At 71.7% G+C, this 55,360-nt stretch carries 58 protein-coding genes and 3 pseudogenes (2 of these 61 cut by a window edge); 31 read left to right on the top strand and 30 right to left on the bottom strand.

Annotation, left to right across the window (positions count from 1 at the left end; all coding sequences use genetic code 11):
• The 6 genes from dnaN to recF form a co-directional block, all read left to right on the top strand.
• Positions 1-91: the end of a DNA polymerase III subunit beta gene (gene dnaN / locus ACE7GA_RS07285; protein ID WP_376097732.1), read on the top strand. The gene continues 1,037 nt to the left of window position 1, outside the view; only the last 91 of its 1,128 coding nucleotides appear in the window; the start codon falls outside the window, past its left edge; it ends in the stop codon at positions 89-91.
• Between the two features lie 129 nt (positions 92-220).
• The gene (locus tag ACE7GA_RS07280; RefSeq protein WP_376097729.1) at positions 221-835 is read left to right on the top strand and encodes a hypothetical protein; all 615 of its coding nucleotides are present in this window, start codon (positions 221-223) and stop codon (positions 833-835) included.
• A 4-nt stretch (positions 836-839) separates the two neighbouring features.
• Positions 840-1,562 carry an endonuclease/exonuclease/phosphatase family protein gene (locus tag ACE7GA_RS07275; RefSeq protein WP_376097726.1) on the top strand — a complete coding sequence of 241 codons (723 nt, stop codon included), beginning with the start codon at positions 840-842 and terminating at the stop codon, positions 1,560-1,562.
• Positions 1,563-1,611: 49 nt separating this feature from the next.
• Positions 1,612-1,863 (top strand): hypothetical protein, encoded by a 252-nt coding sequence (locus ACE7GA_RS07270; protein WP_376097723.1) that lies wholly within the window; start codon positions 1,612-1,614, stop codon positions 1,861-1,863.
• Positions 1,860-2,270: a type II toxin-antitoxin system VapC family toxin gene (locus ACE7GA_RS07265; protein WP_376097720.1), complete on the top strand. Its 411-nt coding sequence runs from the start codon at positions 1,860-1,862 to the stop codon at positions 2,268-2,270. Before ACE7GA_RS07270 ends, ACE7GA_RS07265 begins: the two co-directional genes overlap by 4 nt.
• Entirely contained in the window at positions 2,267-3,424 is a 1,158-nt protein-coding gene (recF, locus tag ACE7GA_RS07260) for a DNA replication/repair protein RecF (RefSeq protein WP_376097717.1), read from the top strand. Before ACE7GA_RS07265 ends, recF begins: the two co-directional genes overlap by 4 nt.
• Positions 3,425-3,484: 60 nt before the next feature.
• On the opposite strand, the gene ACE7GA_RS07255 is transcribed toward recF, so the two are convergent.
• The 7 genes and pseudogenes from ACE7GA_RS07255 to ACE7GA_RS07225 all read right to left on the bottom strand — a co-directional run bounded on the left by ACE7GA_RS07255 (position 3,485) and on the right by ACE7GA_RS07225 (position 8,299).
• A complete protein-coding gene (locus ACE7GA_RS07255; protein WP_376097714.1) occupies positions 3,485-4,207 on the bottom strand; it encodes an ATP-binding cassette domain-containing protein in 723 nt (240 codons plus the stop codon).
• Between the two features lie 13 nt (positions 4,208-4,220).
• Entirely contained in the window at positions 4,221-5,477 is a 1,257-nt protein-coding gene (gene devC, locus ACE7GA_RS07250) for an ABC transporter permease DevC (protein ID WP_376097711.1), read from the bottom strand.
• The gene (locus ACE7GA_RS07245) at positions 5,474-6,517 is read right to left on the bottom strand and encodes an HlyD family efflux transporter periplasmic adaptor subunit (RefSeq protein ID WP_376097708.1); all 1,044 of its coding nucleotides are present in this window, start codon (positions 6,515-6,517) and stop codon (positions 5,474-5,476) included. The genes devC and ACE7GA_RS07245 overlap by 4 nt, the downstream gene beginning before the upstream one ends.
• A complete protein-coding gene (locus tag ACE7GA_RS07240) occupies positions 6,514-6,807 on the bottom strand; it encodes a hypothetical protein (protein WP_376100147.1) in 294 nt (97 codons plus the stop codon). Before ACE7GA_RS07240 ends, ACE7GA_RS07245 begins: the two co-directional genes overlap by 4 nt.
• Before the next feature lie 101 nt (positions 6,808-6,908).
• Positions 6,909-7,073: pseudogene (locus tag ACE7GA_RS07235) on the bottom strand (helix-turn-helix domain-containing protein); the annotation flags it as partial.
• Positions 7,074-7,151: 78 nt separating this feature from the next.
• Entirely contained in the window at positions 7,152-7,826 is a 675-nt protein-coding gene (locus ACE7GA_RS07230) for a hypothetical protein (protein ID WP_376097705.1), read from the bottom strand.
• 44 nt (positions 7,827-7,870) lie between these two features.
• Positions 7,871-8,299 carry a YkvA family protein gene (locus ACE7GA_RS07225; RefSeq protein WP_376097702.1) on the bottom strand — a complete coding sequence of 143 codons (429 nt, stop codon included), beginning with the start codon at positions 8,297-8,299 and terminating at the stop codon, positions 7,871-7,873.
• Here ACE7GA_RS07225 and thrC point away from each other — a divergent pair.
• Positions 8,298-9,697, top strand: a pseudogene (gene thrC, locus ACE7GA_RS07220) (threonine synthase). The gene ACE7GA_RS07225 and the pseudogene thrC overlap by 2 nt on opposite strands.
• 1 nt (position 9,698) lies before the next feature.
• Here thrC and ACE7GA_RS07215 read toward each other — a convergent pair.
• Positions 9,699-9,959, bottom strand: coding sequence for a DUF86 domain-containing protein (locus ACE7GA_RS07215; RefSeq protein ID WP_376097699.1), 261 nt, complete (start codon positions 9,957-9,959; stop codon positions 9,699-9,701).
• A gap of 87 nt (positions 9,960-10,046) precedes the next feature.
• Complete coding sequence (locus tag ACE7GA_RS07210) at positions 10,047-10,367, bottom strand: nucleotidyltransferase family protein (protein ID WP_376097696.1); 321 nt, start codon at positions 10,365-10,367, stop codon at positions 10,047-10,049.
• Positions 10,368-10,479: 112 nt separating this feature from the next.
• On the opposite strand from ACE7GA_RS07210, the gene ACE7GA_RS07205 reads away from it, so the two are divergent.
• The 4 genes from ACE7GA_RS07205 (at position 10,480) to dgoD (ending at position 15,023) form a co-directional block, all read left to right on the top strand.
• On the top strand, positions 10,480-11,775 hold the full coding sequence (locus ACE7GA_RS07205) for a M16 family metallopeptidase (protein WP_376097693.1): 1,296 nt from the start codon (positions 10,480-10,482) through the stop codon (positions 11,773-11,775).
• Positions 11,775-13,106, top strand: a complete 1,332-nt coding sequence (locus ACE7GA_RS07200) for a TldD/PmbA family protein (protein WP_376097690.1) — start codon at positions 11,775-11,777, stop codon at positions 13,104-13,106. Before ACE7GA_RS07205 ends, ACE7GA_RS07200 begins: the two co-directional genes overlap by 1 nt.
• Positions 13,107-13,147: 41 nt before the next feature.
• Positions 13,148-13,792: a glutathione S-transferase family protein gene (locus tag ACE7GA_RS07195; protein ID WP_376097687.1), complete on the top strand. Its 645-nt coding sequence runs from the start codon at positions 13,148-13,150 to the stop codon at positions 13,790-13,792.
• Between the two features lie 85 nt (positions 13,793-13,877).
• Positions 13,878-15,023 carry a galactonate dehydratase gene (dgoD, locus tag ACE7GA_RS07190; protein WP_376097684.1) on the top strand — a complete coding sequence of 382 codons (1,146 nt, stop codon included), beginning with the start codon at positions 13,878-13,880 and terminating at the stop codon, positions 15,021-15,023.
• Between the two features lie 12 nt (positions 15,024-15,035).
• Here the strand turns inward: dgoD and ACE7GA_RS07185 are convergent, their stop codons facing one another.
• Positions 15,036-16,652 carry an ABC transporter substrate-binding protein gene (locus tag ACE7GA_RS07185; protein ID WP_376097681.1) on the bottom strand — a complete coding sequence of 539 codons (1,617 nt, stop codon included), beginning with the start codon at positions 16,650-16,652 and terminating at the stop codon, positions 15,036-15,038.
• 120 nt (positions 16,653-16,772) lie between these two features.
• Here ACE7GA_RS07185 and ACE7GA_RS07180 point away from each other — a divergent pair, with 120 nt between their 5' ends.
• Positions 16,773-17,774 carry a Tim44 domain-containing protein gene (locus ACE7GA_RS07180; protein WP_376097678.1) on the top strand — a complete coding sequence of 334 codons (1,002 nt, stop codon included), beginning with the start codon at positions 16,773-16,775 and terminating at the stop codon, positions 17,772-17,774.
• Between the two features lie 51 nt (positions 17,775-17,825).
• Here ACE7GA_RS07180 and nth read toward each other — a convergent pair whose 3' ends face one another.
• Positions 17,826-18,500: an endonuclease III gene (gene nth / locus ACE7GA_RS07175; RefSeq protein WP_376100145.1), complete on the bottom strand. Its 675-nt coding sequence runs from the start codon at positions 18,498-18,500 to the stop codon at positions 17,826-17,828.
• A gap of 145 nt (positions 18,501-18,645) precedes the next feature.
• On the opposite strand from nth, the gene ACE7GA_RS07170 reads away from it, so the two are divergent.
• On the top strand, positions 18,646-19,164 hold the full coding sequence (locus ACE7GA_RS07170) for a DUF2244 domain-containing protein (protein WP_376097676.1): 519 nt from the start codon (positions 18,646-18,648) through the stop codon (positions 19,162-19,164).
• Between the two features lie 60 nt (positions 19,165-19,224).
• Here the strand turns inward: ACE7GA_RS07170 and ACE7GA_RS07165 are convergent, their stop codons facing one another.
• From ACE7GA_RS07165 to miaB, 6 genes and pseudogenes are all read right to left on the bottom strand, one after another.
• Positions 19,225-19,680, bottom strand: a complete 456-nt coding sequence (locus tag ACE7GA_RS07165; protein ID WP_376097673.1) for a helix-turn-helix domain-containing protein — start codon at positions 19,678-19,680, stop codon at positions 19,225-19,227.
• Between the two features lie 206 nt (positions 19,681-19,886).
• Positions 19,887-21,500 carry an apolipoprotein N-acyltransferase gene (lnt, locus tag ACE7GA_RS07160; RefSeq protein WP_376097670.1) on the bottom strand — a complete coding sequence of 538 codons (1,614 nt, stop codon included), beginning with the start codon at positions 21,498-21,500 and terminating at the stop codon, positions 19,887-19,889.
• A gap of 10 nt (positions 21,501-21,510) precedes the next feature.
• On the bottom strand, positions 21,511-22,422 hold the full coding sequence (locus tag ACE7GA_RS07155) for a hemolysin family protein (protein WP_376097667.1): 912 nt from the start codon (positions 22,420-22,422) through the stop codon (positions 21,511-21,513).
• Positions 22,419-22,901: an rRNA maturation RNase YbeY gene (gene ybeY / locus ACE7GA_RS07150; RefSeq protein WP_376097664.1), complete on the bottom strand. Its 483-nt coding sequence runs from the start codon at positions 22,899-22,901 to the stop codon at positions 22,419-22,421. The genes ACE7GA_RS07155 and ybeY overlap by 4 nt, the downstream gene beginning before the upstream one ends.
• Before the next feature lie 7 nt (positions 22,902-22,908).
• Positions 22,909-23,877: a PhoH family protein gene (locus ACE7GA_RS07145; protein ID WP_376100143.1), complete on the bottom strand. Its 969-nt coding sequence runs from the start codon at positions 23,875-23,877 to the stop codon at positions 22,909-22,911.
• A 136-nt stretch (positions 23,878-24,013) separates the two neighbouring features.
• Positions 24,014-25,406 (bottom strand): annotated as a pseudogene (gene miaB / locus ACE7GA_RS07140) (tRNA (N6-isopentenyl adenosine(37)-C2)-methylthiotransferase MiaB).
• A 292-nt stretch (positions 25,407-25,698) separates the two neighbouring features.
• Here miaB and ACE7GA_RS07135 point away from each other — a divergent pair.
• The 3 genes from ACE7GA_RS07135 to ACE7GA_RS07125 all read left to right on the top strand — a co-directional run bounded on the left by ACE7GA_RS07135 (position 25,699) and on the right by ACE7GA_RS07125 (position 27,664).
• Positions 25,699-26,766 carry a manganese catalase family protein gene (locus ACE7GA_RS07135; RefSeq protein ID WP_376097661.1) on the top strand — a complete coding sequence of 356 codons (1,068 nt, stop codon included), beginning with the start codon at positions 25,699-25,701 and terminating at the stop codon, positions 26,764-26,766.
• A gap of 113 nt (positions 26,767-26,879) precedes the next feature.
• Complete coding sequence (locus ACE7GA_RS07130) at positions 26,880-27,293, top strand: DUF2243 domain-containing protein (protein ID WP_376097658.1); 414 nt, start codon at positions 26,880-26,882, stop codon at positions 27,291-27,293.
• Positions 27,176-27,664, top strand: coding sequence for a DUF2243 domain-containing protein (locus ACE7GA_RS07125; RefSeq protein ID WP_376100141.1), 489 nt, complete (start codon positions 27,176-27,178; stop codon positions 27,662-27,664). Before ACE7GA_RS07130 ends, ACE7GA_RS07125 begins: the two co-directional genes overlap by 118 nt.
• A 16-nt stretch (positions 27,665-27,680) precedes the next feature.
• Here ACE7GA_RS07125 and ACE7GA_RS07120 read toward each other — a convergent pair whose 3' ends face one another.
• Positions 27,681-28,238 carry a histidine phosphatase family protein gene (locus ACE7GA_RS07120; protein WP_376100139.1) on the bottom strand — a complete coding sequence of 186 codons (558 nt, stop codon included), beginning with the start codon at positions 28,236-28,238 and terminating at the stop codon, positions 27,681-27,683.
• Positions 28,239-28,384: 146 nt separating this feature from the next.
• Between ACE7GA_RS07120 and ACE7GA_RS07115 the strand changes: the two genes are divergently transcribed.
• The 15 genes from ACE7GA_RS07115 (at position 28,385) to ACE7GA_RS07045 (ending at position 40,737) form a co-directional block, all read left to right on the top strand.
• Positions 28,385-29,023, top strand: a complete 639-nt coding sequence (locus ACE7GA_RS07115; RefSeq protein WP_376097655.1) for a Tim44/TimA family putative adaptor protein — start codon at positions 28,385-28,387, stop codon at positions 29,021-29,023.
• 65 nt (positions 29,024-29,088) lie between these two features.
• The gene (locus ACE7GA_RS07110) at positions 29,089-30,462 is read left to right on the top strand and encodes an MltA domain-containing protein (RefSeq protein WP_376097652.1); all 1,374 of its coding nucleotides are present in this window, start codon (positions 29,089-29,091) and stop codon (positions 30,460-30,462) included.
• A gap of 105 nt (positions 30,463-30,567) precedes the next feature.
• Entirely contained in the window at positions 30,568-31,359 is a 792-nt protein-coding gene (locus ACE7GA_RS07105) for a (Fe-S)-binding protein (RefSeq protein ID WP_376097649.1), read from the top strand.
• A 4-nt stretch (positions 31,360-31,363) separates the two neighbouring features.
• On the top strand, positions 31,364-31,984 hold the full coding sequence (locus tag ACE7GA_RS07100; protein WP_376097646.1) for a DUF1345 domain-containing protein: 621 nt from the start codon (positions 31,364-31,366) through the stop codon (positions 31,982-31,984).
• Positions 31,985-32,130: 146 nt separating this feature from the next.
• Positions 32,131-32,781 (top strand): hypothetical protein, encoded by a 651-nt coding sequence (locus tag ACE7GA_RS07095; RefSeq protein ID WP_376097643.1) that lies wholly within the window; start codon positions 32,131-32,133, stop codon positions 32,779-32,781.
• Positions 32,782-32,870: 89 nt separating this feature from the next.
• Positions 32,871-34,307 carry a LutB/LldF family L-lactate oxidation iron-sulfur protein gene (locus tag ACE7GA_RS07090; protein WP_376100137.1) on the top strand — a complete coding sequence of 479 codons (1,437 nt, stop codon included), beginning with the start codon at positions 32,871-32,873 and terminating at the stop codon, positions 34,305-34,307.
• A gap of 69 nt (positions 34,308-34,376) precedes the next feature.
• Positions 34,377-34,592 carry a hypothetical protein gene (locus tag ACE7GA_RS07085; RefSeq protein ID WP_376097640.1) on the top strand — a complete coding sequence of 72 codons (216 nt, stop codon included), beginning with the start codon at positions 34,377-34,379 and terminating at the stop codon, positions 34,590-34,592.
• Positions 34,593-34,658: 66 nt separating this feature from the next.
• Positions 34,659-35,441, top strand: coding sequence for a lactate utilization protein C (locus ACE7GA_RS07080; protein ID WP_376097637.1), 783 nt, complete (start codon positions 34,659-34,661; stop codon positions 35,439-35,441).
• A gap of 3 nt (positions 35,442-35,444) precedes the next feature.
• On the top strand, positions 35,445-36,017 hold the full coding sequence (locus ACE7GA_RS07075; RefSeq protein ID WP_376097634.1) for a Smr/MutS family protein: 573 nt from the start codon (positions 35,445-35,447) through the stop codon (positions 36,015-36,017).
• Between the two features lie 243 nt (positions 36,018-36,260).
• Positions 36,261-36,392, top strand: a complete 132-nt coding sequence (locus ACE7GA_RS07070; protein ID WP_376097631.1) for a hypothetical protein — start codon at positions 36,261-36,263, stop codon at positions 36,390-36,392.
• Positions 36,393-36,533: 141 nt separating this feature from the next.
• Positions 36,534-36,866, top strand: coding sequence for a hypothetical protein (locus ACE7GA_RS07065; RefSeq protein ID WP_376097628.1), 333 nt, complete (start codon positions 36,534-36,536; stop codon positions 36,864-36,866).
• Between the two features lie 52 nt (positions 36,867-36,918).
• The gene (locus tag ACE7GA_RS07060; RefSeq protein ID WP_376097625.1) at positions 36,919-37,146 is read left to right on the top strand and encodes a zinc-finger domain-containing protein; all 228 of its coding nucleotides are present in this window, start codon (positions 36,919-36,921) and stop codon (positions 37,144-37,146) included.
• Between the two features lie 7 nt (positions 37,147-37,153).
• Positions 37,154-40,045: a DNA polymerase I gene (gene polA / locus ACE7GA_RS07055; protein WP_376097621.1), complete on the top strand. Its 2,892-nt coding sequence runs from the start codon at positions 37,154-37,156 to the stop codon at positions 40,043-40,045.
• Between the two features lie 21 nt (positions 40,046-40,066).
• Positions 40,067-40,267, top strand: coding sequence for a hypothetical protein (locus tag ACE7GA_RS07050; protein WP_376097618.1), 201 nt, complete (start codon positions 40,067-40,069; stop codon positions 40,265-40,267).
• Positions 40,268-40,341: 74 nt separating this feature from the next.
• On the top strand, positions 40,342-40,737 hold the full coding sequence (locus tag ACE7GA_RS07045; RefSeq protein ID WP_376097615.1) for a hypothetical protein: 396 nt from the start codon (positions 40,342-40,344) through the stop codon (positions 40,735-40,737).
• 9 nt (positions 40,738-40,746) lie between these two features.
• Here ACE7GA_RS07045 and ACE7GA_RS07040 read toward each other — a convergent pair whose 3' ends face one another.
• The 12 genes from ACE7GA_RS07040 to ACE7GA_RS06985 all read right to left on the bottom strand — a co-directional run.
• Complete coding sequence (locus ACE7GA_RS07040) at positions 40,747-41,625, bottom strand: DUF1932 domain-containing protein (protein WP_376097612.1); 879 nt, start codon at positions 41,623-41,625, stop codon at positions 40,747-40,749.
• Entirely contained in the window at positions 41,622-42,533 is a 912-nt protein-coding gene (locus tag ACE7GA_RS07035; protein WP_376097609.1) for an amidohydrolase family protein, read from the bottom strand. The genes ACE7GA_RS07040 and ACE7GA_RS07035 overlap by 4 nt, the downstream gene beginning before the upstream one ends.
• A complete protein-coding gene (locus ACE7GA_RS07030) occupies positions 42,530-43,501 on the bottom strand; it encodes a Bug family tripartite tricarboxylate transporter substrate binding protein (protein WP_376097606.1) in 972 nt (323 codons plus the stop codon). The genes ACE7GA_RS07035 and ACE7GA_RS07030 overlap by 4 nt, the downstream gene beginning before the upstream one ends.
• 26 nt (positions 43,502-43,527) lie before the next feature.
• Complete coding sequence (locus ACE7GA_RS07025) at positions 43,528-44,496, bottom strand: Bug family tripartite tricarboxylate transporter substrate binding protein (protein ID WP_376097603.1); 969 nt, start codon at positions 44,494-44,496, stop codon at positions 43,528-43,530.
• Positions 44,493-45,320 (bottom strand): ABC transporter substrate-binding protein, encoded by an 828-nt coding sequence (locus ACE7GA_RS07020; RefSeq protein WP_376097600.1) that lies wholly within the window; start codon positions 45,318-45,320, stop codon positions 44,493-44,495. Before ACE7GA_RS07020 ends, ACE7GA_RS07025 begins: the two co-directional genes overlap by 4 nt.
• Positions 45,313-45,993 carry a 4-carboxy-4-hydroxy-2-oxoadipate aldolase/oxaloacetate decarboxylase gene (locus ACE7GA_RS07015; protein ID WP_376097597.1) on the bottom strand — a complete coding sequence of 227 codons (681 nt, stop codon included), beginning with the start codon at positions 45,991-45,993 and terminating at the stop codon, positions 45,313-45,315. The genes ACE7GA_RS07020 and ACE7GA_RS07015 overlap by 8 nt, the downstream gene beginning before the upstream one ends.
• The gene (locus ACE7GA_RS07010; protein ID WP_376097594.1) at positions 45,990-47,012 is read right to left on the bottom strand and encodes an amidohydrolase family protein; all 1,023 of its coding nucleotides are present in this window, start codon (positions 47,010-47,012) and stop codon (positions 45,990-45,992) included. The genes ACE7GA_RS07015 and ACE7GA_RS07010 overlap by 4 nt, the downstream gene beginning before the upstream one ends.
• 34 nt (positions 47,013-47,046) lie before the next feature.
• Complete coding sequence (locus ACE7GA_RS07005; RefSeq protein ID WP_376097591.1) at positions 47,047-48,012, bottom strand: catechol 2,3-dioxygenase; 966 nt, start codon at positions 48,010-48,012, stop codon at positions 47,047-47,049.
• A gap of 200 nt (positions 48,013-48,212) precedes the next feature.
• Entirely contained in the window at positions 48,213-49,046 is an 834-nt protein-coding gene (locus ACE7GA_RS07000) for a LysR family transcriptional regulator (protein WP_376097588.1), read from the bottom strand.
• 7 nt (positions 49,047-49,053) lie between these two features.
• Positions 49,054-50,616 (bottom strand): sulfatase-like hydrolase/transferase, encoded by a 1,563-nt coding sequence (locus ACE7GA_RS06995; protein WP_376097585.1) that lies wholly within the window; start codon positions 50,614-50,616, stop codon positions 49,054-49,056.
• Positions 50,617-50,652: 36 nt separating this feature from the next.
• Positions 50,653-53,736: a bifunctional proline dehydrogenase/L-glutamate gamma-semialdehyde dehydrogenase PutA gene (putA, locus tag ACE7GA_RS06990; RefSeq protein WP_376097582.1), complete on the bottom strand. Its 3,084-nt coding sequence runs from the start codon at positions 53,734-53,736 to the stop codon at positions 50,653-50,655.
• Positions 53,737-53,814: 78 nt separating this feature from the next.
• Positions 53,815-55,360, bottom strand: partial view of a gamma-glutamyltransferase family protein gene (locus ACE7GA_RS06985; protein WP_376097579.1) — the 3' portion only. Its footprint extends 239 nt past the window's final position; only the last 1,546 of its 1,785 coding nucleotides appear in the window; its start codon lies off the right edge, out of view — the gene reads right to left on this strand; its stop codon occupies positions 53,815-53,817.

Raw genomic sequence — 55,360 nt, 5'->3', positions numbered from 1 at the left:
ATTCCGCTTCGCCGACGGCTCCGCGCCGACGATTGTCCAGGATTCCGCGCGGCCCGAGGCCGTCTACGTCCTCATGCCCATGCGGGTCTGACCCGCACTCCCGCGGGTCTGCCACGTCTCCTGCGGGGCCAGGCCGCGTCCGCCCGAGCTGATCCCGGTCCAGCGAACGGAACGCCGCCTCGCGCGTTGATCCCTCCGTCAGGAAGGACGGGAGAACAGCGTGTCCGCCCCCATGCGGGACCCACATCGGCGTCAGGCGATCACCACCGGGGCCTGCGTCCTCGCGCTCCTGGCCGTCACGGCCTGGTTCTGGAGCCTGCACAAGGGCAATGCCGCCGGCGCCACGCTGCTGGCGACCCTCGGCTGCCTCGGCATCGTCTTGCCGCCGCGCGAGAGGATGGCGGTCCTGCCCCGGCGCGTCCGCGCCCTTCCGCGGAGCCTGGACCCCGTGCCCTTCCTCGCGACCCTCCTCTCCTCCCCCGGCTACGGGCTGAACTGGTTCTACGGCGAGAACCCGTATGACGAGGTCGTCCACCTGCTGTCGGGCATCATGGCCGGCGCGGTCTTCGCCGCCCTCCTCCTCGCCGACGGGCGGGCATGGGGCGGCAGGCGCCTCCTCTGGCTCGGCCTCCTCTTCGGCCTCGTCCTCGGCTCGGGTTGGGAGGTCTTCGAATGGGCCACCCACCTCATCGGGGACGCCACGGATACCTGGACCGACATCGTCCTGACGGCCTCCGGTGCCGCGATCGGGGCGGTGGCGTGGGGTGCCCGCTCGGCGCACGACCCGGCACTCCGGACGCCCCCGGCCACGCCCCTCGCCGTCCCCGCCGAATAGCCCTGTGCGCGTCGCGACCTGGAACATCCACCGCCGGCGGGCGGTGGCCGGCGTCTACCGTCCCGAATGGGTCGAAGCGGTCATCGGGGAAATCCGCCCGGACGTGATGGCGCTGCAGGAGGCGCAGCACTTCTTCCGCCGGGACAAGGGCATGCTGGACGAGGAGGCGATCGCCCGTGACCTCGGCCTGCGCCCGTTGCGGCTGCCGCACCGGGCGGGGGAGCAGGGCTGGCGGTCCAATGTCGTGCTCGTCTGCCGCGACGCCCGGGTGATCCACGGCCCCTACGGCCTGCGCCTGGGCGGGCTGGAACCCCGGGGCGCGGTGCTGGCCGAGATCGACCTGGGGGACGGGCCCTTCCGCATCGTCGCGGCGCACCTATCCCTCGGCGCGCGCCGGCGGCGGTTGCAGGGGGAGGCGCTGATGGCCGCCCTCTCGACCGGAGCGGGCCATACGCTCCCCACCCTCGTCATGGGCGACTTCAACGAATGGCGGCCGCGGGGCTCCGTCCTCGGCGTGCTCGCCCCGGTCTTCGGGGAGCCGCCCGCGGCACCGACATTCCCCACCTTCCGCCCGACCTTCTCGCTCGACCGCATCCTCGGCCACCCGCGGGGGCTGGTGCCACGCGTCCACGTGCACGACACGCCGATGGCCCGCCGCGCCTCCGACCACCTGCCGCTGGTCGCACGGGTGGAGGCCGGGATGCTGGGGCTGCCCCTGGCGGCTTGAACGGTCGGTCGGCGATGCTATCTCTGATAGCACTGCGCCGGAGGATGCCGTGGGACAGTTGCTCGTGCGCGGCGTCGAGGATGACCTGATCGACAGCCTTCGCCGGCGCGCGGCGGCGAGCGGTCGGTCCGTGGAGGCGGAGCACCGGGAGATTCTGCGCACGGCGCTCGCCGTTGACGTGGATTGGGCCAAGCGGCGGGCCGACGTCATCCGGCGTGCCGCCGAGATGCGCGCCGCGACGGCCGGCCGGGACGTGACCCCGACCGAGGTCTTGCAACGCGAAGGCCGCGAGGAGCGGTGACCGGCTACGTCATCGATGCCAGCGTGGCCGCGAAGTGGGTCCTGGCTGAGGAGGGCAGTGAGCGCGCGGCCACGCTCTTCTCCCACCGCCTCCTTGGCCCCGACCTGCTCTTCGTCGAGTGCGCCAACATCTTCTGGAAGGCGGTACGCCGGGGCCGGCTGACCGATGCCGAGGCCCTGCAGGGGCTGGAGATCATCGCGGCGACCGGGATCGGTGCGGTTCCCTCAGCGCCGCTGCTCGGCGGCGCGCTGCGCCGTGCGAATCGCCTCGGCCATCCGGTGTACGACTGTCTCTTCCTCGAAACGGCGGCGCATGTCGGACTTCCGCTCGTCACGGCCGACCGCCGCCTTCTGGCGCTCGCGGGCGAGGGCGCGCAGGTGCTTCACCTCTCCGACCTCCCTGCGTGATCCCCTCCCTTCGCCTCACCCGCCTCCTGCTCCAGGACTTTCGCAACCACGCGCGGGCGGAATTGCGGCTGGAGGCCGGCGTGGTCGTCATCGCCGGGGAGAACGGGTCGGGGAAGACGAACCTGCTGGAGGCCATCTCCCTCCTCGGCCCCGGTCGAGGATTGCGGGGGGCGAAGCTGGCCGAGTTCGGCCGGATCGGGCCGGAGGGACCACACCCCTGGGCGGTCTCCGGCCGCTTCGAAGGGCCGGTTGGCACCTTCGACCTGGGCACCGGCACCACGGCCGATGGCGGGGACAAGCGGTCCTTCCGCCTGGACGGGAATCCCGTGCAGACGCAGGCCGAACTCGGCGCCCTCGTCGCCGCGGTCTGGCTGACGCCGCAGATGGACCGGCTGTTCACCGAGGCCGCCTCCGGCCGCCGAGCCTTCCTCGACCGCCTGGTCTGGGCGCTGGACCCTTATCACGCGCGGGAGGTCGCGGCCTACGGGACCGCCATGACCCAACGGAACCGCCTGCTGGGCGACAACCGCGGGGACCGTGCCTGGCTGGACGGGCTGGAGGACGCGATGGCCCGGCACGGCGTCGCCCTGACCGCCGCACGGCGTGCCCTCATCGCGCGTCTCAACGCGGTGCTCGCAGGCGGGGTCGCCGGGGCCTTCCCCGCAGCCCTCGCCGCGCTCGACTGCTCGACGGCCGCGGCGCTGCAGGCGCGGTCAGCGCTGGAGGTGGAGGACGGCCTGCGCGAAACGCTCGCCGCGAACCGCGGCCGCGACGCCGGGGCGGGGATGGCGGTGGAGGGACCGCACCGCTGCGATCTCCGCCTTTCCCACCTGCCGAAGGGCGTGCCGGCGGAACTCTGCTCGACCGGGGAGCAGAAGGCGCTGCTGATCTCGACCGTGCTGGCCCATGCCGCGCTGATCGCCGGCACCCGCGGCTTCGCGCCGCTGCTGCTGCTGGATGAGATCGCGGCCCACCTCGACGCCCGGCGCCGCGACGCGCTCTTCGAGGCGCTGGCGGCCCTGCCCGCCCAGTCCTTCCTGACGGGGACGGAGCCGGGGACCTTCGCCCCGCTGCGGGGCATCGCGCAGGGCTTTTCGGTCAGCCCGGGCGGGGTCGTGCCCGACCCGGCCTTCCCGGTGCCGCTGGCCGCCTGATCCCAGGCTCCGCCGGCCGTTCCCTGATGCCGTCAGGGCCAGCCGGCCCCGGCCGCGCACTCAGCCCGCCGCGGAGGTCTTCGCGTCCGACGACACGATCCGCCCGTCCTCCATCGCGACGATGCGGTCGGCGATGTCGAGGATGCGCGGGTCGTGCGTGACGAGCAGGATCGGGGCGCCGCGGGATTTCGCGAGGTCGCGGAGGAGGTGGACGACCTCCTGCCCGCTGACCTTGTCGAGGGCGGCGGTGGGTTCGTCGGCCAGCACCAGGCCGGGTTCGCCGACGAGGGCGCGGGCGACGGCGACGCGCTGGCGCTGGCCGCCGGAGAGGTTGGCCGGCGGCTTGTCCGCGTGGTCGGCGAGGCCGACGGCCTTCAGCATGGCGCCGGCGCGGTCCAGGCGGTCCTGGTCGGAGAGGGAGCCGTCGAGTTCGAGCGACATCGCGACGTTCTGGCGCGCGGTGAGGAAGCCGAGCAGGTTGTGGTTCTGGAAGATGAAGCCGATGCGGCGGCGCAGCGCGACGCGGGCCGTTTCCTTCGCGCCGCGGAGTTCCTGGCCCAGCACGCGGCAGGAGCCGTCCTGCATGGAGCGCAGCGCGCCGATGAGGGTGAGCAGCGTGGTCTTGCCGGAGCCGGAGGGACCGGTCAGCAGCACGATCTCGCCGGGGCGGACGGAGAGTTCGACGTCGCGCAGGACGGTGCGCTTCAGGTCGCCCTCGCCATAGGTGTAGGTGAGGTCGCGGATCTCGACGGGCGCTTCGCCGCGATAGGTGGAGCCGTCCATCAGAGGGGGGCCATCAGAACATGTCCGCGGGGTTGGCGTCGCGGAGCTTGCGCACCGCGAGCAGGCCGGCGACGGCGCACATGGTGAAGATCATGACGAAGACCTGCACCAGCCGGTCGGGCGTCATGAACAGGGGCAGGAAGGTCGCCGAGCCCACGAAGTCATAGAGGAGGGAGGATGCGATGGCGCCGGGGATGAAGCCGAGGATCGCGAGAATGACGGCGGCGCCGAGGACGACGCGGGCGAGGTAGCCGTTGGAATAGCCCATCGCCTTCAGCGTCGCGTATTCCTTCAGGTGGCCCGCGATGTCGCTGAAGAGGATCTGGTAGACGATCACCATCCCGACGACCAAGCCCATGAGCGAGCCGAACATGAAGATGAAGCCGATCGGGGTCGCATTCTCCCAGTACGCGCGTTCGTGGGCGCGGAGTTCGGTGGCGGACATGACGACGACGTCCTGCGGCAGCACGCGGCGAAGCGAGGCCATGGCCGCGGCGGGGTCGGCCCCGTCGCGCAGCTTGATCGCGACGAGGTCCACCTGGGAGACGTTCCGTCCCGGCACGATCCGGCGGAAGTTGACGTCGGAGAGGACCATGTTGCCGTCGGCACCGAAGGAGGGGCCGATCTCGATCGTGCCGACGATCGTCATGTCGCGGTTGCCGACCTGGATCGGGAACTCGCCGCGGTCGCGGAACATCTGGCCGACGGCGCCGAATTCGGGGCGGGATCGCATGTCGAAGGCGAAACTGTCGGGGCGCTTGAGCATCGGCACGAGGGGGGCGAGGCCGGGGAAATCCATCACGCCGGATTCCACGTCGAAGCCGACGAGCTGGATGGCGCGGCGCGAGCCGTTCTCCGGGTTCCGGAACGTCGCCTGGGCCAGGTAGATCGGGGCGGCGGCCTGCACCTCCGGCACCGCGAGCGCCTGGTAGGCGCGGATGCGGGGCAGCGTCTCCGGCCGGAAGGACGCCGTGGTCAGCGGATGCATGAGGAAGACGTCGGCGCGCATGGCGCCGATGAGGGCCGTCGCGCTGTCGAAGAGCGCGGAGCGGAAGCCGAGCTGCATGAAGACGAGGACGCAGGCGAACATGACGCCTGCGATGGCGGAGGCGAGGCGGGCCTTTTCCGACCGCAACTGCCGCCAGGCCAGGCGGACGGCGAGGGCGAGGCCCTGGCCGAAGCCGGGCGTGCGCACGACGCGCGCCGGTGTGCCGACGCCGGGTGCGCTGACGTCGGGCGGCTGGGGGAGGATGTTGACCGGTGCGTTCACGGCCGGATCGCCACCTGAACCTGCATGTTGGAACGGCGCATCAGGGCCTGGCGACCTTCCTCGCCCAGTTCGATCCGCACTTCGACGGTGCGGGCGTCCACGGCGGCGACCGGGTCGGTGCCGGCCTGGGTGGTGCGGCGGACGACCCAGCCGATCTCGCGCACGCGGCCGGGGTAGCGGGTGGCCTGGCCGGGGACGACGACCTCGGCCGTCGCGCCTTCGCGCATGCGGGGCATGTCGGTCTCGTAGACGTCGGCGACGACGTCGAGACGCGTCAGGTCGCCCATTTCCAGCACGCCGTCGTTGCTCACCGGCTCCCCGGCGCGGGCGATGACGCGGAGGATCGTGCCGTCGATCGGGGCGTAGAGGCGCGACAGCACGGCGTCGGCGCGGGCCTTGGCGAGGGAGGCTTCGGCGGCCGCAAGGTCGGCCGCGGCGCGGGCGACGTCCTCGCGGCGCGGGTTGGTGAGGGTTTCGAGGTCGGCCTCGGCCTGGGCGCGCTCGGCGGCGCGCTGGGCGGCGAGGAAGCGGTTGCGGTCGTAGGTTGCCGCGGTCTCGGCGCCGGAGGGGAGAAGGCGTTCGGAGCGCGCGGTGTCGCGACGCGCGATTTCCTCGGCGGCGCGGGCGGAGGCGATGCGGGCGCGTGCCGCCTCGACCTCGGAGCGCGAGCCGCCGGCGCGGACCTTGTCGAGGGTCGCGCGCATCTGGGCGACCTTTGCCTCGGCCTCGCCGACCGCGGCGTCCTTCTGTGCCGCGTCGGAGAATTCGGCGAGGACCTGTCCGGCGCGAACGGTCTCGCCTTCCCGCACGAGGAGGCGGTCTAGGCGGATGGTGCCCATCATGCCGCCCTGGGTGAGCTTGAGGATGCGGGACGCCGGTTCGACCCGGCCGAGCGCGCCGATGCCGAGGGGCTGGGCCGGGGCGGCCTGGGCGGGGGTGACGACCGCGGGCGGCTCGAAGGGGCCGAGGCCGGCGTGCCAGGCGTAGCCGCCCATCGACCCGAAGGCGCCGAGGCCGAGGAGGAAGGCCCAGCGCTTCACGGCCGGCCCTCCACCATCGCCAGGAGGGTGGCGTGGAGGTCCGCGATCTCGGATTCGGTGGGTTCGTAGAGGCGGAAGATGCGGGCCATGAAGAGGCCGTCCGCCGCCGTGATCACGGCCATGGCCGGGCCGGCGGGAACGCCGTCGTTCAGCGCGGCCTCTCGCAGCCGTGCGAGGAAGGCGCGAACGGGGTCGAGCAGCGAGGGGTCGTGGTGGAAGGCGGCGAGGAAGACGGCGGCGGCGCGGTGGTGCTGCTCGCAGGTTTCAGGTTCGTCAAAGCCCCAGGACAGGATGGCGCGGAGGACGCGGCCGCGGCCGGGGGCTGGGCGGCGACCTGGGCCTCGAACTCGGCGTGGAAGCCCTCGGCCAGGCGCTGCAGGAGGGCGGTGAGCAGGGCCTCCTTCGACGCGAAATGGTAGAGGAGGCCGCCCTTGGAGACGCCGGCTTCCCGCGCGGCGCCCTCGAGGGTGAGCGCGGGAACGCCGCGGGCGCGGACGATGGCCTCGGCGGCGTCGAGGATGCGGGTTTGGGCGTCTCGGAGCGGGAGGGCGTCCATGGGGCGTGTCGTCCTGTCCTGCTGTACCGTCTGGACGGTGACTTGGACCGTCCGGCCGGTACAGTCAAGTTGTAACGATCAGCCGCAGCCGTGCCAGCCGCCCCCGGGGGCGGGGACGAGGTCGAGGACCCCGAGGATGCGCGGGGCAGAGGCCGCGACGGGTTCCAGGATCACGAAGGCGCCCTCCGGCAGGGCACGGGAGGCGACGGCGGGACCCAGGACCATGATCGCGGGGGTGCGGTGGCCGACGAGGACGCGGTTGGTGCCGGCCGGTACGGGGTCGGAGAGGAGGCGGCGGTGGGCGGCCAGGACCCAGTCCAGGCGGCCGCCGGCGTAGTCATCTGCCAAGAGTTCGTCGGTGACGCGGACGTTCTCCGGCCCGAAGGCGACCTCGGCGGTGTCGCGGGCGCGGAAGACGGGGCCGGCGGGGACGGGAAGCGCGACGGGGATGCCGAGGTCACGGAGGCGCCGGCCGATCTCGGCGGCCTGGACACGGCCGGCGGGGGAGATGTTGCGCTGCCCTGCGCGATCGCCGACGCGGAAGGAACGGTCGCAGGGTTCGCCGGAGGTGTCGGCGTGGCGCTGGTAGAGGACCAGGCCGCCGTCGCGGGCGCGGGCGATCAGGGCGTCGCCTTCCGGCGTGCCAGGGCGGGCGGGGGTGATTGGGCCGGGCGGGGTGCCGGCGAGTTCGGCCTGCTGCGCGGCGGCCGCGAAGGCGGGCAGGGTCAGCAGGAATGCGCGGCGGACGATCACGGCGCGCCAGATGGGCCGGCGCGCGGGCCACTCAAGGCGTGGGCTCAGCCGGGCCCGAGCCAGCGGACGGCGAGAAGGGCCAGGGCGAGCCAGATCGCGACGACGATCGCGAGGCCGAGGCGGCTGACGGGACGTTCGGCGAGGGTGATGGCCTTCGCGCGGTGCTCCGCGAAGACGGCGGGGGGGAGCATGCGGACGAGGAGGAGGATGGCGAGGGGGAGCAGGATCGCCTCGTCCAGCAGACCGAGGACGGGGATGACGTCGGGGATCAGGTCAACGGGGGAGAGGGCGTAGGCCGCCACGACGATCGCGAAGGCCCGCGCGAACCAGGGCGTCCGGGGGTCGCGGGCGGCGAGCCAGAGGGCAACGGAATCGCGGCGGATGGCCTTCGCCCAGCCCTTGAGGCGCGCAACCCAGCCCATCGCCCCTCCCGTCTCGCCGCGCGGCTGCCGATCCCCTACACGGCGCGACATGCGCTACGTCTCCACCCGCGGGCAAGCCGCGCCGCGCGACTTCGAGGGCGTCCTGCTTGCAGGGCTCGCGGAGGATGGCGGGCTTTTCGTGCCGGAGACCTGGCCGACCCTGTCCGCCGGCGAGTGGCGTGGGCTGCGGGGGCAGTCCTACGCGGAGGTGGCGGCGCGGCTGCTGTCGCGCTTCACGGGGAGCACCTTCGACGATTCGTCGCTCTCGGCCATGTGCGCGGAGGCGTATCGGGGTTTTGCCCATGCCGCGGTCGCGCCGTTGGTGCAGGTGGACCACCGGACCTTCGCGCTGGAGCTATTCCACGGGCCGACGCTGGCGTTCAAGGACTTCGCGCTGCAGCTGCTGGGGCGGATGTTCGACCACGTGCTGGCGCGACGTGGGCAGCGGCTGACGATCGTCGGCGCCACGTCGGGCGACACGGGTTCCGCCGCCATCGAGGCCTGCCGGGACCGGGCGAGCCTGGAGGTGGTGATCCTTCACCCCGAGGGGCGGACGAGCGAGGTGCAGCGGCGGCAGATGACGACGGTGATGTCGCCGAACATCCGCAACATCGCGCTGCGCGGGGACTTCGATGCCTGCCAGGATCTGGTGAAGGCGATGTTCAACGACGCGCCGTTCCGGGAGGAGATGCGGCTTTCCGCCGTGAACTCCATCAACTGGGCCCGGATCGCGGCGCAGATCCCGTACTACGCCTACGCCGCGCTGGCGCTGGGCGCGCCGGAGCGGGAGGTCGTGTTCGCGGTGCCCACGGGGAACTTCGGCAACGTGCTGGCGGCCTGGGCGGCGCGGAAGATGGGGCTGCCGGTGGCGTCGCTCATCATCGGGTCGAACCGGAACGACATCCTCGTGCGCTTCGTGGGGGCCAACGACATGTCGGCGCGGCCGGTGGTGCCGAGTTTGTCGCCTTCGATGGACATCCAGGTGTCGTCGAACTTCGAGCGGCTGCTGTTCGAGCTGCTGGACCGGGACCCCGCCGCGACCGCGGCGACGATGCGGGCGTTCCGGGAGACGGGGACGATGCCGGTGCCGCAGGCCGCGTGGTGGAACGCGACGTCGCTGTTCCGGGCGCAGGCGGTGGATGACGAGGCGACGCTGGCAGAGATGCGGCGGCTGCACGCCGGGGGTACCTGGCGGACCCGCACACGGCGATCGGGACCGCGGCGGCACGGGCGCGGGCGCCTGCGGATCCGTCGGTGCCGGTGATCGTCGCCGCGACGGCGCATCCGGCGAAGTTCCCGGACGCGGTGGAGAGGGCGACGGGGGTTCGGGCGCCGCTGCCGGAGCATCTGGCGGACCTGTACGGGCGGGAGGAGCGGTTCGACGTGATGGAGGCCGACCTCGGGGTGGTGGAGGCGGCGGTGCGGGCGCAGGTGGGGCGGAACCGGTAGGTCAGTCCAGGTCGCGATCGCCGAGGATAACTTCGAGTTCCTGCTCCGGGGCGGGCAGGAAGCGCTGGACGATGTCCCAGACCCGGTCGTCCTCGACCACGCCGTAGCCGAGAATGTTCCGGAATGCGATGACGTCGCGGATGGCCGTGATGCGTGCGGCGACGTCAGGGCGCCGCCGACGTAGATCGGCCAAGGCCTCGCCGACGATCATCAACTTTCGTTCGATCGCGGACCGGAGGAGTTCGTCCGCTTCGTAGTCCAAACAAATAGGCTTGGCCCGTGGCGAAGCGGCGCGCATGCCGCCCGTGCTCGATCGCTTCTTGGAGGAGTTGCCGCGCGCTCCGGGTCGTCATCGGCGGGAGGGATAGAGAGGCTGCCGCTGCGCCTGCATCTGCTTCAGGACGTAGCGGTTTTTCACCGCGCCAGACTCGACCAGGTCCACTCTCCGCCCGGCTAGATCCTCCAGCGAGAACAGAAGATCGGCATAGGGCCTGCAGCCCTTCGCCTCTGGCACGTCCTCGAATTCCACGAGGAGATCGAGATCGCTCCGATCCGGATCGAAGTCCCCGGCCACGGCCGAGCCGAAGACGTCGAGGCGCTTGACGTGGTACCGCCGGCACAGGGCAGCCACGGCCTCCAGGTCCAGCGGGAAGGGCAGGGTGACGTTCATCGCCCGTACACCCAGGGTGCGGCCGGCGGCGCCCGCAACGGTAGAGCGGGGGCGGGGACGGCAGGCGTTCGGTCCCTCGCGCCCCGGGCGGGAAGACCCTACATCTACTGGCATGACCGATGCCCTCCCGGCCGCCGACACCAATACCGGCGCCATCCGCCTGACCCGCCTCCCCTCCGGCCTCACCGTCGTCTCGGACACCATGCCGAGGGTCGAGACCGTCTCGATCGGCGCCTACGTCCATGCCGGCACCCGCGACGAGCGGGCGGAGGAGAACGGGGTCGCCCACTTCCTGGAACACATGGCCTTCAAGGGCACGAAGCGCCGGGACGCTGCGGCCATCGCGCGGGAGATCGAGGCGGTGGGCGGGCACCTCAACGCCTACACGGCGCGGGAAAACACGGCCTACTACGCCAAGGTGCTGAAGGAGGACGTGGCGCTGGCCGCGGACATCCTCGGCGACATCCTGACGAATTCGACCTTCGCGCCGGAGGAGGTGGAGCGCGAGCGCGGCGTGATCCTGCAGGAGATCGGGCAGGCGAATGACACGCCGGACGACATCGTCTTCGACCACTTCCAGGACACGGCCTTCCAGGCGCAGCCGATGGGGCGGCCGACGCTGGGGCCGGCGGCGCTGATCGAGAAGCTGCCGCGGGAGGTGCTGATGGCCTACATGCGCCGGCACTACGGACCGTCGCGGATGGTGGTCGCGGCCGCCGGCGCGATCGAGCACGACACGCTGGTGGGGCTCGCGAAGCAGCATTTCGGCGACCTTCCGGTGCCGGAGGAGCATGCCGCGGAGGCGGCACGCTACACGGGCGGCGAGTTCCGGGAAGAGCGGGACCTGGACCAGGTCCATGTCGTCCTCGGCTTCCCCGGGCCGTCCTACGGCGACTCGATGCACTACCCGACGATGCTGCTCTCGACGATCCTTGGCGGCGGCATGTCGTCGCGGCTGTTCCAGGAGATCCGGGAGAAGCGCGGGCTGGTCTATTCGGTCTATTCCTACCACGCGCCGTACCGGGATGGCGGCCTGTTCACGATCTACGCGGGCACGGGCGAGGATCAGGCGGCGGAGCTGATGCCCGCAACGCTGGAGGAGCTGCGCCGCGTGCAGCGCGACGTGACGGAGGAGGAACTGGCGCGCGCCAAGGCGCAGCTGCGGGCCTCCGTCCTGATGTCGCTCGAATCCACGGGATCCCGCTGCGAGCAGATCGCGCGGCAGTTGCAGGTCCATGGCCGGATCATCCCGGTCGAGGAGACGAAGGCGAAGATCGCGGCGGTGACGGTGGACCAGGTGCATGCCGCCGCCGCCCGGGCCTTCCGCGGGGCGCCGACGCTCGCGGCGCTCGGGCCCGCGGGGAAGGTGCCGCACCTGCCGCAGATCGCCGAGAAGCTCGCGGCCTGATGAACCCGCTCAACCGCCTGTCGGACCTCGTGGGCGCCGCGCGCGCGGCGGGGGCCGATGCCGCTGACGCGCTCCTCGCCAGCAGCGCGTCCCTGTCCGTGTCGCTGCGCCTCGGCGAGGTCGAGAATGTCGAGCGGTCGGAGAGCCACGACATCGGGTTGCGGGTCTTCGTGGGAAAGCGGTCGGCGATCGTCTCCACGACCGACCCGGACCCGCTGAACTTCGCCGCGCTGGCCGAACGCGCGGTCGCGATGGCCCGCGCGGTGCCGGAGGATCCCTATGGCGGGCTGCCCGAGGCCCCGCCGCCGGTGCCGGCCGGTTCGGCGCCGGAGATGGATGACGGCCAGCATTCCGACGTCGCCGCGCTGACGCTGCGCGCGCGGATCGCGGAGGATGCGGCGCGTTCCATCGCCGGGGTGACCAATTCCGAAGGGGCCGATGCGGGCTGGGCCCGGACGGAGATCGCACTCGTTGCCTCCAACGGCTTCGCGGGGACGTATTCGCGCTCTGGCCACTCCATCTCCGCGACCGCGCTGGCGGGTAGCGGGACGGGGATGGAGCGGGACTACGACTATTCCTCCACCGTCCATCTCGCGGACCTCGACGATCCCGCGACCATCGGACGCAACGCGGGCGAACGCGCGGTACGGCGCCTGAACCCGACGCGGCCGAAGACCGCGCGGCTGCCGGTGATCTACGATCCCCGCGTCGCCAATTCGCTGCTCGGCCACCTGTCCAGCGCGATCAACGGGGCTTCCGTCGCGCGCGGCACGACTTTCCTGCGCGAATCCTTGGGCAAGCAGATCCTGCCGCGCGGGCTGACGGTGATGGACGATCCGCTGCGGGCGCGGGGACTCCGCACCCGGCCCTTCGATGGGGAGGGCACGCCGGCCCGGCCCCGCGCGATCGTGGAAGACGGGGTGCTGACGACCTGGATCCTCGACACGCGCTCGGCGCGGCAACTGGGCATGGCGACGACCGGGCACGCCAGCCGCGGGACCTCGTCACCGCCCTCGCCCTCCGCGACGAATCTCTGGTTGCAGGCGGGCGTGGTGACGCCGGAGACGCTGATGGCCGACATCGTCGAGGGCTTCTACATCACCGAGTTCATCGGCATGGGCGTCAACGGCATCACCGGCGACTATTCCCGCGGCGCCTCGGGCTTCGTCATCCGCAACGGGGCGTTGGCGGAGCCCTTCTCCGGCGTCACCGTCGCGGGGAACCTGCGCGACATCTTCCTGAACATGACACCGGCGGATGACCTGCGCTTCCGGCGCGGCACCGATGCGCCGACGATCCGGGTCGAGGGCTTGACGCTCGCCGGCGCGTGAGGCCCGTTGCCCTCTCCGGACGGAGGAGGGGAAACGATCCCATGGCGACGAAGCTCTATGGCTGCCTGCGCTCCCGCGCGTCGCGCCCCGACTGGTTGCTGCGCGAGCTCGGCGCGGAATATGAGCGCGTGCCGGTCCTCCAGGCCGGGCGCGCGAAGCCGGGCGAGATGAGCACGGCATCGGCGGAGTTCCTCGCGATCAATCCAAACGGGCTGATCCCCTCGCTGGAGGATGACGGCTTCGTCCTGCACGAATCGCTGGCGATGAACCTCTACCTCGCGAAGAAGCATGGCGGGCCGCTGGCGCCGCGCGACCTGCGCGAGGACGCGCTGATGACGATGTGGTCGCTCTGGGCCGGGGCGACGGTGGAGCCGCACGCGATCAACGTCGTGTATTACGGGCCCAAGGGGTCGAAGGGGCACGACGCCAGGATCTACGGTGACGCGGTGGCCGGGCTGAGGAACCCGATGGCGGTGCTGGATTCGGCGCTCGCGGCTGGGGGCGGGCACCTCGTCGGCGGGCGCTTCACGGTGGCCGACGTCAACGTCGCGGAGGTCACGCGCTACGCCCAGGGCGCGCCGGAGCTGTTCGAGGGGCGCGCGAACCTCTCGGCCTGGATCGCGGCCTGCCAGTCGCGTCCCGCGTTCAAGGCGATGATGGAGGAGCGGAACGCCGAAGCGGCGTGAGGCCCCGGCGCGTTGGTACGGCCCGGACGGGTCGTGCCGACGCCGCGCGGCGCGGCCCGTCCCCGGTCCGGCAAGGGAGAGGCCCATGAAGATCACCGCGCTCACCACCTTCCTCGTGCCGCCGCGCTGGCTGTTCCTGAAGATCGACACCGACGAGGGCATCAGCGGCTGGGGCGAGCCCGTGCTGGAGGGCCGCGCCCACAGCGTCGCCGCGATGGTGGAGGAACTCGCGGACTACCTCATCGGCAAGGACCCCTCGCCGATCGAGGACCACTGGACCGTCCTCTACCGCGGCGGCTTCTACCGCGGCGGCGGCGTGCACATGAGCGCGCTCGCCGGCATCGACCAGGCGCTCTGGGACATCAAGGGCAAGGCGCTGAACCAGCCGGTGCACAAGCTGCTCGGTGGGCCCGTGCGCCATCGCATCCGCGTCTATTCCTGGATCGGCGGCGACCGGCCCGCCGATACCGCCGCGGCGCGGGAACGCGCGGCCCTCGGCTTCACCGCGGTGAAGATGAACGGGACGGCCGAGATGGGCTGGATCGACAGCCACGGCGCGGTGGACGCGGCGGTGGCGAGCCTCGCCGCGGTGCGGGAGGCCGTCGGCCCGGGCTTCGGCATCGGGGTGGACTTCCACGGCCGGGTGTACCGTCCCATGGCGAAGACCCTCGTTCGCGAGCTCGAGCCCTTCAAGCCGATGTTCATCGAGGAGCCGGTCCTGAGCGGGAACGCCGAGGCGCTCGCCGAGATCGCCGCCGCGACGACGATTCCGATCGCGCTGGGGGAGCGACTCTACTCCCGATGGGACTTCAAGCCGATCCTCGCGCGCGGGCACGTGGATATCATCCCGCCCGATCCCTCCCACGCCGGCGGCATCACCGAGACACGCAAGATCGCCGCGATGGCGGAGGCGCACGACGTCGCGGTCGCGCTGCATTGCCCGCTCGGCCCCATCGCGCTTGCGGCGAACCTCCAGCTCGACGCCGTGTGCCACAACGCCGCGATCCAGGAGCAGTCGCTCGGCATCCACTACAACCGGGGCAACGACCTCCTCGACTACCTCTCCAACCCCGAGGTGTTCCGCTACGAGGACGGCTGGGTGAAGATCCCGGAAGGCCCCGGCCTTGGCATCGAGGTGAACGAGGAACACGTGCGGGAGCGCGCCCGCGAGGGGCATCGCTGGCGCAACCCGGTCTGGCGGCACGGCGACGGCAGCTTCGCCGAGTGGTGAGGCGCCCCGCCGTCACTCCACGCGGATGTCGCGGACCTGGAACTGGTTGTCCGCCCGATGCGTCACGGTCACGCCCTGCCGCACCGCCCAGGGGATGACCATGTGATAGAGCGGGATATGCCCGAGGTCGTCGTTGTGGATCGCGTGCGCTTCCCGGATTAGGGCCCGGCGGCGCTCGGCGTCCGGCTCCCGTTCCACGGCGTTCACCAGCTCGTCGAAGCGGGCGTTGCTCCAGCCCCCGGCATTCCAGGACGCGACGCCGGCGGCGCCGCGCGACTGCATGATGGAGCGCAGCGTGTACAGCGCGTCGAAGGTCGGGACGCCCCAGGACAGCGCGTAGAACACGGATTCCCGCCGCAGCAGGCGCGGCGTGAACTGCGCGTTGGGGAGGAGGTTGAGCGAGACCCGGATCCCGACCTGCGCCAACTGCGCCGCGACGGCCTGGCAGGCCTCGTCGTAGGTGCCGACGGGGCAGTCCAGCGGCACGGAGAAGCCGTTGGGGTAGCCGGCTTCGGTCAGCAGCCGCCGCGCGGCGTCGCGGTCATAGGGCAGGCGGCGGTCGGTGTCCTGCGACCAGCCGTTGACGAACTGGGTCCACATGCTGCCCGTCGGCACGGCCTGGCCGCGCAGCGTGCGCGTGCGGATGGCGTTCATGTCGATCGCGTGCGCGACGGCTTGCCGCACCCGCAGGTCCCGGAACGGGTTGCGTCCCCGCGCGTCGGAGCCGGCGAGCTCCTCCGCGTCCTGGTTCATGCCGAGGAAGACCGTGCGGTTCTCCTGCCCTTCCAGCACCCGCAGGTTGGGCTGGCGGCGGATGCGCTCCACGTCTTGCGCAGGGACGACGTGGACCATGTCCACCTCGCCCGAGAGCAGGGCCGCGACCCGCGTGGCGTCGGAGGCGAGGATGATGTGCTGGTAATCCGTGACGTTGCCGCGGGCGACGTCCGCCGCCGCGCCCCACCAGGCCTCGTGTCGTCCGAAGACGGTGCGGGAGTCCACGTCGCGGCGGCGGATGACGTAGGGTCCCGTCCCGTTGGTGTTCCGCGCGGTGAACATCTCCTCGCGCTGGCTGAAGTTCTGCGGGCGCTCCGCCCGGTTCGCCTCGGACCAGGAACGCGACATGATCAGCACGCGCGTCAGCTTGTCCGGCAGGGAGCTGTCGGGGACGCGGGTCGTGACGTCCACCGCCAGCGGGCCCGACGCCTCGGCGCCGGTCACGGTGTCCACGAAGATGCCGTAGTTGCTCGTGGGCGCGCGGGCGCGGCCGATGCTGAAGACCACGTCGTCGGCCGTCAGGGTCTCCCCGCCGTGGAAGCGTACCCCTTCGCGCAGGTGGAAGCGCCAGCGCGTCGGCTCAACCTGTTCCCATCGTGTCGCGAGGCCGGGCGCCAGTTTCAGGTCATCGCCGCGGTGGACCAGGGGTTCGTAGACCTGCGAGACAACGAGGAAGGTGAACAGCGCGTTGTTCGCGTGGGGGTCGAGGGTGGAGGCATCCACGCTCGTCGCGACCCGCAGGGTCCGACCGGGGCCGGGTGTGGCCGGCGCCTGTGCCCAGGCAGTTCCCGCCATCAGCATCAGGCCCGCCGCGACGACGCCGATCCGCCGCCCGGTCGTCGATACCTGTCGCATGCCCATCGCTTCGATCTCCTTCTCCGGGCCGAAGGGTGACGGAAGGGGGGTGCAATCCGCAACCTTTCCCCTATATTACAGCGGCGTCAGAAACGCGCTTCCTCTGGGGAAACCGACCACATGCGCACCCGCGCACGCTTCCTGACCTTCGCCGCGGCCCTCGCCCTGGCGCTTGGTCCCGCCATCGCCGAGGCCCGGCCCGGCGGCGGCTCGTCCTCCGGCAGCCGCGGCAGCCGGACCTATTCCGCGCCGCCCTCGACCAACACGGCGCCGCAGGGCGGCCAGCGCTTCGACCGGACCGAAGCCCCGCGCACGCCGTCGACGACTGGCCAGCCCGCGCCCGCGCAGGCCCGCCCCGGCATGGCCACTCCGGCGCCGCAGCCGCAGCGCGGCGGCTTCATGGGCGGGCTGATGGGCGGCCTCGCCGGCGGCCTGCTCGCGGCCGGCCTCTTCGGGATGTTCACGGGCGCCGGCTTCTTCGGCGGCATCTCCGGCCTCGCGGGCGTGCTGGGCTTCCTGCTCCAGATCGCGCTGATCGCAGGCCTGGTCTACCTCGTCGTCCGCCTCATCCGCGGACGCCGCCAGCCCGCGCTGGCCATGGCCGGGGCCGGCCCGATGGGCGGCTCGGCGATGCCGAACGCCTATGCGCGGGAGGTGCAGCAGCCGACCGGCGGCCCGGCCTACGGTGCCGGCGGCGGCGCCCCGGCCACGCGCCCGATCCAGGTTGGCCCGACGGACTTCGCGGCCTTCGAGCGGATGCTGACCGAGGTGAACGACGCCTGGACGCGGCGTGACGTGACGGCGCTCAACCGCCTCGGGACTCCGGAGATGGTCCGCTACTTCCAGGGCGACATGCGCGACCTCGACGCCCGGGGCTGGCGCAACGAGACTCGCGACGTGCGGCTCGAGGCCGGCGACCTGTCGGAGGCCTGGAACGAGGATGGGCTCGACTACGCGACGGTTGCGATGCGCTTCTCGCTCGTAGACGTGACCTATGACGCGACGGGCAAGGTCGTGGAGGGTGACGCGGGCGCGCGGCAGACCGCGACGGAGCTCTGGACCTTCGTCCGGCCGCAGGGCGCGTCCTGGATGCTCTCGGCGATCCAGCAGACCGGGCGCTGATCCGAGCGGTGACGTAACGACCCGGCCGGGGGCGACTCCGGCCGGGTTTTTTCATGCCGGCGGGGCGGGCGGCAGCTCGTCCATGCCCGCCGGCGCCGCGACCTTGTCGCGGTAGTTGCAGGCGCCGATCACCGGGCAGCGCCAGCAATCCGGCGTCCGCGCCTTGCAGACGTAGCGGCCGTGCAGGATGAGCCAGTGGTGCGCGTCGCGCAGGAGTTCCGGCGGGCAGCGGCGCACGAGCCCGTCCTCGACCTCCCGCGGTGTCTTGCCGGGCGCGAGGCCCGTGCGGTTGCCGATGCGGAAGATGTGCGTGTCCACCGCCATCGTGTCCTGCTCGAAGGCGACGTTCAGCACGACGTTCGCGGTCTTGCGGCCGACACCGGGCAGGGCTTCCAGCGCCTCACGCGTCGTGGGGACCTCGCCGCCATGGCGTTCCAGCAGCATGGCCGCCAGCGTCGCGACGTTCTTCGCCTTGGCCTGCCAGAGGCCGATCCGGCGGATGTGCGGCGCGATGCCGGTCGCCCCGAGAGCCACCATCGACGCCGCGTCGGGCGCCGCCTCGAACAGTGTGGCCGTTGCCTTGTTCACGGCGATGTCCGTCGTCTGCGCGGACAGCACCACGGCGACGAGCAACGTGAAGGGATCGCGGTACTCCAGTTCCGGCCGCGGCGTCGGGTTGGCGACGGCAAGGCCGCGAATGAAAGCCTCGGCTTGGGCGGCGGACATGCGACGGGCGCGGCGCGGCTTGTCGGCGGTGCCGTGCAACGGTGCGCGGCCGGGCTTTGACTTGGGCGGCATGGTGGCTGTTTTTGTCACGGCGCCGTGAAATGGGGGCAGACGCACTGCACCGGCAACCCTAACATCTGCAGGCATGTCAGCCTGCGACACCTCGGTCCGATTCCAGGCCGAAACCAGCCCCCGCCAGTCCTGGGATCCCCGCGGCTTTCGCGTCGTCACCGGCCTCCTGCTGATCGGCTCGGTAGCGACGACGACGGTGTTCTGGATCATGGGCGCCTGGCCCGTGGCGGGCTTCATGGGCGTGGAGGTCGTGGGCGTCCTCGCGCTGATGCTCGCCCATCGTCGCTGGTCCAGCCGCGCGCGGGAACGGATCACCCTGCACGACGACGCGCTGCGCGTGGAGCGGGAGGATGGCCGCGGCCAGCGGGAGGTAGCCTCCCTCGACGCATACTGGACGAAAGTGGCGCTGCACGCCCGTCCCGGCCGGATCAGCGAGTTGCGCCTCACCAGCCGCGGCCGCTCGATCGAGGTCGGCCGCTTCCTGCCGGAGGTGGAGAAGCTACGTCTCGCGGAAGCGCTCTCGGCTGCCCTGCGCGACCTCCGCTCCCCCGTCTTCGACAACCCCCAGCTCCGGGCGACACCGGCGACCTGACGAACCACGCGCCCCGCAGGGCCACGCGTCAGTCAGGCCACGCGTCGGGCGCACTTCGCGTCAATCAGACGGCGCGAGGCTCTTGATCAGTTCGAAGACGCGCTTGCGCACCGCAGGTTCGGTGATCCGGTAATAGGCTCGCACAAGCTCCAGCGTCTCCCGCCGATTCATCGTGTCGTCCTCGAAGGCGTCCTGCGTCTCGGCGAATCCGGCGAGGCGTGACCGGTAAGCCGACGTACCGCCGCCCGGGCCGCCCGGCATGTCGTCGAAGAAGAACCCGATCGGCACGTCCAGGACGCGCGCAAGGTCGAACAGCCGGCTCGCGCCGATCCGGTTGACCCCGCGTTCGTACTTCTGGACCTGCTGGAAGGTGAGGCCGAGCGCCTCCCCGAGCTTTTCCTGGCTCATCCCGAGAAGGGTCCGCCGCAGCCGAACGCGGCTTCCGACGTGCACGTCGATCGGACTCGGCCGGTGCTCGCGTTCCGCGCTGCGCTCCACCGCCTCTTCACCCTGCATCCGCGCTCATCCTCCGACCGCCGAGCGGCCGCCGGGTGAGCGTACCGCGTGCCAATGTGACGGGACGCCGCATCCTGCGAAGTCCGCGCCTTCAGGCTCCTTGAACGCTGGTACAACGCTTAAGGTTTGTCAACTCTTTCGAGAATTCCAAGTTTTTCGACAACCCACGGGTGCCGGTCACTCGCGCAACGATTTCCATCCTGCGCTCATGGATCACGGGTCGCGCGCTTGCCTACCAGCAATCCAGCCAGAAGGCATACCCCCGCCAGCAGGCCCGGCAGAAGCAGCCCGATTCGCGAGAAGGGCGTGGCCGCCCCGGCCGTCGGCAAGGGTGACAGCGCGATCCCCGTTTCCCCCAGCGGGATGCGCGCGACCTCGCGTCCTCGCGAATCGAAGACAGCGGAGATGCCGGTCTGGGCGGCGCGGGCGAGGGGCAGACCTTCCTCGACCGCCCGCATGCGGGCGGCGGCGAGGTGCTGGTGCGGGCCGGCGGAGATGCCGAACCAGGCATCGTTCGTGATGTTCAGCAGCCAGCCCGGGCGTTCCGCGCCGACCACGGCGCCGGGAAAGATCACCTCGTAGCAGATGAGGGGGGAGACGGCGGGAAGGCCGGGCAGGGGCACGGCGAGCGGGCCGGGACCGGAGGAGAAGTCGACGCCGCCGCGGACGAGGCGGACCGGCAGCAAGCCGGAGAGCGGCATGTATTCGCCGAAGGGAACCAGGTGGAACTTGTCGAAGGTGGCGGCGAGGGTGCCGTCGGGCGTGACCGCGGCCATGGAGTTGTAGAGCTCCCGCGCCCGGCCATCGGGGCCCCAGACCGCACGGACGGTGCCGGCGAGGAGGAGGCCGTTCGGGCCGATGGCCTCGCCGGCGATGCGGCGGGCCTCAGGGTCGTTGGCGAGGAGGAAGGGGCTGGCGGTCTCGGGCCAGATGACGACGGGGCGGGTGCCCGGGGCTTGGCGTGCGGCGGCTTCGATGCCCTGGCGGGAGAGGTCGAGGTAGCGACGGAAGATCGGCATCCGCGTCTCCTCCCGCCACTTGGCCTCCTGCGCGACGTTGCCCTGGACGAGGACGAGCGAGACGGGGAGCGGCGGGGGTTCCGCCCCGGAGAGGCGCCAGACGCCGAAGGCGCCGAGGAAGGCGAAGGCGAAGGCGCCGCCGAGCATCCCGCGGCGACCCAGGAGCGGCATGCAGGCGAGGAGGACGGTGATCAGGGAAAGGCCATGCGTCCCGATCCAGGCGGCGCCCTGGATGGCGACGGGGTCGAAGGCCCAGGCGGTGCCGAGGAGGTTCCAGGGGAAGCCCGTGAAGGCCCAGCCGCGGACGAACTCCGCCAGGACCCAGCCGCCGGCGAGGACGAGGATCCGCGACCAGCCCGGGCGCGCGCGCCAGGCGAGAAGGGCGGGGATGACGGCGTAGAGACCCATGAACAGCGCGAGCAGGGGCACCGCGATGGGGACGAGCCACCAGAAGCGCTCGACCTCCGTCAGGATGGAGTGGGTGATCCAGTAGAGGCCGGTGACGTGCCCGCCCCAGCCGAAGGCCCAGCCGAGGAGGGCGGCGCGCTTCCAGGTCGTGGCGCGTCCGAGGAGGATGAGGAGGCCGGGGAAGCAGACCAGCAGCACCGGCAGGGCGAAGACCGGCGGGAAGGCCAGTGCGGTCAGGGCGCCGAGCACGAAGGCGGCGAGCAGGGCTCGCCATCCTGCCAGGGACTTGAGCCAGGCGACGGCGCGCGGCAGCAGGCCGGAAGCGGGCCGCGCAGTGGGGGGCATGGCGGCGGGGCGCGCGGGCGCCTCCGCGACGATCTCGGGCGGGGTCATCGCCGGCGTTCTACTCCGCGGCGAGCTTGCCCGTCGCGTCGCCCGTGGCGGAGGGGCGGCGGACCCGCAGGCGGCGGATGCGGCGCGGGTCGCTCTCCAGCACGCGGAACTCGAGGCCGGAGGCGTGGGAGACGAGTTCCCCCCGGGCGGGGACGCGTCCCGCGAGGGTAAAGACGAGGCCTGCCACCGTGTCGATGTCCTGCCCCCGTTCCTCGTCGGTGAGAATGGGGCCGAGCTTCGCCTCGAAGGCCTCGACGGGGGTGCGGCCGTCGAGGTCGAGGCTGCCGTCGGGGCGCTCGACCATCTGCGGCGCCTCCTCCACGTCGTGCTCGTCGGAGATGTCGCCGACGATGGCTTCGACGAGGTCCTCGATGGTGACCAGGCCGTCGATGCCGCCGTATTCGTCCACGACGAGGGCCATGTGGGTGCGGCGTTCGCGCATCTGCAGCAGCAGGTCGAGGATGGGCACCTGCGGGACGACGAAGAGGAGGGGGCGCAGCACCTTCTCGATCGAGAAGCGCTCGGGCGTGCGCACCGTCGCGAAGACATCCTTGATGTGGACGAAGCCGAGGATGTCGTCGAGGTTCTCGCGATAGACGGGGTAGCGCGAATGGCCCTCGCGCTGGATGAAGGCGATCGCCTCGTCGCAGGTGAGGTCGGCCTGGATCGCGAGGATGTCGGCCCGGGGGACCATGACGTCCACTGCGGTCTTGCTCCGCAGGCGCAGGACGTTGCGGAGGATCGTGCGTTCCTGCGCGTCGAGGCCCTGGTCGTCGGTCTCGCCGTCCTCCTGGCCTTCGACGAGGGCAGCCACCTGGTCGCGCGCGCTCTCGCCCTCGCGCTTCCGCAGCAGGCCCTGGAAGCGCCAGAGCAGGCCTTCGCGCGGTCCGTTGCCGGCGCCGTTGCCGTTCCGCTCGCTCACGCCAGCCCTCGCCACGGGTTCGGCAGGGCGAGGCGGCGCATCACCCGCGCCTCCGCCTGCTCCATCCGCCGAGCTTCCCCGGCGCGCAGGTGATCGTGGCCGACGAGGTGCAGGACGCCGTGGGCGACGAGGTGCGACAGGTGCGCGAGGACGGGGCGGCCGGCCGCTCGCGCCTCCCGCCGCACGGTGCCGAGCGCCAGGGCGACGTCGCCGAGGAAACCAGGGTGATCCGCCGGGAAGGACAGGACGTTCGTCGGCTTGGCCTTGCCGCGATGTTCGGTGTTCAGGCGCCGGACCTCGCGGTCGTCGGCGAGCAGGACGGTGACGGTGCCCTCTGCCCCGGCCTCGGCCAGGGCGGCGGCCGCAGCGCGGCGCGCGGCGTCCTCCACGCGGGGCACGGCGGACCGCCAGGCGGGGTCCGCCAGGACGACCTCGATATCAAGCCCGGCGGCATCACCGCCGGGCGGGCGACTGCCCACGTCCGCCTTACTCCCTCGTCGCGCGCCGGGGCCGCGCGTCGTTGCCCCCCACGGCACCACCACGTGCGGCCTCGGCCCGGCCATAGGCCTGGACGATCCGCCCGACGAGCGGGTGCCGTACCACATCGGTCTCGGCGAAACGGGTAACCCCGATGCCCTCCACCCCGTCAAGCACGGAAAGCGCCTCGACCAGGCCGGAGGTCTGGCCGGAGGGCAGGTCCACCTGGGACGGGTCGCCGGTGATGACCATCCGCGTGCCCTCGCCCATGCGGGTGAGGAACATCTTCATCTGGGCGGGGGTGGTGTTCTGCGCCTCGTCCAGGATGGCGTAGCAATGGGCGAGGGTGCGTCCCCGCATGAAGGCAAGCGGGGCGATTTCGATCTCCCCCGACGTCAGGCGGCGCGTGACCTGTTCGGCCGGCATCATGTCGTGAAGTGCGTCGTAGAGGGGACGGAGGTAGGGGTCCACCTTCTCCTTCATGTCGCCGGGGAGGAAGCCCAGGCGCTCGCCGGCCTCGACCGCCGGGCGGGAGAGGACGATGCGGTCCACCCGGCCTGCCTGGAGCAACGCCACCCCCTGCGCGACGGCGAGGTAGGTCTTGCCGGTGCCGGCGGGGCCGACGCCGAAGACCATCTCGTGCCGCTGGAGCATGTCCATGTAGGTGGCCTGGGTGCGCGACCGTGCGGCGATCGCGCCCTTGCGGGTGCGGATGGCCGGCAGGTCCGCGAGCGGCAGGCGCGGGTCTTCGGCAGGGCCGTCCGCCATGCGCAGCGCCGCCTCGACCTCGGCCGCGCCGGTGGATTCACCGCGTTCCAATCGCTTCCAAAGCCCCTTCAGCACGGCTTCTGCGAGGGATGCCCCCTCGGCGGGCCCGAAGATCGTCACCCGGTTGCCGCGCGCCGTGAGCCGCACGCCCAATCGTTGCTCGATGCGCGCGAGATGCCGGTCGTGCTCCCCGAGGAGCAACGGCAGCAGCGCGTTGTCGTCGAACTGGAGGGTGACGGATCGGGGCGCCGTATCGCCTGATCCGTGGGGCGCGCCGAACGTCGCGCCGCGCGCGAACGTCCGTGGGTCGGGGCGGAGGGCGATGCCCCCGCGGGAGCGAGGCTGGTCAAGCGGCGCGGGACTCCTCGTGCGAAGGCGCGGCGAAAACAGGTTGCACCGGGGTTGCGGACAATGAATTGGGGTGTGCGGCCGTCAGATGCATCGGCACGACCTCGCCGGGTTGCCACGCACCGGGCGAATGCACCGGCTGGAGCCAGGGCGAGCGGCCCGCCGACTGCCCGGGATGGCGGCCGGGGCCGGTGACCAGGACATCCACCGTCCGGCCGACGCAGGCGCGGTTGAAGGCGTCCTGCTGTTCGCGGAGCAGGGTCTGGAGATCCTGGAGGCGCGAGATCCTTCTCGGCCTCGGGCACCGCGCCGGCCATGGCGGCGGCGGGGGTGCCGGGACGCGCCGAGTACTTGAAGGAGTAGGCGCCGGCGAAGCCGACGCGGCGGACGAGGTCCATCGTGGCGTCGTGGTCCGCGGCGGTCTCGCCGGGGTGGCCCACGATGAAGTCGGAGGTGAGAGCGAGGTCGGGACGCGCCTCCCGCAGCCGGTCCGCGATCCGCAGGTAGTGATCCGCGCCGTGCCCCCGGTTCATCGCGCGGAGGATTCGGTCCGACCCGGACTGCACGGGAAGGTGCAGGTACGGCAGGAGGGCCGGGATGTCCCGGTGGGCGGCGATGAGGGCATCGTCCATGTCACGCGGGTGGCTCGTCGTGTAGCGCAGACGGGAAACGCCGGGGATGTCGGCCAGTTCGCGCAACAATCGCGCGAGGCGCCAGGTGTGGCCGTCGGGACTCGGGCCCTCCCAGGCATTCACGTTCTGGCCGAGCAGGGCGATCTCCCGTGCGCCGCCGGCGGCCAGGCGCCGTGCTTCCGCGACGATGGCGGCGGCGGGGCGCGATGACTCCGCGCCGCGCGTGTAGGGCACGACGCAGAACGAACAGAACTTGTCGCAGCCCTCCTGGATCGTGAGGAAGGCGACGGGACCCTGCGGCGTCGTTGCTTCGGGCAGGTGGTCGAACTTGTCCTCCGCCGGGAAGTCCGTCTCGATCACGGCGCCGGCGGCGCGGGATGCCCGGGCGACCATTTCGGGCAGCCGGTGGTAGGTCTGGGGCCCGAGAACGATGTCCACCCAGGGGGCGCGGGCGGTGATTTCCGCGCCCTCGGCCTGCGCGACGCAGCCGGCGACGGCGATGATGGTGTCGCGCCCCGCCGCCCGCCGCTCCTCCTTCGTCTTCCGCAGGCGGCCGAGGTCGGAGAAGACCTTTTCCGACGCCTTCTCCCGGATATGGCACGTGTTGAGGATGACCATGTCGGCCTCCTCGGCGGCCTCGGTCGGGGCGTAGCCGAGCGGCGCCAGGACATCGGCCATGCGGCCGCTGTCGTAGACGTTCATCTGGCAGCCCCAGGTCCGGATCAGCAATCTCTTCGCGGGCTGCCGCGCGGCGGTCATGGAACGGTCGAACCCCTCGGCCCAGCCCACCCCACCCCGGGGCGCGCTACCGGGCGCGGCGCGCATGTGCGGCCCGCCGGGGAAGGGGTCAAGCGAATCGGGCGAACCCGGCTGATTCCATGCGGGAATCGTCGCGGCAAAGGCCCGCGCCGATCAAGTGACAATTCGCCGGGAAATCGCGTGACGTTTCGAGCGGGGGAGCAACTGCGGGCCGCCTTGACCTTTCGCATCCCGGGCGACGGATCGTCGCGCTTAACCCTTGTTAGTTCTCGGTTTTTTCGACGGAGGTCCCATGTTCTACACCGACGGCCAACTCCAATTCCCCGTGCGCGTCGAGCGCCCGAACCCGATCTTCGCCCGCGCCCTGCAGCAGGCGATCGGCGGCGTCGAGGGCGAGATCCGCGTGATGATGCAGTACCTCTTCCAGGGCTGGGGCTCCCGCGGCCCGAAGAAGTACCGCGACATGCTGATCAACACGGGCACGGAGGAGATCGGCCATATCGAGATGCTGGCCACCGCCGTCGCGCTGAACCTCGAGGGCGCGCCGTTGTCCATGCAGGAGGATGCGGTCGCGGGGAACGGTGCGGTCGCCGCGGTGATGGGCGGCATGAACCTGCGCCACATCCTCTCGACCGGGATGGGCGCGACGCCGGAGAACTGCAACGGCGTGCCGTTCAACGCATCCCACGTCTATGCCAGCGGCAACATCGTCGGCGACATGTACGCGAACGTCGCGGCGGAGGCGACGGGGCGCGTCCTCGCCGTCCGGCTCTACGAGATGACGGATGATCCGGGGATGAAGGAAATGCTCTCCTTCCTCATCGCGCGCGACACGATGCACCAGCAGCAGTGGCTCGCGGTGATCGAGGAGCTGGGCGGCAACGCGGCGCTGCCGGTGCCCAATTCCTTCCTGCAGGAGCAGGAGCAGCACCAGTTCGCCTACGGCTATTTCGGCCACCGCGTGGACGGGATGATTCCGGAGGGGCGCTGGACGCAGGGGCCGTCGCTCGACGGGAAGGGGACCTTCGAGCCGATGCGGTCGCGCCCGCTTGGCGGGGAGCCGATGCTGGCCCCGCCGCCGCCGAACAGCGGCGCGCAGGTCGAGCAGATCCAGGGCGGCGGCGCCATGGAGGGCGCGGTGCCACCGGGCACCCGCGATTCCGCGACCGGCCGGCCGATGGGCAGCGCCCTGGCGGGCAGCCCGATGGCCGGCGCGGCGATGGCGGGGGCTGGCATCCCGGCGGCTGGCATCCCAGCGGCTGGCATGACGGGTGGCGGCATGACGGGCGGCGGCATGACGGGCGGCGGCATGGCCGCCAACGCCACGGGCGCCCCGAACCGGAACGACACGCCGGTCTGACACGCCGGTCTGAGGCGAGAGTCCGGCGCGACGGTCTGACGAAACGGTCTGACCAAACGGGGCGGGGCCGGTCGCGCGGCCCCGCCCGCATCCATCTCCGGGGGACGCGGCACATGATCCAGGACGGCATGCGCCCCACGGGGGGCCTCCTCCTCGCCGGCGGGGTGATCGGCTTCGCGCTCGGTGGGTTCTTCGACGGCATCCTGCTGCACCAGGTACTGCAATGGCACCACTTCCTGTCGCTCGTGCAGGGGGCGGCGCTGCGCCAGATCGGCAACCAGATCCTGGCGGACGGGCTGTTCCACGTCGCGGTCTATGCGATCGCGGCGGTGGGACTGGTCCTGCTCTGGCGCGCGCGGGGCGGCTTCGCGGCGGGGGCGCGGACCGGCGGATGGTCGGCGCGGCGCTGCTGGGCTTCGCGGCGTGGCAGGTCACGGACGTCGTGGTCTTCCACTGGATCCTCGGCATCCACCGCATCCGCGTGGACGTGCCGAACCCGCTGGCCTGGGACATCGGGTGGCTCGTGATCGTGGGCGGGCCGCCGCTGCTGCTGGGGCTGATCCTGTTCCGGCGGATCGGCGGTGCGGGCGGGTCCCCGCGTGGCGCGGTGGCGGCGTCCGTCCTGGCCTTGCTGACGCTCGGCGCGGCGCCCGTCGCCTCGCTGCCGCCGGCGGGCGTCACGACGGCGCTCGTGCTGTTCCGGCCGGGGACGGGGCTGGAGGGCGCCGTGGCTGCGGTGGCGGCCGCCAACGGGCGCGTAGCCTGGGCCGATCCGTCGGGCGAACTCGTGCTGGTGGACATGCGGGAGGCCAGCACCTGGCGGCTCTACCGCGGCGGAGCACTGATGGTCGGCACCACGCCCGCAACGGGCGGGTGCCTGGCCTGGACGCGGGTCTGAGGCCGCCCTGCAGTCGTCAGCCGTGGTGCCAGTTCACCTCGGCCGGCCCGTCCTCGCGCGGGTCGCAGCGGACCCACTGGCCGTTCATGACGGACTGACCCGTCATCGAGAGGATGAAGCCCCAATGGGAGACGACGACGGTGTGCGGCCAGTCCGGCCGGTCGCGCATCGTCGTCCGGAAGTGGCGGGCCCGTTCGAGGATGGATTCGGCCGGCTCCTCCCGGTCGGGCCACCAGACCGGGTCCACGCCGCTGAAGTCGTGCTCGGGCCAGGCCTCGGCGAGGTCCGGCGCGGGGCTGCCCACATCGCAGGCGAAGGCGAAGCGTTCGCGGACCAGGGGCTGCACGTGGACGGGGAGGCCGAGCCGCCGGGCCAATGGCGCCGCGGTCTGGAGGGCGCGCGTGTAGGGGGAGGCGATGATGCAGCGGATCGTCTCCCGCGACAGGGCCTCGGCCGCGGACTCCGCCTGCTCGTGGCCGAGCGGGGTGAGGCGCGGGTCCTCGATCCCCGGGTCCACGCGGTTCTTCGCGAAGTGCAGGTTGAACTCGCTCTGTCCGTGACGAAGGAGGATCATGGGCTGGAGGTAGCGGCGGCGCCCCGGCACGGCAACGCCGGCCTCCGACCCCGACGTGACTTCGCGCGGCACGACTGACGGGACGGTTCGCTTATTGCGGCGACGTGACCGCGGGCCTAACTGAGGGAGACGATGGAGCCAAATCCATGAGCGGCGGATTCCCGCTTGATCTGATCCTGTTCGGGATGGTCGCAGCCTTCCTCGTTCTGCGGCTGCGGAGCGTGCTCGGCCGCCGGACGGGGTTCGAGCGCCCGCCCGCGCCCGTTGCGGTGCCGCGCCCGGTGGAGGCCGAGGTGACCCCCGCGCCGGCGCGCCGCGGCGTGCCCGATGCGCGCGGGCCAGTCGGGCAGGCGCTGTCGCGCATCCGCGGGGTTGACCCGTCCTTCGACGCCGCGGCCTTCCTCGGCGGCGCGGAGGGGGCCTTCCGGATGATCGTAGAGGGCTTCGCCGCGGGAAACCGCCCGTTGCTGCGCGACCTGCTGTCCGAGGAGACCTATGCGGGCTTCGAGGCGGCGATCGCAGACCGCGAGTCCCGCAGCGAGCGCCAGCGCACCGAAATCCGGGAGGTCCGGGACGCCTCGATCGAGGCGGCTGACCTCCGCGGCACTGTCGCGGACGTGACCGTGCGGTTCGTTTCCGATCAGGTAAACCTGACTACGGACGCGGAAGGCAAGCCCGTGGCCGGCACCGACGCGGTGACGGAACTCACGGACGTCTGGACCTTCCAGCGGGACCTGCGTTCGGAGGATCCGACCTGGAAGCTGGTGGCCACCCGCTCGGCCTAAAGGCTCGATCCCGCCGGTGGGCCCGTCCCGCCGGCCACCTGCTCCGCATCATCGTCCCATTTTGCTTGACTGGCTGCGCGGCGACCGACATCGCCGACGCCCCGCCGCGGACGGTCCTGGACGACGTGGTCGTCGAGGCGCCGCAGGTGCCCGCGACGCAGTCGGAGCTCCGGGAGGTCTCGGCGCGCGTGCCGGCGCCTCCGGGGCGCGTCCCCGCCCTTCCCGCGCCGCAGGCCGCCACCGACCTCGCCGATCCCGGCCCGCCCGTCCCGCCGCGCACCCTGCCGGGGTGGCGCGCGGATGCGGTGAGCCAGTCCCTGCCGGCGATCCGGATGGCCTGCGCCCATGCGCGTGCGGTGCTGGCCGCGACCGCCCACCCGCAGCCGCGGACTGCGGCGGCCGCCCAGTCCCCGCCCGACCTGCCGGACGACGTGCCGCCGAGCGTCGCGGAATCCCTCACGCCCGCCTGCACCGCCCTGGCCCGGCTGCGCAACCCGACGGACGCGGCCGTCCGCGCCTGGGTGGACCGGTACTTCGTGGCGGAGCCACAAGGGGAGGGCGTCGCGACCGGCTACTACGAGCCGACCCTCCGGGTGAGCCCTGCGCGCGAGGAGGGGCGAAGGGCCGCGATCATGGCCCAGCCGCCCGGCCCGACGCCGGCGCGCGCCGCGATTTACGCGGCGGTGGAGCGGGGCGAGCCGCCGGCGGAGGTCCTGGCCTGGGCCGATCCGGTCGAGGCGTTCTTCCTGGAGATCCAGGGGTCGGGGCGGCTGCTCTTCCCCGACGGGACGCTGCGGCGCGTGGGCTATGCCGGGCAGAACGGGCAGCCCTTCGTGCCGATCGGCCGCGTCCTCGTCACGAGGGGCGTGATGCGGCGGGAGGAGGTGTCGTTCCAATCCCTTCGCGCCTGGCTGCGGGAGGCCGGGCCGGGGCCCGTGCGGGAACTGATGGAGCGGAATCCGTCCCACGTCTTCTTCCGCTGGCGGGATGATCTGCCGCTCTCCGACGGGCCGGCTGGGGCGATGGGCATCCCGCTGGTGCCGCTGCGGAACGTGGCGGTGGACCGCGCGTTCACGCCGCTCGGCCTGCCCGTCTGGATCGCGACCCGCCACCCGCTGACCGGGCGTCCGCTGGAGCGGCTGATGGTCGCGGCCGACACGGGCGGTGCGATCAAGGGCCGCGCGCGCGTGGATATCTTCTGGGGCTGGGACGGCAATGCCGAGGCCGGCGCGGGGCGGATGCGGGACGCGGTCCAGGTCTGGGTGCTGCGGCCGCGGAACCCGAACCTGCAGATCGCGGAGGCCGACCTCGACCCCGCGCCGCGCGGCCGTGGCCGGGCACGGGGGGCGGAGGGTGACGCGGCCGCCGTGCCGGTGGCCGGGACGACCCCGTCCGGCCGGCCCGTCTTCGCCGTGGCACCGGGGGAGGCCACGCGATGACGTCGCCGCGTCCGGGGTGGTGGCGTCCGGAACGGCGGGACCGCCGTGTGGGCAGCGGCCGCGCCCCGCGGTGACGCCCCGCGCCCGCTTCGGTATCCTGCGGCGATGACTGATCCTGTCTCCGCGCCGGCCGGGCGGCCGCGCGTCGCGCTCTTCGTCACCTGCCTCGTGGATCTCTACCGGCCGACGGTCGGCTTCGCCGCGATCCAGCTGCTGGAGGAGGCGGGCTGCATCGTCGAGGTGCCGCGCGCCCAGACCTGCTGCGGCCAGCCCGCGTACAACACGGGCGACCGCGCGACGGCGGCGGACCTCGCGCGGCGCGTGGTGGACGAGTTCCTGGGCTACGACCACGTCGTCGCGCCATCCGGGTCCTGCGCGGGGATGATCGCACACCACTACCCCGCGCTCTTCGCCGACGATCCGGAATATCGCGGCAAGGCGGAAGCGCTGGCGGCGCGGACGCACGAGTTGACTCAGTTCCTGGCGGATGTGGTGCGGGCGGATACGACGCGGGCGCGCTACGACGGCGTGGCGGCGTATCACGACTCCTGCTCCGGGCTGCGCGAGTTGGGCGTGCGGGTGCAGCCGCGGCGGCTGCTGGCGGCGGTGCCGGGGCTGACTGTGCGGGACCTCGCGGAGCCCGAACTGTGCTGCGGCTTCGGCGGGACCTTCTGCGTGAAGTATCCGGACATCTCGACGCGGATGGTCACCGACAAGGTGGCGGACATCCGCGGGACGGGGGCCGATACGCTGCTGGCGGGCGACATGGGCTGCCTGCTGAACATGGCGGGGCGCCTGAAGCGGGAGGGGTCGGAGATCCGCGTGCGCCACGTCGCCGAGGTCCTGGCAGGAATGACGGACCGCGTGGCGCCCATTGGGGAGGCGGAGGAGCGCTGAGATCGTGACCCTCGGGCGCCGCCCCGCGCTGCTCATCGCGATCGGGTGCGGCGTGATCGGGGCGGCGGTGGCGGCCATCGCGGGGGTGCGGGGGACCGGCGCGGCCGTGATCGGCTGGGATGCCTCGGTGATCGCCTACCTCGCGTCCCTGTTGCCGCGGGTCTGGGCGGCGAGCCCGGAGGCGATGGCCCGCCGCGCCGGGGAGCTGGAGGGGAGCCGCTGGACCGTCCTGACCCTGTCCGCCGCGGCTGCCGTCGCCTCGCTCGTCGCGGTAGTGGCGGACCTGGCCGTCGCGAAGGGGACGCCGGGCGCGGGCGCCGCGGCGGCGTTGGCAGGAGGCACCGTCATCCTGTCCTGGTGCTTCGTGCAGGTGATCTTCGCGCACCACTACGCGCACGAGCACCTGTTGCATGGCGGCCTGTCCTTCCCCGGCAACGACCGGCCGGACTTCCCGGAGTTCCTCTACTTCGCGATGACGGTCGGGATGACGGCGCAGGTGTCCGACGTGACGACGACCACGCCGGCGATGCGGCGCGTCGTGCTGGGGCACGCGGCGCTGGCCTTCCTGTTCAACGCGGTGGTGCTGGCGGCGGCGGTGAACCTGGCGGCGGCGCTGGTGGGATAGCAGGACGAGGAATCCGACGCCGCGTCTCACGCAGTGGCCCGATGAGCGGCCAAGAGGGAACATCACGTGCGCGGATGGGCCAGATCATGAATTGGATCGCTTCACAATCCGATTGCCCGGGCTGACTCGCGCATGCTGACCTCGGCGTGGAGGTCCGCGCGATGAGTGGAAGCAACGAGAAAGGCTGGTTTCACGAGCAGACCGGCATCCCCTTTGCCGTTTGGATGCGGGGCGGCACGGCGACGTACGTGGAGCAGAAGGTCAAGCTCGGCGAATTCATCCAGCAGAAGAAGCTGGAGTGCGATCAGCAGCTTCGACTCCAGAAGGACCTGGAGGACCAGCGGCGGCGCAAGGAAGAGGACATCATGCTCCTTGATGGCGCCCTGAAAGAGAGCCAGAGCGAGTTTCAGCGGATCGAGGCCGAGCGCATCAAGGTTGAGAAGCGCATGCACGAGCGGAAGACCTACCCGTTCAAGCCCGACGTCTCCAACGCGCCGGGCGCGATCCTGAACTGGATGCTGAGCCATATCCCCCCGGTGAAGGTGGTGCTCACGGTCAAGACGGGGGTGGACATCACCCGGGGAGCCTACGACCACTACCAGGACAAGAAGCTGAAGGTGGAACTGCGGGAGCAGGAGGAGACCCACACCGGTTTCCAGGACGCGACGGCGCAGGAGATCCAGCAGCAGGCGAAGGACCTCGAGAAGCTGCGAACCACACTCGTCGCACACCTCAATACGATCAAGACGTCGCAGGAGACCCTGGCCCAGACCCAGAAGGCGGCGGACAAGCTCTGACGACCTGGTGCCGCTGCCCTTGGACCGTCCCAGCCGTGCCCGCACGACACATGCCCAAGGCGCGGTGATGGTGTAGAAGCGGGGTGGCCATGGTCACCCTCACCTCCCCCGACTTCAAGAACCGCGCCTCCCGGGCGCTGGCGGATGCCGGCCTGCAAAAGGCGCTGGCGAAATCCGGCCCGGGCTTCCACGCCAAACGGTCCAAGGCGGTCGAGGGGCTGCCGGAGTTCGAGCGGCTGCGCGACCTCGGGCGGGACATCAAGAACCACACCCTCGCGCACCTCGACCACTACCTCGAGATCTACGCGGAGAACGTCGAGCGCGCGGGTGGGCACGTTCATTGGGCGTCCACGGCCGAGGAGGCGCGGAACGTCGTGCTGGAGATCTGCCGCAAGGCCGGGGCGCGGACCGTCACCAAGGGCAAGTCCATGATCTCCGAGGAGATCGGGGTGAACGACCACCTGGAGGCGCACGGGATCACGCCGGTCGAGACGGACCTCGGCGAGTACATCATCCAGATCCGGCACGAGTACCCGTCCCACATCATCGCGCCGGCCTTCCACCTGAACCGGGAGGATTGGGAGGAGTCGTTCCGCCGCGCCCACACCGATCTTCCGGCCGACCGCGTCTTCCACGAACGCCGCGACATCCTGGCGGAGGCGCGGGGGCTGCTGCGGAGCAAGTTCCTCGCGGCCGATGTCGGCATCACCGGCGCGAACTTCCTCGTCGCCGAGACCGGGTCCTCGGTCATCGTGACGAACGAGGGGAACGGCGACCTGACGCAGACCCTGCCGCGCGTGCACGTCGTGCTGGCGAGCATCGAGAAGGTCGTGCCGACGCTGGAGGACTGCACGTCGCTGCTGCGGCTGCTGGCGCGCTCCGCCACGGGCCAGGACATGTCGGTCTACACGACCTTCAGCACGGGCGGGCGCCGCGCCGCCGACCTGGACGGGCCGGAGGAGTACCACGTGGTGCTGCTCGACAACGGCCGGTCCAACATGATCGGCACGGAGTTCCAGGACATGCTGCGCTGCATCCGCTGCGCGGCCTGCATGAACCACTGCCCGGTCTACGGCGTGACGGGCGGGCACGCCTATGGCTGGGTCTATCCGGGGCCGATGGGGTCGGTGCTGACGCCTTCCCTCGTCGGCGTGGACAAGGCGGGGCACCTTCCCAATGCCTCCACCTTCTGCGGGCGATGCGAGAGCGTCTGCCCCGTGCGGATCCCGCTGCCGAAGCTGATGCGCCACTGGCGGGAGCGGGAGTTCGAGCGGCACCTGACGCCCGCGGCGATCCGCACGAACCTGAACATCTGGGCCTGGTTCGCGCGGCGGCCCGGCTGGTACCGCACGGCGACGCGCGCCGCGATCGGGGCCTTGTCATTGCTGGGACGCGGCAAGGGGCGGTTTGCGTCGCTGCCGCTTGCAGAAGGCTGGACGAAGGGCCGGGACCTGCCGGCGCCCGAGCCCGGCGGAACCTTTATGGCGCGGTACGAGAAGATGCAGCGCGGCGGCGGGGCGCGATAAACCGGCGCGCGGGGGCAACCCCGGTCGTCTCGCGGGCGTTACATCGGTACAACGCCCAGGATTGCCGTCATGACCCGTCTCGCCTTGCCGGCCCTCCTCGCCCTGACCGCCCTCGCCGCCTGCGCGGAGCCCTACGGCGGCTACGGCCCCGGGCGTCCCGCGGTTGCGGCCCCTGGCTACGGCGCCCGGGACTGGCGCGCCGCCGAGAGGCGCGAGGAGCGTCGGGAGGAACGCCGCGAGGAGCGGCGCGAGCGGGCCGAGGAGCGCTACGACCGTCGTTGGTAGGCAACGCTTGCGGCGGATGGCATCGGGAGGCAGCGCGGCTATATCGGCGCTGATCCCGGGGGCCGCATGTCGAAGGACGCCATTCTCTCCGCCATTCGCCGCGGTTTGCGCCGCGGCCCGTTGCCGGCGGACCAGCGCGCCATGCTGGACGGGCGGCTGGCGACGCATCCGCGTCACCTGATCCCCGCGCGGTCCCGCGTGCCGCGTCCCGAGCAGATTGCCCTGTTCATCCGCAACGTGGAGAAGGAGTTCGGGACGGTGGAGCGCGTGCCCGACGCTGCCTCGGTCCCCGGGGCGGTGGCGGACTACCTCGCGGGCCAGAACCTGGCGCCGCGCTTCGTCCTGGCGCCGCATCCCGAACTGATTAGCCTGCCCTGGTCGGACCGACCGATGCTGGCCTTCGAGACGCGGCGGGCGCTGGGCGACGACGCGGTCTCCGTCCAGCAGGCCTATGCCGGGATCGCGGAGACAGGGACGCTGATGTTTCCCTCCGACCCCGCGCGCCCGACCACCCTGAATCTGCTGCCGGAGACGGAGATCGCGGTCATCCGTGCCTCCGCCATCGTGGGCCCGATGGAGGAAGCCTGGGACCGGCTGCGGGCGGAGCGTGCGGGCGCGGAGCCGTCCGGCGGATTCATGCCGCGCAACATGATGTTCGTAACGGGGCCTTCGCGGTCGGCTGACATCGAGCAGACCTTGGAGCTGGGCGCCCACGGGCCGCGTCGGCTGCACGTCATCATCGTGGAGGACGACCCGGCGGCGCTCGCGGCCGACATGGCCGCCGATCACCGGCCGGAGGCAGCACGGACCCCCGCGGCCGAGCCCGGCACGCTCGCCACCGGCGAATAGGGGGTGGCCAAGGGCGCGCCGCCCGCCTCGCCGCGCGCCCGGTCGCGGCGGGAGCGTTCCGTCTCGGAGGGGGAGCGGGCGCTGTGGGGTGCCTATGTCGCGCTGAACGGCGTCGCGGCCCTGCCCGGCCGCGCCGTCCCGCCGACGCCGGTGCCCGAACCCGTGCCGGAGGCCCCGGCAGACGCGGACCCCGCGCCGACAAAGCGCCAGGGGGCGAAGGCGCCGGTTCCCGCCCTCGTCGTCGGCAAGGGCGGCGCGGGGCTGGATGAGCGGCGCTGGCGCGACCTGCGGCGCGGGAAGACCCGGCCGGAGCGTCGGCTGGACCTGCACGGGCGCCGGGCGGAGGAGGCGCATGCCCTCGTCCTGCGGTTCGTCCGCGACGCCCATGCGGACGGGGTGCGGCTGGTCGAGATCGTTACGGGTAAGGGCAGCGGGGAGGGTGGGGTGCTGCGGCGGGAACTGCCGCATTGGCTGAACCTGCCGACCCTGCGGCCGCTGATCCTCGGCGCGGTGCATCCGGGGGCGGAGAACACGGGCGCCGTGCGGGTCCTGCTGCGGCGGCGCCGGCAGGGCTGATCCGCGGGCTGGGACGGCTCGACAGGTATCCCCGGGCGAGGCGCGGCGCCGCCGCGGCACGGTCATCGGGCATGAATTCATGGCCGCGCCGGCATTGGCCGCGGCTGGCCCGCCGCCGGCATCCTTCCCCTCGCCAGCGGTCCGGCGGACCCGGCCGGGATGATCCCCGTCCATGGCGGGCCCGCCCGGCGTGCAGACAGCCGGCGGGCAGACAGCCGGCGGGCAGACAGAAGGAGACGCACGATGTCCATGATGCAGGTTGCCCTCACCACCCTCGCCGTGTTCGCCATCCCCGTCGCGCTCATCACCGGCACGCTCGGCGGTGGGCTGCTGCTGCTCGGGCGGCGGGGCGATCGCGCCGATGGCGGGCGCTGAGAGGCACGCGGCCGTTCCGGCCCCCGCCTCCGCTCCTACGGGCGGATAGGCGATCGCGCTGGCGGATCGGCTGGCGCTCTCGCACCTGCTGCGGGTCACCCTCGGCGTGTTCCTGCTGCAAGGGGAGTCGAGAAGTTCGTCGTGCCCGGCACGACGACGGGGATCTTCCGGACCTTCTGCGAGGTCGAGATCGCCGCCTCCGTGCCCGCCCTGCTTGGCACGGCGCAGGGGGCGGTGGCGCTGATCGCCGGCTCCGTGCCGCGCCTGACCTACGGGCTGGCGCCGGTCCTGCACCCGGTCACCGTTTCGGTGCCGATCCCCCGCCTGCCCTCGCCGTGGAGCCCGATCAGCAACCACCCCTTCGTCGCGGGCCTGCCGGTCCTCGCCGGCTTCGTGGCGCTCTACGTGCTGCGCGACGCGGACCCGTGGAGCCTGGCACGGTGCTTCCCCGTCGGGCGCCGGTCGGCGGCGTGACGAACCGCCTGGGGCGGTAGCCGGCCCTGGCGGCCGCCCCTATGTTCGGGCGATGCGAGATCCTGGCCGCACGGGCTACGCCCCGAACCTTGTCCCCGGTGTCACGGCGGAGGAGAAGATCACCGTCACGACACGCCACGTCGGCTGCGACGGCGGGGGCGGGGCGCTGGGGCATCCGCTGATCTACCTGCGGCTGGAAGGCGAGGAGATCACCTGCCCCTATTGCTCCCGCACCTTCGTACTCGCGCCCGGCGCGGGTGCGGACGACAACCATCACTGATCCTGGCATGAGCGATCCGGCGGGGACGCCAGATGATGCGGCGCCGGAGGATGCGGTGAGCGTCGTGCCCGGCGGTGACGGCACGACGGTCAGCCCGGCCGCGAAGGCCGCGGCGAAGGAACCCGTGGCGCCAGGCGAGCGGCACCTGATCCTGGTGGACGGGTCGGGGTACATCTTCCGGGCCTTCCACGCCCTTCCGCCGATGACGAATCCGGAAGGCGTGCCGGTGAACGCGGTCTTCGGCTTCACCCAGATGCTCGGCCAGTTCCTGCAGCGGCACGCGGCGTCGCACATCGCGGTGGTCTTCGACGCGCAGCGGGCGAATTTCCGGAATGCGATCTTCGATGCATACAAGGCCAACCGCACGGAACTGCCGCCCGAGCTCGCGCCGCAGTTTCCGCTGATCCGCGAGGCGACGGATGCGCTGGGCATCCTCGGCGTGGAGCAGGAGGGGTACGAGGCGGACGACCTGATCGCGGCCTACGCCAAGGCCTTCGTCGCGACGGGCGGGCGCGTGACCGTCGTGTCGTCCGACAAGGACCTGATGCAGCTCGTCGAGGATGGCTGCGTCGAGATGCTCGACCCCATCAAGCAAAAGCCGATCCGGTCGGCCGAGGTGATGGAGAAGTTCGGCGTCACGCCGGACAAGGTCGTGGAGGTGCAGGCGCTGGCGGGCGATCCCACGGACAACGTGCCGGGCGTGCCGGGGATCGGGATCAAGACGGCGGCGGGGCTGATCGCGGAATACGGGGATGTCGAGACGCTTCTGGCGAACCTCGACAAGATCAAGCAGCCGAAGCGGCGGCAGGCGCTTGAGGAGAACCGCGAGAACGCGCTGATCTCCAAGCGCCTCGTGACGCTCGACAAGGATGCGCCGCTGCCGGCGCCGGTGGAGGCCATGGCGGCGCGCGCGCCGGAGCCGGGGCGGCTCTCGGCCTTCCTGAAGCAGCATGGATTCCGGAGTATCCAGCACCGGCTCGGGCTCGACGCGGACGGGACGGTGCCAAAGGCGCGGCCGGAGGGGCCGGCGCCGGCACCAGTCGCGCTCGCGCTTCCGACCGACGTCACGCCATTCGGGCCCTACGAGACGGTCACGACGATCAAGGCGCTGCGTGCATGGGTTGACGCCGCCCGGGTAGCCGGCGTTATGGCGTTGGATACGGAGACGACGAGCCTCGACGCGCTGAACGCGGACCTCGTCGGCGTCTGCATGGCGGTCGCGCCGGGGCGGGCGGCCTACCTCCCGCTGCGGCATGTCGGTGCGGACATGCTGACGCCGGCGCCGGAGCAGGTGGCGTATGACGATGCGATCGCCATCCTGCGTCCGTTGTTCACCGATCCTTCCGTCCTGAAGGTGCTGCACAACGCGAAATACGACCTGGAGGTCCTGCAGCGCGCGGAGAACGGCACGCTGGACGTGACGCCTGTCGACGACACGATGCTCATGTCCTACTCGCTTGATGCCGGGCGGCACGGGCATGGGATGGACGAATTGTCGCGGCGGCACCTGTCCCATCAGCCCATCACCTTCGACGAGGTGACGGGGACGGGGAAGGGACGGAAGTCGTTCGCGACGATCCCGCTGGACATGGCGACGGCCTACGCAGCGGAGGATGCGGACGTCACGCTTCGGCTGTGGCACGTGCTGAAGCCGCGGCTGCGGACGGACAAGGCGCTGGCGCTGTACGAAAAGGTGGAGCGGCGGATGGTCGCGGTGCTCCGCGACATGGAGGTCGCGGGCATCAAGGTGGATGGCTCCCTACTCCGACAGACCGGCGCGGAGTTCGCGGAACGCATGGCGGCGCTGGAGAAGGAGATCCACGAGATCGCCGGGCGCCCCTTCGCCGTGGGATCGCCGAAGCAGTTGGGGGACGTTCTGTTCGGTGAGCTTGGCCTGCCGGGCGGGCGCAAGGGAAAGACGGGCGCCTATTCCACCGACGTCTTCGTGCTGGAGGAACTCGCCGCGACCACCGGCCACCCGCTGCCGCGCAAGGTGCTGGACTGGCGTCAGTTGTCGAAGCTGAACTCGACCTACGTCGAGGGATTGCAGGCCCAGATGGCGAAGGACGGGCGGGTCCACACCGACTTCTCCATGGCCATCACCTCGACCGGGCGATTGTCCTCCACGGAACCCAACCTGCAGAACATCCCGATCCGCACGGAGGAGGGCGCGCGCATCCGCCGGGCCTTCGTGGCGGAGGAAGGGCACCTGCTGCTGGCAGCGGACTATTCGCAGATCGAGTTGCGGCTCCTGGCGCATGTCGCGGAGGTACCGTCGCTGCGGGAGGCCTTCGCGACGGGGCAGGACATCCACACCCGCACGGCGTCCGACATCTTCCGCGTGCCGCACGACAAGGTGGACAAGGAACTGCGGCGCCGCGCCAAGACCATCAACTTCGGCATCATCTACGGCATGTCGGCCTTCGGGCTGGCCGGGCGGCTCGGCATCGGGGCGGGGGAGGCGCGGGGGATCATCGACGCCTATTTCGCGCAGTACCCCGGCATCCGCGATGCGATGGAAGGCTTCAAGGAAGAGGCGCGCATCCACGGCTTCGTCCGCACGCCGTTCGGCCGTGCCCTGTGGGTGCCGTCCATCAACGCGCGCAACGCATCGGAGCGCGGGAACGCGGAGCGCGCGGCGATCAACGCACCATTCCAGGGTGGAGCCGCGGAGATCATCAAGCGCGCGATGGTGCGCATCCCCAAGGCGTTGCGGGATGCGCGGCTGTCGGCGCGTATGCTCCTCCAGGTGCATGACGAACTGTTGTTCGAAGTGCCGGAAGGCGAGATGGAACCGACGACGGCGCTCGTGCGCGACGTGATGGAGAACGTCGCGACGCTGCGCGTTCCCCTGTCCGTCGAGGTCGGGCACGGCCATTCCTGGGCCGAGGCGCATTGACGTCCGGGGCGCCGCCGCCGCATGCCGCCCGGCGTCAGCGCCGCCCTGTTCTTCGCCCTTCTCTGCTTCACGGCGGCGGGGGCGACATTCCTCGTATTCTTCGGGCCAGGACTGGCCTGGCGCTTCCGGGCCTGGTCCTGGCGGGGTCGCATGATCCTCGCGGGCTGGACTGTGGGACTGGCGGCGGCGCTGTTGTATTTCGGGATGCAGTTGTTCCGGTGAGTGCGGCAGGGCGGGCCCTGGACAGGGTGCCAGGCCGTTGTTGCGATTGTCTCGACGAAGGAAGGAAGCGGATCATGCGGCGTCGGGGCATCGTGGCGGGGTTGCTTCTGGCGGCGGCGAGCCTTGGCGCCTGCCAGCGCGGCGATCCGGCGACCGGCGGCGGCGTGCCGATCCAGGCCTACGACAACATCGTGTTCACCGGCAGCGCGACGACGAACCAGCGCGGGGACCAGATCAAGCGCGCGGCCATCGCGCAGGGCTGGGTGGTGGAGGAGCGGGGGCCGCGGCTGCTGCGCGCGACCTACACGCTGCGCCGATACCAGGCGGTGGTGGAGTTGCCCTACACGAACACCGGCTTCTCCGTTCGCTACGTGTCGAGCCAGAACCTGGAGACGGCGCCTGGCTTCGTGCTGCGGGACTACAATGCGTGGGTGGATCGGCTGCAGCGTGCCATCGTCACGGGGCGCTGAGCCACGCCGTCATTCGTCGCGCGGGATGGCGTCGAGCAGTTCCGCGAGGTCCGACTTCGCCAACAGGTCCTTCGGCAGGCGCTTGCCGATATCGGCGGACCAGTCCTGCCGGTCGGCGATCGGCGCGGAGAGGATCGGGGTGACGCCGACCTCGGCGACGGTGCGCGCGACCTCCCGCATTTCCTCCGCGCGGCGCTTGCCGTGGATCAAGGGCCGGGAAATCACGTAGCGCGCGAGGGCGCGCCAGTCGGGGTGCGGGAGGGTGTCCTTCAGGGAGGCCAGCACCGCTTCCTCCACGCCGTAGCGGCGTGCCGCGAGCATCGATTCCGTCGTCAGGGCCTCCAGGCCTTTCACCATGACGGAGCGGCACATCTTCACGGCGGAGGCGCGGCCGATCTCCGCCGAGAAGACGGTGAGGTCCATGCCGAGCGGGGCCGCGGCCTCGAGGAAAGCCTGCGCGTGCGGGCCGCCGAGGAGGATGGGCGTGCGCAGGCCCTTGGGCGGGACGCTCGCCATGACCGCGGCTTCCACGTACCGGCCACCGGCGGCCAGGACGGCTTCGGCGGTCTCGCGCTTCGCGCCGGGGGAGACGGAGTTCACGTCGAGGACGAAGGGGGCATGGCCGAGGCCGCCCAGCGCGAAGCGCGCGGCGTCGAGCGCCGAGCCCGCGGTCACAGCGGAGATGACGAGGTCGGCGCCCTGCACGGCCGTCGGCGCGGAGGGAGAAGGGGTGATGCCGGCGGCCGCTGCGTTGGCGCTGGCCTTGCTCGACGGGTCGGCGAAGGCGGTGTCCCAGGCCGTGATGCGGGCGATGCCGGCCGCGCGGAGGTCCCGGGCAAGAATGCTGCCGACCTCGCCGAAGCCGATGATGGCGACGGAATCGATCATGCGCGGGACTCCTCGGGCCAGTAGAGGCGGTTGGGGTTGTCCACGAGGACGCGCCGCAGCATCGCGGCGTCGCCATCCAGCGCGTCGTTCAGCAGGTCCAGCAGGTCTCCGTCATTCGGCATGTCGCCGGCGATGTTCGGATGCGGCCAGTCCGTGCCCCAGAGCACGCGGTCCGGCGCCATCGCCGCGAGGGCGCGGGCGAAGGGCAGCGCGTCCCGGAAGGGGCTGCCTGCGGAGGAGACGCGCTCCATCCCGCAGATCTTCACGTGGGCCAGCGGGTTGCGCATGAGGCCGAGCAGGGCCTGGAAGGCCGGCTGCTCCGTCCCCGCCTTCGCCTTCACGCGGCCCATGTGGTCGATGATGAAGGGCAGGCGGATAGCAGCGATGCGCGGCGCCAGTTCCTCGATGTCCTGGGCGTCGAGGTGGAGGACGACGTGCCACCCCAGCGGTTCCAACTGCGCCAGCACACGGTCGAAGACGGCCATGTCGGGCATTCCGCCGAGGTGGCGGACGAAGTTGAAGCGCACGCCGCGGATGCCGCCCTCGTGCAGCGTGCGCAGGTCGGCATCGGTCACGCCGGGGTCCACGACGCAGACACCGCGCAAGCGGTCCTGTCCAGCCCTGGCGATCCCGTCGAGCGTCACGCGCATGTCGCTGCCGTGGCAGGAGGCGTGGACGATCACCGCGCGCTCCAGCCCAAGGATGCGATGCAGGTTGACCAGCGCCTCGTAGGGCGCGTCGGGCGGCGTGTAGGCCCGGTCTTCCGAATAGGGGAAGACGGCGCCGGGGCCGAAGATGTGGCAGTGCGCATCGCAGGCGCCGGCGGGGGCCTTCGTCCGCGGCGTGCGCGTGTCGGGGGCCGGGCCCTTGCAGGTGGGGATGGCGCGATCCAGTCCCTTGGCGTTCATTGGCGTTCGATCCCCGACCTCTCGATGACCTCCGCCCAGCGGGCGGTGTCCTGTTGCAGGAGCGTCGTCAGGGCCTCCGGTCGACCGCCGCGGACCTCGACGCCGGAGCGGGTGAGCGTCTCGCGCGTTGTCGGCTCCGACAGGACTTCGTTCACTGCGCGGTTCAGGAAGGCGACTGCCTCGGGAGGCGTGCCGCTGCGGGCGGAGAGCGCGTTCCAGGACGCCACGTCGTAATCCTGCACGCCGGCTTCAGCCAGCGTCGGAACGTCTGGTAGCGTGGAGGCGCGGGCAGCGGACGTCACGGCGATCGCGCGGATGGCGCCGGAGTCGATCTGGCCCCTGATGGGGCCGGTGATCTCGAAGGCCGCGTCCACGTCGCTGCGGAGGAGGGCCGTCATGAGCTGTGGCGTGGCGGGGAAGGTGATGGTTTCGAAGCGCGTGGCGGTGCGCATGCGGAAGAGTTCGGCGGATAGGTTCTGCGTGCTGCCGGCCGCGATGGTACCGATGTTCAGGCGGCCGGGCTCGGCGCGCAGGCGAGCCAGCAGCGACGGCATGTCCCGCGCGCCGTTCGGGGCGACGATCACGGCGATGGGGAACGCGCCGAGGGTGACGACGGATGTCAGGTCGCGTAGCGGGTCGTAGGGCAGGCTGCGGAAGAGGGTGCGGGAGATCGCCGTGCCGTTCGTCGTCGTCAGCAGCGTATGGCCATCGGGCGCTGCGCCCATCAACTGCTGCGCGGCAACGATGCCGCCGGCGCTCGGGCGGTTGTCGATGACGACGGGCTGGCCGATGCGCTCAGCCAGGCGCCCGCCGACGGTGCGGACGGTCAGGTCGGCGACGCCGCCCGCCGCGAAGGGGACGATGATCCGCACGGGGCGGCTCGGTGCCCAGGCCTGGGCGCGGGCGAGGGACGGGGTCGCGAGGGCTGCGACGAGGAGCGTGCGGCGCGGGATGTCGGGACCGTTCATCGGGTCCTCCTTGTTGCCTGTGGCGTTCAGTCCGGGCGCATGTTTGCGCGGCGCACCACCGCGCCCCAACGCGAGCGCTCCGCTGCGATGAAGCGGCCGAAGGATTCGGGGGAGCCCGGCGCAGCCTCCGCGCCCTCGGCGGCGAGGCGCGGGCGGAGGCGGTCGCCGGTGAGAATGCGGCTGGCTTCGGTGTTGATCCGTTCGATGACCGGCCGCGGGGTGCCGACGGGCGCGACGAGGCCGTACCACTGCGTCGCCTCGAAGCCTGGCACGCCGGATTCCGCAATGGTGGGGATCTCCGCAGCGGAGGAGAGGCGGGAGAGGGAGGAGATGCCGAGGGCGCGCAGAAGGCCGGCGCGCACCGGCGGCAGGATGGGCGGGCCGCCGGTCATCGTCGCCTGGATCGTGCCGGCGATGAGGTCGTTCATCATCGGCCCGGTGCCGCGGTAAGGGATGTGTTCGAGGTCCACACCGGTGGCGAGCGAGAAGGCGACGGTCGCGATGTGGGCGGCGGAGCCGTTTCCGCCGGAGCCGTAGGAGATGGAGCCGGGGCGCGCCTTCGCGAGCGCGATGAACTCTGCGACGTCCCTCGCCGGGACGTTCGGGTGGACGACGAGGATGTTGGCGACGGTCGCGACGAGGATGACGGGATCGAAGGCCGTGGCCGTGTCGAAGGACAGGTTGCGGTAGAGCGTCGGGTTCACCGCGAGCGTGCCGATATGGCCCATCATCAGCGTGTACCCGTCGGCGGGGGAGCGGGCGACGGCCTCGGTCCCGATCGTGCCGCCGGCGCCGCCCCGGTTCTCGACGACGAAGGGCTGACCGAGGGCTTCCTGCAATTCGGCGCCGAGGGCGCGGGCCAGGATGTCGGTGCTGCCGCCCGGCGTGAACGGAACGACGATGCGGACGGGCTTGTCGGGCCAGGTGCCCTGGGCCCGCGCGAGGGCCGGGGCGGCGAGGACTGCGACGGTGACGGTGCGGCGACGGAGCGTCATGCGACCTCGGGCGGTAGCCCCTCCCATACCTCGTCGGTGGTGAGCGGGCGGGGCAGCAAGTCCTGCTCCGCGGAGAAGCGGATGGCGAGTTCGATCGCCGGGTTCAGTGCCGCGCGGGTCGTGCCGTTGAACAGGCGCACGAGTTCCGCGGCGATGTCGGGGCGCGACTCCGCAACGTCCCGGCGGAGCACGAGGAGGTGGTTCACGGGGACGAAGCCGTGGCGGGTGCGGAAGGCCTCGCCGGCTGCGGCGACGTCGGGGAAGACAGGGCGGAGCGCCCGGTCGTCCGGCGTGTCGTTGCCGAAGATCGCGGCGTCGAGGGTGCCGTCCTTCAGCAGGGCGAGGAGGTCGGAGCCGGGCGGGGCGCGTTCGACGAAGGAGGGGTCCGCATATTCCGCGACGTGCGCGTCTTCGAAGGTCACCCAGCGGATGCCGTCCGGCGCGACGCCGTGTTCGTGCTGCAGGGTGCCGCGCAGCCATAGGCCCGTGGTCTGCGAATAGGCGCGGACGCCGACGCGCCGGCCCCGCAGGTCCCCGGGGGCGCGCACCGGGCCGTCGGCGCGGCAGAGCAGCGCGCCTTCCTGGAAGCGTGCGGCCATCACGACGGGCAGCAGGACGAGCGGCTTGCCCCAAGCCTTAGCCATGAGGAAGGTGGCGATGGCCATCTCGGAGACCTCGAAGCGGCCTTCGCGGACCATCGGCGCGAAGGCGCGGGAGATCGGCTTGATCCCCGCGTCGTGCAGCACGAGCGGCGAGGCGACGCCGCCGTCCAGCGCGGCGGCCGAGTGGTTGTAGCGCCCGATGGCGACGGAGAGGTCAGGCATCTTCGTAGCGGAGCCCCTTCCTCGCGAGCGCGTCGCGCATGCCGTAGATGTCCAGGCCGAGTTCGCCGGCGGCGAGCCGGCTACGCGTCGCGGCTTCCTTGGCCTCGCGAGCCTCGGAGGCCCGGGCGACGGCCTCGGCCTCCTCCCGCCGCACGACAACGATGCCGTCATCGTCTGCGACGATGAGGTCGCCGGGATGGACGACCTGGCCGGCGATGGAGAGCGGCAGGTTCACGTCGCCGAGCGTTTCCTTCACCGTGCCCTGGGCGGAGATGGCCCTGGACCAGACCGGGAAGCCCATCTCCTTCAGTTCCGCCACGTCGCGGCATCCCGCCTCGATCACCAGCCCGACCACGCCGCGGGCGCGGAGAGAGGTGGCGAGGAGTTCGCCGAAGTAGCCGGCATCCGAGGGCGAGGTCGGGGCGACGACGAGGATGTCGCCCTCGCGGCACTGCTCGACCGCAACGTGGATCATCCAGTTGTCGGCGGGCGGGATCGAGACGGTGACGGCGGTGCCTACGGCGCGCGCGCCGGGATAGATCGGGCGCATGTGGGAGGCGAGGCAGCCGCGGCGGCCCTGTGCCTCGTGCACCGTGGCGACGCCGATCCTGGCGAATCGGGCCGCGAGGTAGGGCGCGACGCGTGGCGGGTTGCGGCGAACGAGGCCCGTCATCGGCCCTGCTCCTTCAGGATGGCGTCGAGGCGAGGATAGACGCGGCGGGCGTTGAGTTCGAACACCTTGCGCTTATCGGCCTCGGGGATCGTCAGCGCGTCGATGTAGCGCTTCGTGTCGTCGAAATAGTGGCCTGTCTCCGGATCTATGCCGCGGACCGCGCCGACCATCTCGGACCCGAAGAGGATGTTGTCCACGTCGATGACGCGGAACAGCAGGTCGATACCGGGCTGATGGTAGACGCAGGTATCGAAGAACACGTTGCGCATGATGTGTTCCGACAGGGGCGGGCGCTTCAGCATGTCGGCTAGGCCCCGGTAGCGACCCCAGTGATAGGGCACGGCGCCGCCGCCATGGGGGATGATGAAGCGCAAGGTCGGGAAGTCGCGGAACAGGTCGCCTTCCAGGAACTGCATGAAGGCCGTCGTGTCCGCATTGATGTAGTGGGCGCCCGTCGCGTGGAAGTTGTGGTTGCAGGAGCCGGAGACGTGGATCATCGCGGGCACGTCGAGTTCCACCATCTTCTCGAAGAAGGGGTACCAGGCGCGGTCCGTCAGTGGCGGGCCGCTCCAGTGGCCGCCGGAGGGATCGGGATTCAGGTTGCAGCCGATGAAGCCGAGGTCGCGGACGCAGCGCTCCAGTTCCCCGATCGAATGGGTGATGGAAACGCCGGGGGATTGCGGCAGCTGGCAGACCCCGACGAAGGACTGCGGGTACAGGTCCACCACGCGCTTGATCAGGTCGTTGCAGCGGTGCGTCCAGGCCTCGCTGACCCGTTCGTCGCCCACGTGGTGCGCCATGGTGGAGGCGCGGGGGGAGAAGACCGTCAGGTCCGCGCCGCGTTCGCGGAGGAGGCGGAGCTGGTTCGTCTCGATGCTCTCGCGGATCTCGTCGTCGGAGATGTTGGGATAGGCGGGGTCTACGTCGCCGCCGGCCTTGAAAGCGGTGGTCTGGGCCTTCCGCCATTCGTCATGGGCGGCGGGGGCGGTTGTGTAGTGGCCGTGGCAGTCGATGATCACCGGGCGGTCTCCGGGGCGGGGTGCGGGGTGGGCGTCATTCCGCGGCATCTTCGAGGGGAGGCGTGCCGTGGGTACGGAAGCTTTCGATGGTCTTCAGGCCCCAGGCCTGGCCCTTCTTCCGCTCCGTCTCGGTCCAGGTGATGGGCTTCCAGTCCGGGGCGAGGATCAGGCGGGCGCCGGCATTGGCGACCTCCACGCGGTTGCCGCCGGGCTCGTAGACGTAGAGGAAGAAGGTCTGCTGCACCGCGTGCTTGTGCGGGCCGGTCTCGATGTGGACTCCGTGTTCCAGGAAGATGTCGGCGGCCTGGAGGATCGCTTCCCGACTGTCGAGGGCGAAGGTGACGTGGTGGAAGCGGCCGGGGACGCCGTGCGCCTCCTTCGTGAAGGCGAAGTCGTAGGATTTGTTCGTGGCGGTCAGCCACATCCCCGCCTCCTCCCCGCTGTCGAGGACGATGCGCTCGGTCAGGCGGAAGCCGAGGGTGCTCTCGAAGAAGTCGCGGCAGGCGCGGACGTCCACGGCAAGGCAGTTGAAGTGATCGAGGCGCCGGACGTTCACGCCGCGCGCGGGGAAGCGCTGTGCCTGGTTCTTCAGCGACGGACGCAGTTCCGGCGGCGGCTCGTACCATTCGGTCTCGTGGTAGATCTCGAAGACGTGGCCGTCCGGGTCGCGGAAGCGGTACCCGGGGCCGTGTCCCAGGTGTTCGGTGTGCTCCCAGACCTCGTGACCCGCGGCGCGCAGGGCGGCGACGCGGCGTTCCAACGCCTGCGGGGAGCGCGTGCGGAAGGCGGCATGGCCGAGGCCGGAAGTGCGGGACGCTGTCAGTTGCAGGGAGTACCGCTCGTAGTCGTCCCAGCCTCGGAGGTACACGGAATCGCCATGACGCCCGCTTTCCGTCATGCCCATCACGTCCACGAAGAAGCGAAGGGATTCATCGGGCTTCGGCGTCAGGACTTCGACATGGCCGAGATGCGCGATGTCCATGATGGGCTCGGGCTGCACGCCGATTCCTCCGGTTCCCTCTCGCGGGGGCTGCGGGGAGGGTTAGCGCTTCCCGTGCCGTCGCGTCCCATCCGGAGTTGGGTGCGCGGTATCAGGGTCCGGCATACCGGCGAAGCCTCGTTCGGCCAGTTCGGCGACATAGGCGCGAAGGGACGCGATGAAGGCGGCGGCGGGTGGGGAAGGCGGGCCGGGGGGCAGGATCAGCCCGCCGCGCGCGGCGGGGCCGGGACAGGCAGGGGTACGACGCGCAGCGCCCCGCGGAGCAGGTCGCCCACCATCATGGACCGCGGCATGACGGAGAGATGGTCCGTCGCCAGCAGCATCTCCCGGATGAAGCCATAGGAGGAGGAGCGGAGCGGCGAGGATCGCGACAGGTGCAGCAGGGAGAGCAGGTGCTCGATCTCCTGCCCCACGCGCTGCGAGACGGTGGGGAGGACGAGGTCGTAGGGGGCGAGATCCGCTGCCGTGACCGGGTGCCCCGTCGCGAAGACCGGGTGGCCGGCGCGGCCGAGGATGGAGATCGGTTCCTCCCACAGGGCTTCACGCACGAAGTCGTCGGGGTTCGCGGGGGGGTAGAGGCGACCGACGACGAGGTCGAGTTCGCGGGAGGCGAGGAGTGGCAGCAGTTCCTCCGTGCGGCCCTGTTCCAGGCGCACCGTGACGTCGGGGTGGGACGCCTTCAGGCGGATCAGCGCGCCGGGCAGCACGCCAACTGCGGCGACGGGGAGGGCGCCGACGGCGACGGTGCCGTCGGCGGCGTCCAGTTCCTCCTCCGCGCGGTGCAGTTCGGAGAGGACGCGACGGGCGAGGCGGACGATCACGGCCCCCTCGGCCGTCGGGCGCACGCCGCGGGGGTGCCGGTCGAAGAGGCGGGCGCCGACCACCGCCTCCAGTTCGCGCAGCGACCGGGACAGGGCGGGCTGGCCGATGCCGATCGCGGCGGAGGCCTTGAGGAGCGAGCCGTGGGTCGCCAGCGCCTCCGCGATGCGGAGCAGCGACAGTTTCAGCCGCTGGTCGAGGAAGCGGCTCGGCATGGATGAATCACCATTCGCCGTAGAAGACGCCGGCGCGCTTGTGGGCGTCGGTGCGGAACTCCGCCTCTTCCAGCGTGATGGTGGTGCGGCGCTTCAGGCCCTCGAACCACCGTAGCAGGCGGGCGCGCATGTCTACGCGCACGGGTTCGAGGGACGGGTCGGCCCCGCGGTCGAAGAACTCGTCGGGGTCGGACGCGAGGTCGAAGAGTTGCGGGCGCAGGCCGCCGCCCCAATGGATGTACTTCCAGCGTGCCGTCCGCACCATCCAGGCGTGATGGTGGCCGGTCGGCAGGCCCAGGCGGCGTCGGGCGCCGCGGAAGGTCCAGTCGAGTTCGGAGAAGACGGCGTCGCGCCATGACGGCGCGATGCCGCGCGTGAGCGGCAGCAGCGACCGACCCTCCACGACGTGGCGCGATGGGTCGAGGGCGAGTGCGTCGAGAATGGTCGGGACGACGTCGATCATCTCGACGAAGCGGTCATCCGCCGTTCCGCGCGTCGCGTCGGCCTCCGGCGAGGGATCGTAGAGCAGGAAGGGGACGCGCTGCACGCAGTCGTGGAACAGTTCCTTCTCGCCGAGCCAGTGGTCGCCGAGGTAGTCGCCGTGGTCGGCGGTGAAGACGACGAGCGTGTCGTGCCAGCGGCCCAGCCGTTCCATCGCGGCCCAGACGCGTCCGAGGTGGTCGTCCAGTTGCTGGATCAGACCCTGGTAGGCCGGGCGGACCGTCGCGATGGCCTCGTCCTGCTGGAAGCTGCGCGCGACTTCCTCGTTCAGCCATTCGCGCAGGACGGGGTGCGCGTCGGGGCCGCGCTCCGCCTCGTGCCGGCGGACGGGGAGGCAGTCCTCCGGTCCGTACATCGCGTGGTAGGGGGCGGGGGCGACGTAGGGCCAGTGGGGCTTCACGTAGGAAAGGTGCAGGACCCAAGGATTGTCCGCCTGGCCGTCCATGAAGGCGATCGCCTGATCCGTCGTGTAGGCGGTTTCCGAGTGTTCCTCCCGCACGCGCGCGGGATGGCGGACATTGCGCATCTTCCAACCGGATCGCGGTCCGTCCGGCGTGTCCACGGCGATGACGTAGTCGGTCCAGGGATCGGGGGAGTCGTAGCCCCTGGCGCGGAGCCAGGCGGCGTAGGCGTTGTGCGGTTCGGAGTGATGGCCGTCGTGGCGGTCCACGACCTCGAACCAGCCTTCCCGCAGCAGCACGGCGAGTTCGTTGTGCCCGTCCAAGTCCAGGCGTCGCATGCCCCGGGCGTCGGGGATGACGTGGGTCTTGCCGGCGAGGGCGAGGGTCCGGCCGCTCTCGCGCAGGTGCCAGCCCAGCGTGACCTCCCCGATGGAAAGCGGCACGCGATTGTGCGTCGCGCCGTGGGAGGACACGTAGCGGCCCGTATAGGCGGACATGCGCGACGGACCGCAGATGCCCGACTGCACGTAGGCCTGGGTGAAGCGCACGCCGCGGCGCGCCAGCGCATCCATGTTCGCGGTGCGCAGGTACGGGTGACCGGCGCAGGTCATGTGGTCCCAGCGGAGCTGGTCGCACATGACGAAGAGGATGTTCCGGATAGCTGTCATCGCGCCACGCAGGTCAGCACGCGGCGTTGGGTGGCGCTACTCCTCGGCGGCGAGAAGGGCGGCGTTGCCGCCCGCGGCCGCGGTGTTGATGGTGACCACGCGTTCCCCCGCGAAGCGGCGGAGGTAGTCGGGTCCGCCCGCCTTCGGGCCGGTGCCCGACAAGCCGGAGCCGCCGAAGGGCTGCGTGCCGACGACCGCGCCGATCATGGAGCGGTTCACGTAGGCGTTGCCCGCCGGCACGGCCGCGAGGACGCGCGCGATGAAGCCCTCGTTCCGGCTCTGCACGCCGAGGGTCAGGCCGTAGCCGGTCGAGGCGAGGTCGCGCAGCAGGGCGTCCAGCGCGTCCGGCCGCCAGCGGACGACGTGGAGGACGGGGCCGAAGACTTCCTCGGCCAGGTCTGTGGGGCCGCGGAGTTCGAAGAGGTGCGGCGCGACGAAGTGGCCGTCGGGCGGGGCGGTGCCGGCCAGGTGAACGCGCGCATCCCGCGACATGCGGGCGATGTGCGCGTCCAGGCGCGCCTTAGCCTCGGCGTCGATGACGGGGCCGAGATGGGTTGCGGGGTCGGCGGGGTCGCCGACGCGCATTTCGCGCGCGGCGCCTGCGATCATGGCGATGACCTTGTCCGCCACCTCCTCCTGCACGCAGAGGAGGCGCAGGGCGGAGCAGCGCTGGCCGGCGGAGCGGAAGGCGCTGGTGACCGCGTCGTCCGCCACGGCCTCGGGCAGCGCGGTCGCGTCCACGACCATGGCGTTGATGCCGCCGGTCTCTGCGATGAGGGGGACGATCGGGCCGTCCTTCGCGGCCAGGGCGCGGTTGATCCGCCACGCGACCTCCGTGCTGCCGGTGAAGGCGACCCCGGCGATCAGGGGATGCGCGACGAGGGCGGCGCCGACGTCGCCGGCGCCGGGCATCAGGTGCAGCGCCGCGGGTGGCACGCCCGCGCGGTGCAGCAGCGCCACGGCTTCGGCCGCGACCAGCGGCGTCTGCTCCGCGGGCTTCGCGAGGACGGTATTGCCCGCCGCGAGCGCCGCCGCGACCTGCCCCGTGAAGATCGCGAGCGGGAAGTTCCAGGGGGAGATGCAGGCCCAGGCGCCGCGGCCGTGGCGGGACAGGACGTTGCTCTCGCCCGTCGGGCCCGGCAGCACCTCCGGCCGGAAAAGGGCACGGGCCTGGACGGCGTAGTAGCGCAGGAAGTCCACCGCTTCCCGCAGCTCGGCGACGGCGTCGTCGAGGGTCTTGCCGCCCTCGTCCACGAGGAGGGCGATGAGGCGACCGCGATTCGTCTCGTAGAGGTCTGCGGCGCGTTCCACGGCGGCAGCGCGTGTCGCGGGGCCCGCGCCGTTCCAGGCGCGCCAGGCGCGGTGCGCGGCGTCCACGGCGGGGGCGACGGCGTCGGTGCTTTCCATCACGCGGCCGATCCGGGCGCCGGTCGCGGGGTTGACAGCGTCCCGCGCCGTGCCGGGGAGGGTACGGCCCTCCACCAGCGGGGCCGCCTCGGCCGGGGCGCGGGCACGCGCCACTTCGGCCAGGAGCGCTTCGAGCGCAGCGCGGTCGCCGAACTCGACGCCGCGGGAATTGCGGCGGTCCGGGTAGAGCGCGGCGGGCAGGGGCAGGCGCGCATTCGCCGCGGCCTCGGGTGCGCCGAGGGCGGCGGCGGGGCGCACCAGCAGGGAGGTGACGGGCACGTCCGGATCCGCGGCGCGCGAGACGAAGGAGGAGTTGGCCCCGTTCTCCAGCAAGCGACGCACGAGGTAGGCGAGGAGGTCGGCATGGCCGCCCACCGGCGCGTAGGTGCGAACGGCCAGGCCTTCCCGCCGCCGCAGCAGTTCGGCGTAGAGCGCGTCGCCCATGCCGTGCAGGCGCTGAAACTCGTACCCGTCGACTCCGCCGGCACGTTCCAGGATGGAGGCGACGGTCAGCGCGTTGTGCGTCGCGAATTGCGGGTAGATGCGGGGGCGCAGTGCGAGCATCCGTTCCGACAGCGTGAGGTAGGCGAGGTCCGTCGCGGCCTTGCGCGTCCAGACGGGGTAGCCGTCCAGGCCGCGCTCCTGCGCGCGCTTCACCTCGGCGTCCCAATAGGCGCCCTTGACCAAACGCACCATGAAACGCCGGTCGAGCCGGTGCGCGAGCTCGGCGATCCAATCCACCACGGCGCCTGCTCGTTTTCCGTAGGCCTGGACGGCGAGACCGAAGCCGTCCCAGCCTGCGAGCGCCTCGTCCGCCGCGACGGCGGCAATGACGTCGAGGGAGAGTTCGAGGCGGTCCTGCTCCTCCGCGTCCACGGTAAAGTTCAGTTCCTGCGCCCGCGCGGCGCGGGCGAGGTCGCGGACGACGGGGACGAGCTCCGCCATCACACGGTCCCGCGACACCGCCTCGTAGCGCGGATGCAGGGCGGAGAGCTTGACGGAGATGCCGGGGCGGTCGGGCAGGGGCCGGTTGCCCGCCGCGCGTCCGATCGCGGCGATGGCGTCTGCGTAGGACGTCGCGTAGCGCGCGGCGTCGTTCGCGGTGCGCGCGCCCTCGCCGAGCATGTCGAAGGAGTAGCGGTAGACGCGGCCGGCGCGGCTGCCGGCGCGATCCAGGGCCTCCCCGATCGTCTGGCCCAGGACGAAGTGGCCGCCCATCACGCGCATCGCGGCGCGCGTGGCCTCGCGCACCGCGGGGCTGCCGATCCGCTTCGTGAGCGAGGCGATCACGCCCTCAGGGGTCTCGCCGGGCCGGACGATGCGGGTGGAAATGCCGAGCGCCCAGGCCGCGGCGTTCACCAGCACGCCGCCGCCCGCCGGTTCGTGGTGCGCGAAGTCGCCGGCGCCCAGGCGGTCCTCGATCAGCGCGTCGGCGGTGCGGGCATCGGGGATTCGCAGCAGGGCTTCGGCCAGGACCATCAGGGCCAAGCCCTCACGCGTGTCGAGCGCATATTCTCGCAGCAGTTCCTCGACGCCGCCGAGGCCGCCGCGGCCGCGGATGGCCGTGATGAGGGCGCCGGCTTCGGCGTCCACCCGCGCTTCGCGCTCTGCCGGCAGGGACGCGCGGGCAAAGAGGGAACGGATCGCCGCCGCATCGTCCGGCGCGTACGGGGCGGCGAGCGACGAGCTGCCCCGCGTCACGATCTGGTCCATGCCGTCCTCCCGCCACCCCCGCGCCCGGCCGACATGTGGGGAGCGGCAGGGCGTGCCGGCACCCCTTGCGGAGGTTCGCTACCGCCCCGCGGCGTAGGCCTGCATCAGCCGCGGCGTCGCGGCCGCGATGACCTGCCCATCCCGCCGCCCCGCCGCACAGACGCGGCCGAGGGACCAGGGGCCCTCGACCGACACGTCGTGGCCTCGGCGCCGCATGCCCTCAATGACCGCTGGCCCGAAGCGCTCCTCCACCATCAGGCGTCCCAGCTCGTAGGTCCGGGGGTGGAAGGATTGCGGGAAGTGGCGGGAGGTGAAGAGTGGCATGTCGATCGCCGCCTGCAGGTCGCGCACGCCGTGCAGGTGGCGCAGCAGAACGGCCAGCGTCCACTGGTCCTGCTGGTCCCCGCCGGGCGTGCCGATCGCGAGGTATCCCTCGCCGTCGCGGGTGACGAGGGTCGGCGTCAAGGTCGTGCGGGGCCGCATGCCCGGGCGCAGCGTGGAGGGGTGCCCTTCCTCCAGCCAGCACATCTGGCCGCGCGTGGAGAGCGGGAAGCCCAACCCCGGCACGACGGGGGAGGATTGCAGCCACCCGCCCGAGGGCGTCGCCGCGACCATGTTGCCCCAGCGGTCCACGACGTCGAGGTGGACGGTGTCGCCCCATTCGACCGGCAGCTTCGCGAACGTGGGCTCGCCGCCGCCGACGCCGAGCGGCTTTTCCTGGCCGGCCATCGCGAGCACGCGGGCCATGCGGTCCGCAGTACCCGGCAGGTCGCCGGGGCGCAGTTCCCTCGAAGCGCGGTCCGAGACGAGGCGCCGACGCGCGGCGGCGTAGTCGTCGGACAGCAAGGTCGCGAGCGGGACGTCGGTGAAATCCGGATCGCCGTAGAAGACCTCGCGGTCGGCGTAGCCCAACTTCATGCACTCTACGACGGTGTGCAGCCATTCCTCGCCGGTGGGGTCCATGGCGGAGAGGTCGAAGCCCTCGAGCATCGCGAGGACCTGGAGCATCACGGGACCCTGGCCCCAGGGTCCCGTCTTGTGGACGGTGAAGCCGTGGTAGTCGCGATGCACCGTCGGTTCCGTGCGCGCGGTGAAGCGCGCCATGTCCTCGGCACGCAGCAGGCCGGGGTTGCGACGTCCCGTGGAGTCCAGGATCTCGGCCGTACGGAAGAAGTGGTCCACCGCCTCCGCCACGAAGCCGCGGTAGAAGGCGTTCCGTGCCGCTTCGATCTGGCGCTCGCGGTCGCCGCCCGCGGCCTCGGCCTCGTCCAGGATGCGGCGGTAGGTCGCGGCGATGCCGGGGACGCGGTGCAGGGAACGGGGGCGCGGGACCTCGCCGCCGGGCAGCCAGACCTCGCCGGAGGAGGGCCAGTCCGTCGTGAAGAGTTCGACCGCGGGCAGGACCGTCGTCGCGACGCGGGTCAGTACGGGATAGCCGTTCTCGGCGTATCCGATCGCGGCTTCCAGCACGGCGCGGGGCGTCCAGGTGCCGTGGTCGCGTAGCAGCACCATCCAGGCATCGAAGGCCCCGGGGACTACGGCGGGGAGAAGGCCGGTGCCGGGAACCTGGCGGACGCCGATCTCCGCCATGCGGTCCAGCGTCGCGCCCATCGGCAGGGGGCCC

The organism is Roseomonas sp. CCTCC AB2023176, from assembly GCF_042259275.1.
In the GTDB taxonomy this organism is placed as follows: domain Bacteria; phylum Pseudomonadota; class Alphaproteobacteria; order Acetobacterales; family Acetobacteraceae; genus Roseomonas.
Note: the sequence above shows the minus strand (reverse complement) of the source record. Positions and strands in the feature narration are given on the sequence as shown.

Bases quoted from the DNA above. Each gene is read 5' to 3' on its own strand.
- ACE7GA_RS07030 (WP_376097606.1), bottom strand. From the start codon at position 43,501: ATGAACGGTCCCGACATCCCGCGCCGCACGCTCCTCGTCGCAGCCCTC.
- ACE7GA_RS07170 (WP_376097676.1), top strand. From the start codon at position 18,646: ATGTCAGCCTGCGACACCTCGGTCCGATTCCAGGCCGAAACCAGCCCC.
- lnt (WP_376097670.1), bottom strand. From the start codon at position 21,500: ATGACCCCGCCCGAGATCGTCGCGGAGGCGCCCGCGCGCCCCGCCGCC.
- ACE7GA_RS07130 (WP_376097658.1), top strand. From the start codon at position 26,880: ATGATCCAGGACGGCATGCGCCCCACGGGGGGCCTCCTCCTCGCCGGC.
- ACE7GA_RS07195 (WP_376097687.1), top strand. From the start codon at position 13,148: ATGGCGACGAAGCTCTATGGCTGCCTGCGCTCCCGCGCGTCGCGCCCC.
- ACE7GA_RS07020 (WP_376097600.1), bottom strand. From the start codon at position 45,320: ATGCCTGACCTCTCCGTCGCCATCGGGCGCTACAACCACTCGGCCGCC.
- ACE7GA_RS07225 (WP_376097702.1), bottom strand. From the start codon at position 8,299: ATGTCGCGCCGTGTAGGGGATCGGCAGCCGCGCGGCGAGACGGGAGGG.
- ACE7GA_RS07070 (WP_376097631.1), top strand. From the start codon at position 36,261: ATGTCCATGATGCAGGTTGCCCTCACCACCCTCGCCGTGTTCGCCATC.
- ACE7GA_RS07120 (WP_376100139.1), bottom strand. From the start codon at position 28,238: ATGATCCTCCTTCGTCACGGACAGAGCGAGTTCAACCTGCACTTCGCG.
- ACE7GA_RS07000 (WP_376097588.1), bottom strand. From the start codon at position 49,046: ATGCCGAGCCGCTTCCTCGACCAGCGGCTGAAACTGTCGCTGCTCCGC.
- ACE7GA_RS07105 (WP_376097649.1), top strand. From the start codon at position 30,568: ATGACTGATCCTGTCTCCGCGCCGGCCGGGCGGCCGCGCGTCGCGCTC.
- ACE7GA_RS07205 (WP_376097693.1), top strand. From the start codon at position 10,480: ATGACCGATGCCCTCCCGGCCGCCGACACCAATACCGGCGCCATCCGC.
- ACE7GA_RS07255 (WP_376097714.1), bottom strand. From the start codon at position 4,207: ATGGACGGCTCCACCTATCGCGGCGAAGCGCCCGTCGAGATCCGCGAC.
- ACE7GA_RS07015 (WP_376097597.1), bottom strand. From the start codon at position 45,993: ATGACGGGCCTCGTTCGCCGCAACCCGCCACGCGTCGCGCCCTACCTC.
- ACE7GA_RS07060 (WP_376097625.1), top strand. From the start codon at position 36,919: ATGCGAGATCCTGGCCGCACGGGCTACGCCCCGAACCTTGTCCCCGGT.
- ACE7GA_RS07210 (WP_376097696.1), bottom strand. From the start codon at position 10,367: ATGAACGTCACCCTGCCCTTCCCGCTGGACCTGGAGGCCGTGGCTGCC.
- ACE7GA_RS07165 (WP_376097673.1), bottom strand. From the start codon at position 19,680: ATGCAGGGTGAAGAGGCGGTGGAGCGCAGCGCGGAACGCGAGCACCGG.
- ACE7GA_RS07185 (WP_376097681.1), bottom strand. From the start codon at position 16,652: ATGCGACAGGTATCGACGACCGGGCGGCGGATCGGCGTCGTCGCGGCG.
- ACE7GA_RS07050 (WP_376097618.1), top strand. From the start codon at position 40,067: ATGCCGCCCGGCGTCAGCGCCGCCCTGTTCTTCGCCCTTCTCTGCTTC.
- ACE7GA_RS07135 (WP_376097661.1), top strand. From the start codon at position 25,699: ATGTTCTACACCGACGGCCAACTCCAATTCCCCGTGCGCGTCGAGCGC.
- ACE7GA_RS07080 (WP_376097637.1), top strand. From the start codon at position 34,659: ATGTCGAAGGACGCCATTCTCTCCGCCATTCGCCGCGGTTTGCGCCGC.
- ACE7GA_RS07025 (WP_376097603.1), bottom strand. From the start codon at position 44,496: ATGACGCTCCGTCGCCGCACCGTCACCGTCGCAGTCCTCGCCGCCCCG.
- ACE7GA_RS07035 (WP_376097609.1), bottom strand. From the start codon at position 42,533: ATGAACGCCAAGGGACTGGATCGCGCCATCCCCACCTGCAAGGGCCCG.
- putA (WP_376097582.1), bottom strand. From the start codon at position 53,736: ATGGACCAGATCGTGACGCGGGGCAGCTCGTCGCTCGCCGCCCCGTAC.
- ACE7GA_RS07180 (WP_376097678.1), top strand. From the start codon at position 16,773: ATGCGCACCCGCGCACGCTTCCTGACCTTCGCCGCGGCCCTCGCCCTG.
- polA (WP_376097621.1), top strand. From the start codon at position 37,154: ATGAGCGATCCGGCGGGGACGCCAGATGATGCGGCGCCGGAGGATGCG.
- ACE7GA_RS07090 (WP_376100137.1), top strand. From the start codon at position 32,871: ATGGTCACCCTCACCTCCCCCGACTTCAAGAACCGCGCCTCCCGGGCG.
- ACE7GA_RS07085 (WP_376097640.1), top strand. From the start codon at position 34,377: ATGACCCGTCTCGCCTTGCCGGCCCTCCTCGCCCTGACCGCCCTCGCC.
- ACE7GA_RS07045 (WP_376097615.1), top strand. From the start codon at position 40,342: ATGCGGCGTCGGGGCATCGTGGCGGGGTTGCTTCTGGCGGCGGCGAGC.
- ACE7GA_RS07040 (WP_376097612.1), bottom strand. From the start codon at position 41,625: ATGATCGATTCCGTCGCCATCATCGGCTTCGGCGAGGTCGGCAGCATT.
- ACE7GA_RS07115 (WP_376097655.1), top strand. From the start codon at position 28,385: ATGAGCGGCGGATTCCCGCTTGATCTGATCCTGTTCGGGATGGTCGCA.
- dgoD (WP_376097684.1), top strand. From the start codon at position 13,878: ATGAAGATCACCGCGCTCACCACCTTCCTCGTGCCGCCGCGCTGGCTG.
- nth (WP_376100145.1), bottom strand. From the start codon at position 18,500: ATGTCCGCCGCCCAAGCCGAGGCTTTCATTCGCGGCCTTGCCGTCGCC.
- ACE7GA_RS07200 (WP_376097690.1), top strand. From the start codon at position 11,775: ATGAACCCGCTCAACCGCCTGTCGGACCTCGTGGGCGCCGCGCGCGCG.
- ACE7GA_RS06995 (WP_376097585.1), bottom strand. From the start codon at position 50,616: ATGACAGCTATCCGGAACATCCTCTTCGTCATGTGCGACCAGCTCCGC.